This window comes from Pseudonocardia kongjuensis, assembly GCF_039526905.1.
Taxonomy (GTDB): Bacteria; Actinomycetota; Actinomycetes; order Mycobacteriales; family Pseudonocardiaceae; genus Pseudonocardia; species Pseudonocardia kongjuensis.
In genome coordinates this window covers 1-56,817 of record NZ_BAAAJK010000050.1, presented here as the reverse complement: position 1 = coordinate 56,817, position 56,817 = coordinate 1, and the positions used below count along the sequence as shown (strand labels likewise).

Here is a 56,817-nt window from a genome sequence, read left to right as displayed (position 1 = left end):
CAGGGCGCGGCGCAGCGCGCCGAGATCGTCGCGCAGCCGGGCGGCGCGCTCGAACTCCAGGTTCTCCGAGGCCTCGGCCATCTCGCGTTCGAGCCGGCGCACCATCCGGTCGGTCCGGCCGGAGAGGAAGTCGGAGAAGCCCTCGACGATCTCGCGGTGCTCGTCCGCGCTGACCTTCCCGACGCACGGGGCGGAGCACTTGTCGATGTAGCCGAGCAGGCAGGGCCTGCCGATCTGGCCGTGCCGCTTGAACACCCCGGCCGAGCAGGTCCGGGCCGGGAAGACCCGCAGCAGCAGGTCGAGCGTCTCCCGGATCGCCCAGGCGTGCGCGTACGGGCCGAAGTAGCGCACGCCGCGGCGGCGCGGGCCGCGGTAGACGTGCAGCCGCGGGTACTCCTCGTTCATCGTGACGGCGAGCACCGGGTAGGTCTTGTCGTCGCGGTAGCGGACGTTGAACCGCGGGTCGTACTCCTTGATCCAGTTGTACTCGAGCTGGAGCGCCTCGACCTCGGTGCCGACGACCGTCCACTCCACCTTCGCGGCGGTCGTCACCATCTGCCGGGTGCGCGGGTGCAGCCCGGCCAGATCGGCGAAGTAGGAGTTCAGCCGCTGCCGCAGGCTCTTGGCCTTGCCGACGTAGATCACCCGGCCACGCGGGTCCGAGAAGCGGTAGACCCCCGGCGACTCCGGGATCGTCCCGGACGCCGGACGGTAGCTGCTCGGGTCGGCCATGGTGCCGTCCAGGATAGTTGCGACCCCCGACACCGCGGGCCGCACCCGGCCCCCGCGGACCCCCCGGACGGGGTGTAGTGACGTGTCGGTGACCGGAAACCGTCGGTCCCCTGCGGTAGACCTCGTGTCGAACACGAGTTCGACGTCCTGCCCCGAGGAGGAGCACCGTGAGCACCACGCACGACACCCCCGGCGGTCCCGCGCTGCAGGAGGCCCGGCTGGACCGGATCCGCAAGCTGCTGGCGAAGGCGGAGCGGGCCGGCACGGCGGCCGAGGCGCAGATCTACACCGACAAGGCCGTCGAGCTGATGGCCCGGCACGGGGTCGACGAAGCGGTCCTGGCCGCCACCGGGCCACCGGGCCACGATCCGATCGGCGGCGTCCGGATCGCGGTCGACGACCCGTACAGCGCGGCGAAGGCCCGGCTGCTGGGGTGGACGGCGGCGGCGCTGCGCTGCCGGTGGGTGCTGCACGACTCCCGCGGCGGCAAGGTCGCCGCGGTCACCGTGTTCGGCTTCGCGTCCGACCGGGAGCGGGTGGAGCTGCTCTACACCTCGCTGCTGCTGCAGGCGTTCACCCAGGTGAACCGGATCCGGCCGCCCGATCCGGGCGAGTCGGTCGCCGCCTACCGGCGCTCCTGGATCTACGGCTTCGCCGCCCGGGTGCACGAGCGGCTGTGCGAGGCGGAGCGGGCCGCCGTCGGCGAGAGCGACGCCGCGGGCGACGGTGCCACCTCCGCCGCGCTGGTGCTGGCCGACCGGGGCGACCGGGTGGCGCGCGCCTACTCCGAGGAGTACTCCGGCCTGCGCCGCGCCCGGCCCCCGCAGGTGTCCGGATCGGGCTACCGCAGCGGCGCCGAGGCCGCGGACCGGGCCGATCTGGGCGGCACCCGGCTCGGCCGGCGGGGCCGGGCCCGGGCGATCGGCGGCTGAGCCGGCCGGGCGCCGGACCTGCCCGGCCCCGGACCCGGACCTGCCCGGCCCCGGACCGGTCCGGCCCGGGTCAGCCCCTGCGGACCGCGTCGCGGTGCAGGTCGCGCAGCGTGCGGACGTTGCGCACGGCGAGCCCGCGATCGACGGCCTGGACGGCGAGGATCGGGTGGTACTCGTCGTCGGGCAGCTCCAGCCGGGCCGAGGAGGCGCCGTCCGGGAACGAGATGCCGTACACCTCCGGCCACGGGAACCAGCGGGTCAGCACCACGTTGCGGATCTCGATGCCGTGCCCGTCGGCGCGCACCCGGGGCCGCGCCATCAGCAGCAGCCCGCCCGCGACGAATGCACCGATCACCATCATCGACGCCTGGTCCACCGGGCGGAAGATCACGCCGGTGTCCTCGGACGGCATCAGGTACGCGACCACGGCGAAGAAGACCATCACCGCGACCGCGCAGACCCACGCGGTGATCAGGATCGCCCGCGGGCGGAGGGTGACGGCGTCCGGGCCGGGTCCGGCCGGTGCCGGGGCCGCGGCCCGCGGCTGCTCGGGGGTCTCGCCGGTCCCGCTGTCCGGGGGCGGCTGCTCGGTCACGGAAGGTCCTTCCCGCCCGGCCCGGTCGGGGCCGGCGCTCATGTCTGCACCCCGGCGCCGGCCCGCAGCTCGCGCAGCACCAGCGCCGATTCCAGGGCCGCGGTGCAGGCCTCGGCCCCCTTGTCCTCCGGCGCGCCGGGCGCACCGGACCGGTCCACCGCCTGCTCGACCGTGTCGGTGGTGAGCACGCCGTTCCCGACCGGGGTGGACTCGTCCAGCGCGACCCGGGTGAGCCCCGCGGTGACCGCGTCGCACACGTACTCGAAGTGCGGGGTGCCGCCACGGACGACGACGCCCAGCGCCACCACCACGTCGTGCGAGCGGGCCAGCTGCTGGGCGACCACCGGGAGCTCGATGGTGCCCGGCACCCGGACCACGGTCGGCTCGGCGCCGGCGTCCCTGGCCGTGGCGACCGCCCGCTCCAGCAGGGTGTCCACGATCTCGGCGTGCCACCGGGCGGCGACCACACCCACCCGCAGTCCGGTCGCGTCCAGCTGTGCGGCCCCGGCGGGCCTGCCCTCACCGCTCATGGGTCGATTCTCGCCTCCCGGTCCGATCCACGCCGGACCGGGTCCTCCGCCGGGACGGCCGCCGTTCAGCCGGACACCAGCGGCGCGATCAGCCGGGTCATCTGCCGGGACGGCACGACCCCCAGCTCCCGCTGCACGAGGCTGCGGAAGCGCTGGTAGTGACGGACCGCGCAGGCCGGGTTGCCCTCGTCGATCAGCACCTGGACGACCAGCCGGTGCGCGCTCTCCCGCATCGGCTCGACGGCCACCGCGGTCATCGCGGCCTCCAGCGCGGCCAGGTGCCGGCCGGCCGCGAGCTGCTCGGCCGCCAGCTGTTCGAGCGCGTGCAGCCGGACCTGGTCCCAGCGCAGCCGCTCGGGCGCCAGCCAGGCGTCCGGCCAGTCGTCGAGCAGCCGGCGGGCCAGCCGGGCCGGCAGCTCCGCGCCGTCGGCGCGCACCCGGCGGGTCCGCACCCGGTCGGCCAGCTCGACCACGTCGACCCGGACCGAGGGATCGAGCCGCAGCCGGGCCGATCCGGCGGGCAGGACGGCCGGGCCGATCCGGCGCCGGACGTGCCACAGCGCGGAGCGCAGGTTGGCCGCCGCCCGGCGGCGGGCGCTGTCCGGCCAGAGCGTCTCGGCCGCGCCGGCCCGGTGGATGCCGTGCGCGGACAGCGCGACCAGCGCGGTCACCCGCTGCGCCGCCACCGGCAGGGTGACGGTCGCGCCGTCGCAGTGGATCCGGAACACCCCCAGCAGCTCGAGCCCGATCACGCCGCCGGCCCCGACGTCGTCCACAGCGCCCCCCGTCACGAACCGACGTACGCACGGAGTGTTCCGTTGTGATCCGCAACGCTGCATCGACAACGTGCGGTAATCCATCCGTGACCGTTCCGACATCGGGGCGTCACCGGCGGGTCGCTGCGGCGTCACCGGCGCGTGGGCCGCCGGACGCGGTGCCGCCGGCCCGGCACCCGGGCACCCGGCCGCGGAACCCGGGCCACCCACTGGCTGCGCGGTGCCCGGGACCCCGCCGGGACGCACCGGGGACGCGCCGGAGACGCACCGGTGACGCGGCAGGGACGCCCGGGTGACGCCCCGGCGACCCGGTGCGCACGCCCCGGCGACGACCGGCCGGGACAGTCCCCGGCGGCACGCGAGGCAGTCGCGGGGCAGTCGGCCCGGCCACACCGACGGAGGTTGCGCATGGCACAGGACGTCTCCATCCACATCGGCCTCAACCGGGTCGATCCCGGCGTCTACGGTGATCCGCTGACCCTGCGCGGCTGCGAGAACGACGCCCGCGCCATGCAGCGGATCGCCGCGCGGGCCGGCTTCGACGGGTCGCGCAGCACGGTGCTGCTCTCCGAGCGGGCCACCGCGGCGACCGTCACCGGCGCGATCCGGGACGCGGCCCGCACCCTGGATCCGGGCGGGATCCTGTTCCTCACCTACTCCGGGCACGGTTCCCAGATCCCGGACCCCGGCGAGCCGGACGGCCTGAACGAGACCTGGGTGCTCTACGACCGGCAGCTCGTCGACGACGAGCTCGGCGCGCTGTGGGAGCGCTTCGCGGACGGCTGCCGGATCCTGGTGCTCTCCGACAGCTGCCACTCCGGGTCGGTCATCAAGGACCTCGCCGGGGAGCTGGTCGACGCCACGCTGCAGGGCACCCTGCAGGCGCTACCGCTGCTCGCCCGCTCGATGCCCGGGCTGGAGAACGCCCGGCCGCGGGCCCGGGCGATGCCGTACCGCAACCAGGTCGCCGACTACCTCGCGCACCGGGCGTTCTACGACGCCGTCCCGCGGTTGCGGGACATCGCCACCGGCGCGTCGGTGCTGCTGATCAGCGGCTGCGCCGACAACCAGGTCTCGCTCGACGGCGACGTGAACGGGCTGTTCACCGAGAAGCTGCTCGAGGTCTGGCAGGAGGGCGTGTTCGACGGCGACCACGAGCGGCTGCACACCGAGATCAGCCGGTTGCTGCCGTTCACCCAGTCCCCGCAGCTGTCGCAGGCCGGCGAGTACTCGACCGCGTTCGTACGCCAGCGCCCGCTCACCGTCGCGGCGCCGTCCGCGACCGGTTCCCCGACGCCGGCGCAGACGCCGGCCCAGAACGGGTCGGCCGGCTCCTGGTCCGACCGGCTCCACGAGTGGCTCGACACATGGGAGGACCCCACGATGACCGTGAACCGCAGCACCGACCCGCAGGGCGGGTCGCAGGAGAAGTGGATCGAGCTGCTCCCGATGGCGATCAACATCGGGATGCAGCTGGTCGACGCGTTCACCAAGGAGGGCTACCGGATCCAGGATCCGGCGGGTCGCTCGGTCGCCACGTCCGATCCGGGGCAGCGGCAGAAGTGGCTCGAGTTCATCCCGCTGGCGATCAGCCTCGGCGCCGAGATCTACGACGCGCTGAGCAAGTCCGGGAACCTGCCCGCGGAGCGCCGCCGGGCGCTGCCGGCCGAGGTGTCCCCGGACACCGCGAAGGACTGGCTGGACCTCATCCCGACGCTCATCCAGCTCGGGTCGGGCATCTACGACGAGCTGACCCGTGACGGGTTCGTCACCGGCGGCTCGGCGCCGTCGCTGAAGGACCCGGCCGCGAAGGGCTGGCTGGATCTCATCCCGATCGCGCTGGAGGCGGGCCTGCAGGTGCTCGACGAGCTGACCCGCTCCGGCCGGCGGGAGCTGCCCGGCCGGGTCCGGTCCGCGGACGCGCAGCGGGTCCGCACGTTCGGCGAGACGGTGCTGGCCGAGGTCGGCGGCAGGTGACGGACGCCCGGGGCGCGGGCCGGTCCCGCGCCCCGGGCCGCCACATCAGCGGATCAGCGGATCAGCGCCCGGGATCGGCCAGCCCGCCCAGGTCGGGCAGGTCGTGCCCCATCCGGTCGCGCTTGGTCCGCAGGTAGCGCAGGTTCTGCGGGGTCGGGCGGACCGGCATCGCCTCGCGGCCGACGACGCGCAGGCCGTAGCCCTCCAGCCCGGCCCGCTTGTCCGGGTTGTTGGTGAGCAGCCGCATCGACACGACGCCCAGGTCGGCCAGGATCTGGGCGCCGATGCCGTAGTCGCGGGCGTCGGCGGGCAGCCCCATCGCCAGGTTCGCGTCGACCGTGTCGGCGCCGGCCTCCTGCAGCTGGTAGGCCTGCAGCTTGTGCAGCAGGCCGATCCCGCGGCCCTCGTGCCCGCGCATGTAGAGCACGACACCGCGGCCCTCCCGGGCCACCGCCTCCAGCGCGGCGTCGAGCTGCGGGCCGCAGTCGCAGCGCAGCGAGCCGAGCACGTCCCCGGTCAGGCACTCGGAGTGCACCCGGACGAGCACGTCCTCGCCGTCGTCGGCGGGGGTGCCGACGTCGCCCATCACCATCGCGATGTGCTCGACGCCGTCGAGCAGCGAGTCGTAGCCGTAGGCCAGGAAGTCGCCGTGCCCGGTCGGGATCCGGGCGGTCGCGACCCGCTCGATGTGCTTCTCGAAGCGGCGCCGGTAGGCGATCAGGTCGGCGATCGTGATCAGCGTGAGGTCGTGGTCGGCGGCGAAGACGCCGAGCTCCTCGCCGCGGGCCATGTCGCCCTCGTTCTTCTCCGAGACGATCTCGCAGAGCGCACCGGCCGGGGGCAGCCCGGCCATCCGGGCCAGGTCGACCGCGGCCTCGGTGTGACCGGGCCTGCGCAGCACGCCGCCCTCGCGGGCCTGCAGCGGCAGCACGTGCCCGGGCCGCACCAGCTCGGCGGCCTCGGTCGCCGGGTCGGCCAGCAGCCGGATGGTGTGCGCCCGGTCCTGCGCCGAGATGCCGGTGGTCACGCCCTCCTTGGCGTCCACGGTGACCGTGTACGCGGTGCGGAAGGAGTCCCGGTTGGTGTGGTGCATCGGCGGCAGGTCGAGCCGGTCACAGGTCTCCTCGGTGATCGCCACGCAGACGTAGCCCGAGGTGTAGCGGACGGTGAAGGCCAGCAGCTCGGGGGTGGCCCGGGCCGCGGCGAAGATCAGGTCGCCCTCGTTCTCGCGGTCCTCGTCGTCCATCACGACGACGGCCTTGCCCTCCGCGATGTCCGCGATCGCCTTCTCGATCAGCGCGAACCGCTCGGCCCGCTCGGCCGGCGTCATCGCGGTGTGCGGGTTCTCCGGCAGCTTGCCCGAGACGTTCCCGCCCGGGGTGTTCGACGGCTCGCTCACCGGGCGGCCCCTTCCGTTCCGGACCCGGGGCCCTGCAGGTACCCCGCGGTCATCCGTTCCACGTACTTCGCGATCACGTCGACCTCCAGGTTGACCGGGTCGCCCGGAGTGCGCGCGCCGAGGGTGGTGTCGGCCAGCGTCGTCGGGATCAGCGCCACACCGAAACCGTCCGGGTACACCGCGGCGACGGTCAGCGACACGCCGTCGACGGCGATCGAGCCCTTCTCCACGACGTAGCGGGACAGCTCGGCGGGCAGCGAGAAGCGCAGCGCGTCGCTGCGCTCCCCCGGGTCACGGGAGACCAGCGTCCCGACGCCGTCGACGTGCCCCTGCACGATGTGCCCGTCCAGCCGGCCGCCGGCCGGGACGGCCCGCTCCAGGTTGACCCCGGATCCGGGGGCGACCGCGCCGAGCGAGGTGCGCTTGAGCGTCTCGGGGACCAGTTCCAGGGTGAGCGTCGGCCCCGGGCCGGTCCCCTCCGGTACGACGGCCGTGAGGCAGCAGCCGTTCACCGCGACCGACTCGCCGTGCCCGACCTCGGCGGCCAGTGCGGCACGCACGGTCAGCACGACGACGTCGTCGTCCGTCCGGACGTCGACGACCTCGCCGACCTCCTCCACGATGCCGGTGAACATCCTCGTTGCCTCCTGCTACCCGACCTGCCCGGAGGCCGGTCGTGCGTCGATGACCACGTCGCCGCCGGCGCGGCGGACCTCGTCCACCTGCAACCGCACGATGTCCGCGATCGTTCCCACACCCGCGGCGCCGAGCGCCTGGGGTCCCTCGCCGAGCAGTGCCGGGGCCAGGTGCACCAGCACCCGGTCCACGACGCCCGCGGCGACGAAGGCACCCGCCAGTATCGGCCCACCCTCCAGCAGGACGTCGACGACGTCCCGTATCGCGGGATCGGCCAGCACCTCGGCCGGGTCGCGGGTCCGCAGGTGCAGGGTCGGGGCCGCGCCGTCGGTGCGGAGCCGCGCCCCGGGTGGGATGTCCCGGTGCCCGACGACCACCCGCAGCGGCTGGTCGGCGAACAGGGTGCCGTCCGGGTGGCGGGCGGTCAGTGCCGGGTCGTCGGCGAGGACGGTACCGGTACCGGCGACGATGGCGTCCATCCTGCGCCGCAGGTCGTGCACCTCGCCGCGGGCCTGCGGGCCGGTGATCCAGCGGCTGGTCCCGTCGGCGGCGGCGACCCGGCCGTCCAGGGTGGTGGCGACCTTCCAGGTCACGTGCGGTCGCCCGGTCCGCTGCCGGTGCAGCCAGCCGCGCAGCGGACCGCGGGCGACCTCGTCGGCGAGTGTGCCGAGCGTCACGTCCACGCCGGCGGCGCGGAGCCGGTCCAGGCCGCCGGCGGCGATCGGGTTCGGGTCGGTGAGCGCGGCGTGCACCCGGACGATCCCGGCGTCGAGCAGCGCGTCGACGCACGGCGGGGTGCGGCCGTGGTGGTTGCACGGTTCGAGGGTGACGACGGCGGTGCCGCCGGCGGCGCGGTCGCCCGCCTCGGCGAGCGCGGTGCGCTCGGCGTGCGGGCCGCCGGGCGGGGCGGTGGCGCCGGTGCCGGCCACGGCGCCGGTCCGGTCCAGCACGACGCAGCCGACCGCCGGGTTCGGGCTGGTGCGGCCGTGCACCAGGTCGGACGCGGCCAGCGCGCGGCGCATGGCGTCCGTGACGGCGACGGACGTCTGGTGCGGCGCGGTGCTCACCGGATCGGTCCGGTTCAGCCGGCCCAGCGGTGCGGGTTGGCCGTGCGCACGCGCTCACGCAGGGCCGCGACGGCGCGCCCCGGGTCGTCCGCGCCGTAGACCGCCGAGCCCGCGACGAAGCAGTCGACGCCCGCCTCGGCGGCCTGCTCGATCGTGTCGGCGTTGATCCCGCCGTCGATCTCGACGAGCAGCCGCAGGTGCCCGGTGTCGACGAGCCGGCGGGCGGCCCGGACCTTCTCCAGCACCTCGGGGATGAAGCTCTGCCCGCCGAAGCCGGGCTCGACGCTCATCACCAGCAGCGTGTCGTAGTGCCGCAGCACGTCGACCCAGGGCTCCAGCGGGGTGCCCGGCTTGATCGACAGCCCGGCCAGCGACCCGGCCGCGCGCAGGTTCTTCGCCAGCATCACCGGATCGCGGGCGGCCTCGACGTGCACCGTCACGTTCCGGGCGCCCGCCTCGGCGTAGCCGGGGGCCCAGCGGTCCGGGTCCTCGATCATGAGGTGGCAGTCCAGCGGGATGCCGGTGGCCGACTCCAGGCTCTGCACCACCGGGAGGCCGAGCGTCAGGTTCGGCACGAAGTGCGCGTCCATCACGTCGACGTGCAGCCAGTCGGCCCCCGGTTCGTCCCCGCGGGGACCGACGGCGGCGGCCTCGTCGGCGAGCCGCGCGAAGTCCGCAGACAGGATGCTGGGTGCGATCATCGGGTGCACGCCCGCAGGCTATCCCTGCCCGGCACGGCCTCCGGCACCCCCGTGCGAGGGAGGGATCACATCCGGCACGGGGGAACCGGGCCCGCGGCGCCGATCCGGCCCGACCCGGCCCGGCCCGGTGCCGCCCCGGGTGCCGCTCAGCCGGCGGGGCGGCGCAGCAGCGCGAGGAACATCGCGTCGGTCCCGTGCCGGTGCGGCCACAGCTGCACCGACGGCCCGTCGCCCAGTCCGGGCATGCCGTCCGGCAGGACGGTCCGGGCGTCCAGCTGCTCGACCGGACCGGCCGGGCCGGGGCGCCCCTCCCGGCCGACGATCCGCCCGACCACGCCCACGGTCTCCGACACGTGCGGCGAGCAGGTCACGTAGCCGACGACGCCGCCGGGCCGGACCAGCCGCAGCGCCGCGACGAGCAGCTCGCGCTGCAGCCGGGTGAGCGCCGCGGTGTCCTCGGGGCGGCGCCGCCAGCGCGCCTCCGGGCGGCGGCGCAGGGCGCCGAGCCCGGTGCACGGGGCGTCGACCAGCACCCGGTCGAAGGTGCCGTCGGGCAGGCCGGACTCCCGGCCGTCGGCCACGTGCACGGTGACCGGCAGCTCGGCGGTCGCCTTCCGGACCAGGTCGGCGCGACGCTCGGCTGACTCGACCGCGTCGAGGGTGCCGCCGAGCGCGGCGACCAGGCCGCCGAGCAGCGCGGCCTTGCCGCCGGGGCCGGCGCACAGGTCGAGCCAGCGGCCGGTGTCCTCGCCGACCAGCTCGGCCCTGGCGAGCGCGGCCGCGACGAGCTGGCTGCCCTCGTCCTGCACCACGGCCAGTCCCTCGGCGACGGCGTCGAGCTCACCGATCTCGCCGCTGCCCGGCTCCAGGTGCACCCCGTAGGGCGACCACGGCGCCTCCTCCCCGCCGGTCGCCAGCGCCAGCTCCTCCGCGGAGATCTCGCCCGGCCGGGCCAGCAGGTGCACCCGCGGGCGGGCGTCGTCGGCGGCCAGCGCGGCGGTCAGCTCGTCGCCGGTGTCGCCGAGCGCGTCGGCGAACGCCTGCGCGATCCAGCGCGGATGGGCGTGCCGCAGCGCGGCGGCGCCGACCGGGTCCTGCGCCGGGTCCGGGGCGAGCCGGTCCAGCCAGGTCGGCTCGTCGTGCTCGCCGATCCGGCGCAGCACCGCGTTGACGAACCCGGCCGACTGCGCGCCGTGCTCACCGCGCACCAGGTCGACGCAGGTGGAGACGGCGGCGTGCGACGGCACCCGGGTGCGCAGCAGCTGGTAGGCGCCGAGGCGCAGCGCGTCGAGCAGCGCGTGCTCGATCTTGGCGAGCGGCCGGTCGGTGCACTCGTCGATGATCGCGTCGAGCAGGCCCTGGGCGCGCAGGGTGCCGTAGCCCAGCTCGGTGGCGAGCGCGGCGTCGCGGTCGCGCAGCCCGTGCCGGCGCAGGATGCCGGGCAGCGCCAGGTTGGCGTAGGCGTCGCGCTCGCGCACCGCGGTGAGCAGGTCGTAGGCGGCCTGGCGGGCCGGGTCGCCCGCCGGGGGGCGGCCGGAGCCGGTGCGACCGCGCGGCGGGCCGGCGTTGCGCGGGCCTGCGGTGCGCTCGCGGCGGCCGCCCGCGGTGCGGTCCCGGCGCGGGTCGCGGCGCGGGGCGGAACCGGAGTCCCGGTCCCGGCGCGGCGCGGAGTCGCGGCGCGGAGCGGAGCCGGAGTCGCGGCGCGGACCGGCCCCGGAGCCGGAGTCGCGGCGCGGACCGGAATCCGGCTCCCGGCGGGATCCGCCACCCGGGCCACCCTCGCGACGCGCACCGGCTCCCGGGCCGCCGTCCCGGTCCCGGCGCGGACCGGCACCCGGACCGCCATCCCGGTCCCGGCGCGGACCGGCACCCGGACCACCGTCCCGGTCCCGGCGCGGACCGCCGCCATGGCCGCCGCCGGTCCCCCGGCCGCCGCCGGGGGCGGCGCGGTCCGGGCGCTGCCCGCCGCCGGACCAGCCCGAGCCGGACCGGTCGTCCCGGCGGGGCCGGTCAGCACGGTTGCCCCGGTCGGCAGGGCCGCCCCGGTCGGCACGGCCGCCCCGGTCACGGCGCTCACCGCGGTCGCGCGGGCCGTCACGGTCGGGCCGGTCGGGCCGGTCGTCGCCCGGTCGGGTTCCGGGGTCCTGCTCGCTCACGTCGTCTCCTCGGCGGTCGTCCCGCCTCGGCCGGATGGTTCCGGCCGTCCTCGCTCGTCGTCGGTGCCCGCCGCCGGGATCGTCCGGCGTCGCGGCGGGTCAGCTCAGGTGTTCGCCCGGCTCGATCCGGGCGCCCCGGGCCCAGTCCGGCGCCGCCATCAGGCGCTTGCCCTTCGGCTTCACCTCGCCCAGCTCGACCGGGACGGTGGCGGTGCCGGCCAGCACCCGGCGGCGCTCCACCCGCAGCTCTCCGGGGGCGAGCTCCAGCTCGCCGGTGCGCAGCGGGCGGACCGGGCCGACGCCGAGCCGCTCGCCGCGGAACTCGTACCAGGCGCCCGGCTCCGGGGTCACCGACCGGATCAGCCGGTCGACCGCGGTGGCGGGTGCCCCGACCGGCACCCGGGCGTCGGCGGTGCTGACCTTCGGGGCGAACGTGATCCCGTCCGCCGGTTGCGGCACGGCGGTCACGGTGCCGTCCTCGATGCCGTCGAGGGTGGCGGCGAGCAGCTTGGCGCCGGACTCGGCGAGCCTGCCCAGCAGCGTGCCCGCGGTGTCGGTGGGGCCGACGGTCTCGGTGACGACACCGAACGTCGGCCCGGTGTCCATGCCCTCCTCGAGCCGGAAGGTCGTGGCGCCGGTCACGTCGTCGCCGTGCCGGATCGCCGCCTGCACCGGGGCCGCGCCGCGCCAGGCGGGCAGCAGCGAGAAGTGCAGGTTCACCCAGCCGTGGGCGGGCACGTCGAGCACGGACCGCGGGAGCAGCGCCCCGTAGGCGACGACCGGTGCGCAGTCCGGTGCCAGCTCGCGGAGCGCGGCGAGGAACTCCGGCTCGGACGGCCGGGCCGGGGTGAGCACCGGCAGGCCGGCGGCGTCGGCGAGCTCGCCCACCGGTGACCGGGTCAGCCTGCGGCCGCGGCCGGACGGCGCGTCCGGCCGGGTCAGCACGGCGACCACCTCGTGCCGCGGCGAGTCCAGCAGCGCCCGCAGCGCCGGGACGGCCGGCGCCGGCGTGCCGGCGAAGAGCAGCCTCATCGAGCCTTGCCGAACAGCGGGTGCGGGCTGACCTGCACCGTCGGTGCCGGTTCGCCGAACCACTCGGCCTCCCGGATCGCCCGCATGGCCTCCTTGCGGGTCTCGGCGTCGAGCCGGTCGATGAACAGCACGCCGTCGAGATGGTCGGTCTCGTGCTGGATGCACCGGGCCAGCAGCTCCGACCCCTCGACGACCAGCGGCTCGCCGTGCATGTCCCAGCCGCGGGCGACCACGGTCAGCTTGCGCCGGCAGTCCCAGCCGAAGCCGGGGATGGACAGGCAGCCCTCCATGCCGATCTGGTCCTCGTCGCCGACCGCCTCCCAGGTGGGGTTCACCAGGTGCCCGGTGAAGCCGTCGCAGTCGTAGACGAACACCCGCTTGCCGACGCCGATCTGCGGCGCGGCCAGGCCGGCGCCGCCCTCGTCGTGCATCGTGTCGGTGAGATCGGTGACCAGCTTGCGCAGCTCCGCGTCGAAGTCCGTGACCTCGGTGGCACGGGTGCGGAGCACGGGGTCTCCGAACAGCCGGACGGGCTGGATGGGCACGGTTCTCCTCGCGGACGGTGGGTGGTGGGTGGGGAACCGATTGTGCCATTGGGGCCGGGCGGGGTTACTCGATCTCCCCCGGATCCATCCGCACCCGCACCGCGTCGGCCGCCTTGCGGGCCGTGCGCAGCGCCTGGGCGTCGTGCAGGGCGGCCGCCAGCCGCCGCCCGGCGTCGCGGGGCACCCGCAGCAGCGCGCGCTCCCGGATCTCGTCGCGGCCGGCGCCGCGCCCCGGACGCTCCGGCGGGTCGATCTCCACCGGCCCCAGCAACTCGACCCCGCGCGGCGGGTCCCGGTCCGGATCGAGCACCGCGTCGCAGATCTCGGCGACGGCGGCGGGCGGGCCCTCGACCGCGGCCATCCGGACGGCGGGCGGGAACCCGACGTCGGCGCGCTCGGCCAGCTCGGCCTCGGCGTGCCCGGCCGGGTCCCAGCGGACCAGTGCCTGCACGGTGGGGATACCGGAGTCGGCGACGACCACCACCCGGCCGCCGTCGGTGTGCGCGACCACCCCGGCGGCCGCGGCGAACCAGCGGCGCAGCGTCTCCTCGGCGACCCGCAGGTCCGGCCGGGCCAGCATCGCCCAGCCGTCCAGCAGCAGCGCCGCGCCGTAGCCGCCCTCGGCGACCGGCTCTGCCCCCGGGGTCGCGACCACCAGCGACGGCCCGGCCGGGACGTCGTCGACGATCGGGGCGCCGCCGCCGGAGGTGCGCACGGTGGTCCCGGGGAACGCCCGGCCCAGCTCCTCCGCGGTGCGGCCGGCGCCGACCACCCCGGCCCGCAGCCGGCGCGACGCGCAGTTGCCGCAGCGGAAGCCGGGCTCGACCCGGCCGCACCACCGGCAGGCCGGCAGCCCGGCGGCCGCGTCGGTCCCGCCGGAACGGGGCCGGGGCAGCCCGAGCGGCCCGGCGCAGTGCCGGCAGCGGGCGGCCTCCCGGCAGGAGGCGCACGCCAGGAACGGCAGGTAGCCCGAGCGCGGCACCTGCACCAGCACCGGGCGCCCGGCGGCCAGCGCCGCGCGGGCCGCCTCGAACGCGACCCCCGGGACCCGGGCGGCCCGGGCGGCCGGATCGCGCACCAGCTGGGTGTCGGTCTCGCCGATCGCGGTGACCCGCGGTGCGCGGGCCCGCACCGTCGCCCGGTCGGCGAGCACCGCCAGCGCCCAGCCGGACTGCACCAGCAGCTGGGCCTCCGCGGTGCGGGCGAAGCCGGCCACCAGCACGGCGGCGCCCTCCCGGTGCGCGCGCAGCACCAGCACGTCGCGGACCTGCGGGTACGGCGCACGCGGCTCGGAGTGCGAGTCGTCGCCGTCGTCCCACACGGCGAGCAGGCCCAGCTCACCGAGCGGGGCGAACGCGGCGGAGCGGGTCCCGACGACCACCCGGACGCTCCCCCGCCGCACCGCCAGCCACCGCCGGTAGCGCTCGGCCGGGCCGAGCTCGGCGGTGAGCGCGACGACCGCGTCCTCGCCGAGCAGCGCGGCGCAGGCCGCGTGCAGCCGGTCGACGTCGCGCTGGTCGGGCACGACGAGCAGCGCGGACCGGCCTGCGGTGCGGGTCGCGGCCGCGGCCTCGGCGAGCCGCACCGCCCAGTCCTCGCCGGGCAGCGGCTGCCAGACGGCGTGCGCGGCGCGGCCCCCGGCGAGCGCGTCGAGCAGCGCGCCGCCGCGCGGGTAGGCCGACCAGCCCGCCGGGTCGGGCGGCTCCGGCTCGGCGGTGGTCCGGGCCCGCGGGGTCTCCGACTCGACGCGGGCGTGCCGGGCGGGCACGGCGAGCCGGAGCACGTCGGCGAGCACCCCGGCACACCGGTCGGCGACGGCGCGGGCGAGCCCGGCGACCTCGGGGGTCAGGACCGGCTCGGCGGAGACCACCTTGTCCACCCAGGCGAGCCTGCCGTCGTGCCCGGAGGACCCGGCGCGCTCCAGCAGGTAGCCGTCGACCATCCGGCCGGCGAACCGGACCCGGACCCGGACGCCGGGGACGGCGACGTCGTCGAGGTGGGTCGGCACCCGGTAGTCGAAGGGCCGGTCCAGGTGCGGCAGCGGGACGTCGACGACGATCCGGGCCACCGGCAGCGCCGCCGCCTCCTGCCACTCGCCGCGGTTGCGCGCGGGACGCCGGGGGCGCGCCGCCCCGGCGGGACGTGCGGTCGCGGGAGAGCTCACGGCCAGGGTCTACCAGACGCCTCCGACGCACCGGTCGGACGGACACCCGGCCGGGGTGGCGGGACGGGCCCTGACCGGACGGCGGGACCCCGGCGACCGGCCGGTGACGTGCGCGTGGCCGGGTCCGCGCGGTGCGGACCCGGCCACGGGCGTCGTGCGGGCGGTCAGGCCCCGACGGCCGACTTGAGCGCGTCGGCGCGGGAGGTGTCCTCCCACGGGAGCTCGACGTCGGTGCGGCCGAAGTGGCCGTACGCGGCGGTCGGGGTGTAGATCGGGCGCAGCAGCTTCAGGTCGCGGATGATCGCGGCCGGGCGCAGGTCGAAGACCTCCTCGATGGCGGCCTGGATCTTCGCCGGGTCGACGTTCTCGGTGCCGAAGGTCTCCACGAACAGGCCGACCGGGGCGGCCTTGCCGATCGCGTACGCGACCTGCACCTCGATCCGCCCGGCGAGCCCGGCGGCGACGGCGTTCTTGGCGACCCAGCGCATCGCGTAGGCGGCGGAGCGGTCGACCTTCGACGGGTCCTTGCCGGAGAAGGCACCGCCGCCGTGGCGGGCCATGCCGCCGTAGGTGTCGACGATGATCTTGCGGCCGGTCAGGCCCGCGTCGCCCATCGGCCCGCCCAGCACGAAGCGGCCGGTCGGGTTGATCAGCAGCCGCGGCTCGGACGGGTCCCAGCCGAGCGCCTCGACCTCGGGGGTCACGACGTGCTTGAGGATGTCGGGGGCGAGCATGCCGTCGAGGTCGACGTCCGCGGCGTGCTGGGAGGACAACACGACGGTGTCCAGCCGGGCCGGCTTGTCGCCCTCGTAGTCGATGGTGACCTGGGTCTTGCCGTCGGCACGCAGGTAGGGCAGCGTGCCGTTCTTCCGGACCTCGGTCAGCCTGCGGGCGAGCCGGTGGGCCAGCGCGATCGGGAGCGGCATGAGCTCCGGGGTGTCCTCGCAGGCGTAGCCGAACATCAGGCCCTGGTCGCCCGCGCCCTGCTTGGCGATCTCGTCCTCGGCGGACTCGACGCGCTTCTCGTAGGCGGTGTCGACACCCTGCGCGATGTCCGGCGACTGCGCGCCGATCGCGATGTTCACGCCGCAGGAGGTGCCGTCGAAGCCCTTCGCGGACGAGTCGTACCCGATCTCCAGGATGCGGTCCCGGACCAGCTGCGGGATCTCGACGTAGGCGTTGGTCGTGACCTCACCGGCGACGTGCACCTGCCCGGTGGTCACCATGGTCTCGACGGCCACCCGGCTGCTCGGGTCTTGCGCGAGCATCGCGTCGAGGATCGTGTCGCTGATCGCGTCACAGATCTTGTCGGGGTGGCCCTCGGTGACCGATTCGCTCGTGAACAGACGGCGGCTCGTGTTCGACACGCGCAGTTTCTCCATCCCGTTGTGGTGCTGTTGTGGTGCTGTCGTGGTGCTGCCTTCACTCCGGCGCGACGCGCCTCGGGCGGCCGCGCTCGTCCGGACGCTTCCGCGATCGGGGCGTCCGCCGGGGACCGACCCTAGTCCAGATCGGGCGACGGTACGGAGATCACAGGACGCAACTGTGCACGCAACGTGAAGTATCGCTGAAAGTCAGCTACACAGGGTCGCCGGATGGGGTGATTGACGCTCCGCTCGCGAATCGCGCGCCGCCCCACTCGTTGGTCGGAACAGTACCGCCGCGCACCGCGCGGACGGGCCCACCGATCAGACGAAACGCGACTCCACGGCGGTGCTGCACCGTCGTCGCCACGGAGGATGTCCCACGATGAAGCCGAACTCCCGACGGATCGCCGCCGCCGTCGCCGCGCTGGCAGTGGCAGGCGTCACCGCCACCGGTGTGATCGCAGGCACTGCGGCCGCCGCCGGCACCGGAACCTGCACCTCGAGCGTGAACGTGCGCTCGGAGCCCGCCACCGACGCGCCGATCGTCGGGGTGTGCGAGCGCGGCGACACCACGTCGGTGGGTGACACCCGCAACGGCTTCGTCGAGCTTCCGGAGTACGGCGGCTGGGCGGTCGCCGAGTACGTGTCGACGACCAGCAGCTCGTCGCCGCGGACCGGCTCGCCGACCGCCCCGGCCGACTCCGAGGACGCCACGCCGCGCACCTCCGAGCGGTCCACCGCGCCGCGCGCCGAGGACCGCTCGTCGTCGACCGGCAGCCCGTCCACCAGCAGCCCCTCCAGCAGCAGCCCCTCCAGCAGCACGCCGTCGAGCAGCACGCCGAGGTCGACGTCGGACGGCCCGGAGGGCGCCGCCGAGCGGCGCACCCAGCCGTCCACGACCGGCAGCGCGACCCCGTCGGCGACCGGCAGCACCGACGAGAGCACCGAGAGCACCCCCACCGAGGACCCGTTCTTCGCCGACGACTGACCCCGCCGTCGCCACCCGGCCGCACACCCGATGACCTCGCCGCACACCTGCTGCGACGGGTGTGCGGCGGGGCCTGTGGGTGTGCGGCTCAGCTCAGGCGCGGGGTGACGGCGTCCCAGATCCGGGAGGCCAGCAGGGCCTTGGAGCCCATCGGCAGCTCCTCCTCGCCGCCGTCGCGGGCGAGCAGCCAGCCGGCGTTGTCGAGGGTCTCGAACGCCTTGCCGTCGCCGACGGCGTTGACGACGAGCAGGTCGCAGCCCTTGCGGGCGAGCTTGGCGCGGCCGTGGTGCAGCACGTCGCCCTCGGCGTCGCCGGTCTCCGCGGCGAACCCGACGACGACCTGGCCGGGCCGCGGGCTGTCGTGCACCAGCCCGGCGAGGATGTCCGCGTTCTGCGCCATCCGCAGCGGGGCGGGCTCGTCGCTGCCCCGCTTGATCTTGTCGGTGGCAGTGGACAGGGGCCGGAAGTCGGCGACCGCGGCGGCCATCACGACGGCGTCGGCGTCCGCGGCGGCGGACCGGACGGCGGTCTCCATCGCGGCCGCGGTGCCGGCGTGCACCACGTCGACCGCGGCCGGGACGGCGAGATCGGCGGTGTGCCCGGCGACCAGGGTGACCCGGGCGCCGCGCTGGGCGGCGACCCTGGCGAGCGCCCAGCCCTGCCGGCCGGACGAGCGGTTGCCCAGGTAGCGGACCGGATCGAGGGCCTCCCGGGTGCCGCCGGCGCTCACCACGACGTGCCGGCCCTCCAGGTCGCGGGGCAGCGCGTCCGGGCGCTCCAGGAGCAGCGTGGCCAGGTCGGCGATCTCGGCCGGATCGGGCAGCCTGCCCTTGCCGGTGTCCGCGCCGGTGAGCCGGCCCGCGGCGGGCTCCAACACGACGGTGCCGCGGGACCGCAGCAGCGCGACGTTGTCCCGGGTGGCCGGGTGCTCCCACATCTCGGTGTGCATCGCGGGGGCGAGCACCACCGGACATCGCGCGGTGAGCAGCGCGGCGGTGAGCAGGTCGTCGGCGCGGCCGTGCGCGACGCGGGCCATCAGGTCGGCGGTGGCCGGTGCGACGACGACGAGATCGGCCCGCTGCCCGAGGGCGACGTGCGGGACCTCGTGGACGTCGCTGAACACGTCGGTCGCGACCGGCCGCCCGGACAGCGCCTCGAAGGTGGCGGCGCCGACGAACCGCAGTGCGGCGGCGGTGGGGATCACCCGCACCGCGTGACCGGACTCGGTCAGCCGGCGCAGCAGCTCGGCGCTCTTGTAGGCGGCGATCCCGCCCGAGACGCCGAGCAGGACCTCAGGTGCCGTCCCGGGCATCGGTGCGTGCTACTCGCCCTCGGTGTGCTCGAGCATGCCGGACTGGATCTCGCGCATGGCGATCGACAGCGGCTTCTCGCGCGGGCCCGGCTCGACCAGCGGGCCGACGTACTCCAGCAGGCCCTCGCCGAGCTGCGAGTAGTAGTCGTTGATCTGCCGGGCGCGCTTGGCCGCGTAGATGACCAGCGCGTACTTCGAGCTGACCTGGCCGAGCAGGTCGTCGATCGGCGGGTAGGTGATGCCCTCGGGGGCGGTGGTGCCGGTAGGCGTGCTCACGTACTCACTCCTGAAGCGAAAGGGGGACCGGGGGCCTCAGACGGCGTCCCGGCCGACCGCCAATGCTACCAACCGGCCGATCACGGTCTGCAGGTCGTCGTTGACGACGACCTCGTCGAACTCGTCGCGGGCCGCCATCTCCTCGATCGCGGTCCGCAACCGGCGCTCGCGCTGCTCCGGGGTGTCGGTGCCGCGGTCGGTCAGCCTGCGGGCCAGCTCCTCCATCGAGGGCGGCGCGACGAACACCGTGAGCGCCTCCGGGACCAGTGCCTTCACCGCCCGGGCGCCCTGCAGGTCGACCTCGACGAGGACCGGCCGGCCGGCGCCGAGCGCCTGCTCGACGGGCTCCCGCGGCGTGCCGGAGCGCTGCAGCCCGCCGTGCACCTCGGCCCACTCGAGCAGGTCGCCGCGCTCGATCAGCGCGTCGAACCGCTCGCGGGTGACGAAGTGGTAGTCACGGCCGTCCACCTCGCCCGGCCGCGGGGGCCGGGTGGTGGCGGACACACTGAACAGCAGCTCCGGCAGCGCCTCGCGCAGTCCCGCGACCACGTGGCTCTTCCCCACGCCGGACGGACCGGCCAGCACGAGCAGCCGCCCGCGGGCCGGTCGCCCGGGCTGCTCGGAGCGCACGGCGGAGGAGGTTCCGGTCACGGGATGCGCCGATCAGCTCGGGTAGCGGTCGAGCAGGGCCTTGCGCTGGCGGTCGCCGAGGCCGCGCAGCCGGCGGCTGGTCGCGATCTCCAGCTCCTCCATGATCTGCTGCGCACGGACCTTGCCGACGTTCGGCAGGGCCTCGAGCAGCGCCGAGACCTTCATCTTGCCGAGCACCTCGTCGGTCTCGGCCTGCTTCAGCACCTCCTCGAGGGTGGTGCCGCCGCGCTTGAGACGGTCCTTCAGCTCCGCTCGGGCCCGGCGCGCGGCCGCAGCCTTCTCCAGCGCGGCGGCGCGCTGTTCCTCGGTCAGCTGGGGAAGGGCCACGGTGTTGCCTCCGTACTCTCCGTGTCGAACACGTCGTTCTCGTCGCCGCCGCAGCGGCGGCCGGGTGGTGGGTCGCACCGACCCGTCCGGGGGACGTCCCCGGAGCCGCGATCGAACGTACCCACGACGTCCAGTAGGGCGTCAATGGGGGTCCCACCACCGGTTTCGCCGTCCTCATGGTGATCAACGGCACGCCGTCCGGCGGCCCGACGTCCGCCGCCGGGCTCGCCCGGACGGCGGGTCGGCGCACCGGTCACCCCCGGCGTGCGGTCCGGCGCGGGCACGGACGCGCCCAGTCGCCGCCCGGTTGCGCCGACGGTCACCGGGCGTGCCGGACGGGCCGGTCGGCGTACGCCGACCGGCCGTCCACCGACCGGGGCAGCACATCCGGCCCGGTCCCGCACTGCGACGGGTCAGGGTGTCGCGCAGCAGGTCCGGCCGGCGGTGTGCCGGTGCGGAACGGGCCCGCCCGGGGGGCTCAGTGCGATCCGGCGCGGGCCGAGGCGAGCTCCTCCCCCAGCGCCAGCGCGGCGCTGCGCAGGGCGGCCGGGGCGGGCCCCGCGGCGAGCACCGACCGGGCCGCGGCGGGCAGCACCGGACCGGCCGTCCCGGCGAACCGGGAGGAGACGACGTCGGCCGGGCCGGCGCCCTGCGCGCCGAGCCCGGGCACCAGCACCGGCCCGTTCAGCGCGGCCAGGTCGAGGCCGTGCTCACGGGTCCCGCCGACGACGACGCCGACGTCCCCGGCGCCGGCCGGCGCACCGGCGTTGCGGGCCGCGGCGGCGTCGACGACCGCCTGGGCGACGCTGCGCCCGTCCAGCGCGGCCAGCTGCACCGTCGCGCCCTCCGGGTTGGACGTCCTGGCCAGCACGAACAGCCCGCGTCCGGCCTCGGCGGCGGCCACCAGGGCCGGTTCCAGCGAGTCGAAGCCCAGGTACGGCGACACGGTGAGCGCGTCGGCGCCGAGCGGGGCGCCGATCCGCAGGTAGGCGTCGGCGTAGCCGTCCATCGTGGACCCGATGTCGCCGCGCTTGGCGTCAAGCAGGGTCAGCGTGGGGGTCTGCGCGAACCCGGCCAGCAGCCGCTCCAGGACGGCGACGCCGGCCGCGCCGTGCCGCTCGAAGAACGCCGACTGCGGCTTCACGACGGCGACCGCACCGGCGAACCCGTCCAGGCAGGCGTCGGCGAACCGGGCCAATCCGTCGGCGTCGTCGGTGAGGCCCCACTGCGCGAGCAGCGCCGGGTGCGGGTCGATCCCGGCGCACAGCGGGCCGTGCGCGGCGACCGCGCCGGCCAGCCGCGCACCGAACCCGGTCACGAGCCGGACCGCAGCGCCGCGTGCGCCTGCTGCAGTGACCGGACGCCCAGCCCGCCGGAGGCGAGCGCCTCGATGCCCTGCACGGCGGCCGCCGCCCCCTGCACCGTGGTGATGCACGGGACGCCGCGGGACACCGCGGCGGCCCGGATCTCGTAGCCGTCCACCCGGGGGCCCGGGTTCCCGACCGGCGTGTTGACGATCAGGTCGACCTCGCCGGCCAGGATCGTGTCCACGATGGTCGGGTTCTCCGGCGACGAACCGGACGAGTGCTTGCGCACCACGGTGACGGTGATCCCGTTGCGGCGCAGCATCTCCGCCGTCCCCTCGGTGGCCAGCACCTGGAACCCGATGTCGGCCAGGCGGCGCACCGGGAACACCATCGCCCGCTTGTCCCGGTCGGCGATGGACACGAACACGGTGCCCGACACGGGCAGCGAGCCGTAGGCCGCGGCCTGCGACTTCGCGAACGCCGGGCCGAACGCGGAGTCGAAGCCCATGACCTCACCGGTGGACTTCATCTCCGGGCCGAGCAGCGGATCGACGCCCTGGCCCGCGGTGTTGCGGAACCGGTTGAACGGCAGCACCGCCTCCTTCACCGCGACCGGCGAGTCGGCGGGCAGCGCGCCGCCGTCGCCCTCGGCCGGGAGCAGGCCCTCCGCCCGCAGCTCGGCGATGGTGGCGCCGAGCATGATCCGGGCGGCCGCCTTGGCCAGCGGGACCGAGGTGGCCTTGGACACGAACGGCACCGTCCGGGACGCCCGCGGGTTGGCCTCCAGCACGTAGAGCACGTCGCCGTGCAGCGCGTACTGCACGTTGAGCAGGCCGCGGACGCCGACGCCGTGCGCGATCCCGGCGGTCGCCTCGCGCACCTTGGCCAGCACCGAGCTGCCCAGGGTGATCGGCGGCAGCGTGCACGACGAGTCCCCGGAGTGCACCCCGGCCTCCTCGATGTGCTCCATCACGCCGCCGAGGTAGACCTCGTCGCCGTCGCAGAGGGCGTCGACGTCGATCTCGATGGCGTCGTCGAGGAAGCGGTCGACGAGCACCGGGCGGTCCGGCGAGATGGTGGTGGCGCGGGCGATGTAGCCGGCCAGCGTCGCCTCGTCGTAGACGATCTCCATGCCGCGCCCGCCGAGCACGTAGGACGGCCGCACCAGCACCGGGTAGCCGATCCGGGCGGCGATCTCCCGGGCCCCCTCGAAGCTGGTCGCCATGCCGAACTCGGGGGCCGGCAGGCCCGCCTTGCGCAGCACCTCGCCGAACGCGCCGCGGTCCTCGGCGAGGTCGATCGCCGCCGCGGAGGTCCCGACGACCGGCACCCCGGCCTCGGTGAGCCGCTGCGCCAGGCCCAGCGGCGTCTGCCCGCCGAGCTGCACGATGACGCCCGCGACGGTGCCGGAGGCCTGCTCGGCGTGCACGACCTCCAGCACGTCCTCGAAGGTGAGCGGCTCGAAGTACAGGCGGTCGGCGGTGTCGTAGTCGGTGGACACCGTCTCCGGGTTGCAGTTGACCATGACGGTCTCGTAGCCGGCGGCCCGCAGCGCCATCACGGCGTGCACGCAGGAGTAGTCGAACTCGATGCCCTGCCCGATCCGGTTCGGCCCGGAGCCGAGGATCAGGACCTTCTCCTTCGCCGTCTGCGGGGCGATCTCGGACTCGGCGGACGGGTCGGTCTCGTAGGCCGAGTAGTGGTACGGCGTCCTCGCGGCGAACTCGGCGGCGCAGGTGTCGACGGTCTTGTAGACCGGCCGGATCCCGAGCCGGTGCCGCAGCGAGCGGACGCCGTCCTCGCCGGCGAACTCCGGCCGCACGGCGGCGAGCTGGCGGTCGGACAGGCCGTGCCGCTTGGCCCGGCGCAGCAGCGCGGCGTCGAGCACCGGGGCGGCCTCGATCTCCGCGCGCAGCTCGCCGAGCAGCGCGATCTGGTCGACGAACCACGGATCGACGCCGGAGTTCTTGGCGACGTCGGTCACGCTCTGACCGGTCCGCAGCGCCCGCTCCAGCTCGTAGATGCGGCCGTCCACCGGGACGGTGTACTCGGGCTCGCCCTCCGGGTCGGGCGCGGTCCAGAAGCCGGCCCGGGCGCGCTCCATCGAGCGCATCGCCTTGCCCAGCGCCTCCGCGAACGACCGGCCCAGCGCCATCGCCTCACCGACCGACTTCATGGTCGTGGTCAGCTCCGGATCGGCGCCCGGGAACTTCTCGAACGCGAACCGCGGGATCTTGACCGCGACGTAGTCGAGCGTCGGCTCGAACGCGGCGATCGTCTCGCCGGTGATGTCGTTGCGGATCTCGTCGAGGGTGTAGCCGACCGCGAGCCGGGCGGCGATCTTGGCGATCGGGAAGCCGGTGGCCTTGGAGGCGAGCGCGCTGGACCGGGAGACCCGCGGGTTCATCTCGATCACGACGAGCCGGCCGGTCTCGGGGTGCACCGCGAACTGGATGTTGCAGCCGCCGGTGTCGACGCCGACCGCGCGCAGCACGGCGATCCCGACGTCGCGCATGTGCTGGTACTCGCGGTCGGTCAGGGTCATCGCCGGCGCGACGGTGATCGAGTCGCCGGTGTGCACGCCCATCGGGTCGAGGTTCTCGATCGAGCAGACGACGACCACGTTGTCGCGGTGGTCGCGCATCAGCTCGAGCTCGTACTCCTTCCAGCCGAGCACGGACTCCTCGATCAGCACCTCGGTGACCGGGGACGCGGCGAGCCCGGCGCCGGCCAGCCGCTCCAGCTCCTCGGCCGAGTGCGCCAGGCCGGAGCCGAGCCCGCCCATCGTGAACGACGGCCGGATGACCACCGGCAGACCGAGCTCGGCGGCGGCCTCGCGGACCTCCTCCATCGAGTGGCAGACCCGCGAGCGCGGGACGTCGCCGCCGATCGAGGTGACGATGTCCTTGAACTTGAGCCGGTCCTCGCCGCGCTGGATCGCCTCGACGTCGGCGCCGATCAGCTCGACGCCGTAGCGCTCCAGCACGCCGTTCTCGTGCAGCGCGATCGCGGTGTTCAGCGCGGTCTGGCCGCCGAGGGTGGCGAGGATCGCGTCCGGCCGCTCCGTGGCGATCACCTTCTCGACGAACTCCGGGGTGATCGGCTCGACGTAGGTGGCGTCGGCGAACTCCGGGTCGGTCATGATCGTCGCCGGGTTGGAGTTGACCAGCGAGACGCGGATGCCCTCGGCCTGCAGCACCCGGCACGCCTGGGTCCCGGAGTAGTCGAACTCGCAGGCCTGGCCGATGACGATCGGCCCGGAGCCGATCACCATCACGTGGTCGATGTCGTCGCGGCGGGGCATCAGTTCTCCTCCTGCCGGGCCTGCTCGGCGTCGGCGCTTCCGGCCGGGGGTGGTGGCCAGGGTCGGTCGTCGACCGGGCCGGACCGGCCGGTCACCGGATCGGCGTCGCGCTCGGGGGTGTGCGGCGCGGCCGGGCCGCCGGGTGCACCGCCCTCGCGGCGCAGCGCGTTCTCGATGTCGGAGAACGGCGCGGTCAGCGGGTCCGGCGTGCCGGGGCCCGGCACGGTGGGCAGCCTGCTGGTCGGCGGCTCGTCGGCCGGGCCGGACACGGGGGCGCCACCGGTCCGGCCGGCCGCCGGGGCGCCGCCGGGCGGGGTGACCGGCAGCCGGGTGGTCGATGCGGGGTCGTCAGCCGGGCCGGCCGGGTCGACACCGGCCGGGCCGGCCCGATCGACACCGGCCGGGCCGGCCTGATCGACACCGGCCGGGCCGGCCTGATCGACACCGCCCGGGCCGGCCCGATCGACACCGGCCGGGCCGGCCTGATCGACACCGCCCGGGCCGGCGGCGCGGTCCGGGTTCAGGTCGACCGAGGGGCCCGCCGTCGCCGACGGCGGTGCCACCGGGGACGGCTGCGCGGTCTGCGCCGGTGCCTGCCGGACGGGCCGGGGGACGGCGCCGCCGGCCGCACCGGGCTCGCCGGTGGCGGCCCCGGACACGGCGCCGGTGACCGGGTCGCCGCCGGTGCCGTGGGCGGGACCGGACACGGCGCCGGTGGCCGGATCGGGATCCGGCGCGGGGCCGCCGGCCGCCGGGTCCGGCAGGTCGTCCCGGTCCGGCAGGGCGTCCCGGTCCGCATGGTCGTGCTGATCCGGGAGGTCGTCCGGGGCCGGGTACGGCACCGGCTCGGCGCCGTCCGGGCGGCGCGCGGCGACACCGGCGTAGCCGACCGGGTTGTCGGTCATGAGCTGGGCGAACCGGTCGAACAGGTCGGCCGCGTCGTGCGGGCCGGCCGCCGCCTCCGGGTGGTACTGCACCGAGAACGCCGGGAAGTCGATCCCGGCCATGCCCTCCACGCAGCCGTCGTTCGGGCAGGTGTGGGTGATCGCGGCGCGGCCGTAGGGGGTGTCGAACTCCTCGCCCGCCTCGCCGGCGACGGCGAAGCCGTGGTTCTGCGAGGTGATCGCGACCCGGCCGGTGGCGTGCTCGATCACCGGGATGTTGATGCCGCGGTGCCCGTAGCGCAGCTTGTAGGTGTCCCGGCCGAGCGCGCGGCCCAGGATCTGGTTGCCGAAGCAGATGCCGAACAGCGGGATCCGCCGCTGGAGCACCTGCCGGGTGAGTGCGACCGGCCCGTCGGCGGTCGCCGGGTCCCCGGGGCCGTTCGCGACGAAGAACCCGTCCGGGCGCAGCGACTCGATCTCCTCGATCGTGCTGGACGCGGGCAGCACGTGCACCTCGATGCCGCGGGCCGCCATCATCCGCGGGGTGTTGTACTTGATCCCGACGTCCAGCGCGGCGACGACGAACCGGCGCTCCCCCACCGCGGGCACCACGTAGGGCTCGGCGGTGGTGACGGCGCCGTAGAGGTCGGCGCCCTCCATCTGCGGGCTCTGCCGGACCCGGTCGACGAGCTCGTCGTCGTCGGCCAGCGCGTCGCCGGAGAAGACCCCGGCGCGCATCGCGCCCCGCTCGCGCAGGTGCCGCACCGCGGCCCGGGTGTCGATCCCGGCGATCCCGACGACGCCCTGGGCGCGCAGCGCGTCCTCCAGCGATCCGGTCGCCCGCCAGTTCGACGGCCGCCGGGACGGGTCGCGGACCACGTAGCCCGCGACCTGGATGCGGGCCGACTCGTCGTCCTCGTCGTTCCAGCCGGTGTTGCCGATCTGCGGTGCGGTCTGCAGCACGATCTGCCGGTGGTACGACGGGTCGGTCAGGGTCTCCTGGTAGCCGGTCATCCCGGTGGTGAACACGGCCTCGCCGAGGCTCTGGCCGGTCGCACCGTAGGACTCGCCGCGGAAGATCCGGCCGTCCTCGAGGACCAGCAGGGCGCTACCGTCCCCGCCGCCACCGTCCCGCGTGCTCCGTGCGCTGCCCGTGCTCGTCATGCCTGAACCTTCCCGTCCCGCGCGGTGATCCGGCCACGCAGGACCGTCGCGACCACCGCACCGGGCAGCCGCATTCCCTCGTACGGCGTGTTCGCCGCCTTGCTCGCCAGGTTCGCGCCGCGGACCGTCCAGACCGCGTCCGGGTCGACGAGCGCGAACGTCGCCGGCTCGCCCTCGGCGATCGGCCTGCCCTGGTCGGCCAGCCTGCCGATCTCGGCCGGGCGCTCGGAGAGCACCCGCGCCACGCCGTGCCAGTCCAGCAGGCCCGGCTCGACCATCGTCTCGATCAGCACCGACAGCGCCGTCTGCAGGCCCAGCATGCCCGGTTTGGCGGCCTGCCACTCGGTGTCCTTGTACTGCGCGGCGTGCGGCGCGTGGTCGGTGGCGACGACGTCGATCACGCCCTCGGCCAGCGCCTCGCGCATCGCGCGGGTGTCCTCCGCGGTGCGCAGCGGCGGGTTCACCTTGTTCACCGGGTCGTAGCCGGTCAGCCGGCCGTCGGTGAGCAGCAGGTGGTGCGGGGTCACCTCGGCCGACACCTGCACGCCCTGCGCCTTCGCCGCGCGCAGCACGTCGATCGTGCGGGCGGTCGAGATGTGGCAGACGTGCAGCCGGGCGCGGGCCTCGCGGGCCAGCGCGCAGTCCCGGGCGACGATGGTCTCCTCGGCCGTCGCGGGCCAGCCGGTCAGGCCGAGCCGGGCCGCGACCGCGCCCTCGTGCGCCTGCGCGCCGACGGTGAGCCGGTGGTCCTCGGCGTGCTGGGCGACGACCGCGTCCAGCGCCGAGGCGTACTCCAGCGCGCGGCGCATGATCAGCGGGTCGTTCACGCAGCGGCCGTCGTCGGAGAACATCCGGACGGCGGCCCGGGAGTTCGCCATCGTGCCCAGCTCGGCGAGGCGCTCGCCGCCGAGCCCGACGGTGACCGCGCCGACCGGGTGCACGTCGACCAGGCCGATCTCGGCGCCGCGCCGCCACACGTGCTCGACGACGACGTCGGAGTCGGCGACCGGGTCGGTGTTCGGCATCGCGAACACGGCGGTGAACCCGCCCAGTGCGGCGGCGTGGCTGCCGGTCTCGATCGTCTCCGACTCCTCGCCGCCGGGCTCGCGCAGGTGCACGTGCAGGTCGACGAAGCCGGGCAGCAGGACCGCGCCGCCGGCGTCGAGCACCTCGACGTCCTCCGGGGCGTCCAGGCCGGTGCCGATGGCGGTCACGACGCCGTCGGTGACCAGCAGGTCGGTCGGGTCGCCGCCGTAGGGCCGGGCGTCGGTGATCAGGAGGTCGGTCATGCTGTTCACTCCGGTGCTCCGGCGAGAAGGTGGTAGAGGACGGCCATCCGCACGTGCACACCGGTGCGCACCTGCTGCAGGACGGCGGAGTTCGGCGCGTCGGCGACCGCGGGTGCGATCTCCATGCCGCGCACCATCGGGCCCGGGTGCAGCACCACGGCGTGCCCGGCGAGCAGCGCGGCCCGGTCCGCGGAGAGGCCGTAGCCGATCGCGTACTCGCGGGCGGACGGGAAGAACCCGCCGTGCATCCGCTCGGCCTGCACCCGCAGCATCATCACCGCGTCGGCCGCCGGCAGCTCGGCGTCCAGGCCGTGCGCGACCCGGCACGGCCACTGCTCGACCCCGGCGGGCAGCAGCGTCGGCGGCGCCACCAGCACCACCTCGGCGCCCAGGGTGGCCAGCAGCAGCACGTTGGACCGGGCCACCCGCGAGTGCAGGACGTCGCCGACGATCACGATCCGCCGTCCGGCGATCCCGCCGAGCCGGTCCCGCAGCGTCGCCGCGTCGAGCAGCGCCTGGGTGGGGTGCTCGTGCGTGCCGTCCCCGGCGTTCACGATCGCGGTCGGGGTGCCGGTCGCCTCCCGGGACGCGTCCACCCACTGCGCCAGCCGGTGCGCCGCACCGGAGGCCGGGTGCCGGACGACCACGCAGTCGGCGCCCATCGAGGACAGCGTCAGCGCGGTGTCGCGCAGCGACTCGCCCTTCGACACCGACGAGCCGGACGCGGCGACGTTCACCGTGTCCGCGCTCATCCACTTGCCGGCGATCTCGAACGACACCCGGGTGCGGGTGGAGTTCTCGTAGAACATCGTGATGACCGTCCGGCCGCGCAGCGTCGGCAGCTTGCGGACCTCGCGGCCGAGTAGCGCCTGGCGCAGCCGGTCGGCGGTGTCCAGCAGCGCCGTCGCCTCGCTGGCGTCGAGATCGGCGACCGAGAGCAGGTGCCTCACGAGGGCTCCTCCTGGGTGATCCAGACGCCGTCCCGGGCGTCGATCTCGGTGAGCGAGAGCAGGATCTGCTCCGAGCGCGAGGTCGGCACGTTCTTGCCGACGTAGTCGGCGCGGATCGGCAGCTCCCGGTGCCCGCGGTCGACCAGGACGGCGAGCTGCACGATCCGCGGGCGGCCCTCGTCGCGCAGCGCGTCCAGTGCGGCGCGGGTGGTGCGGCCGGACATCAGCACGTCGTCGACGAGCACGACGAGCTTGTCGTCCACCCCGCCCTCGGGGACGGCGGTGGACTCCAGCGCGCGGGCCGGGCCGCGGCGCAGGTCGTCGCGGTAGAGGGTGGCGTCCACCGACCCGACCGCGGGGGCGACGCCGGTGAACTCGGCGATCGCCGCGGCCAGCCGGTGCGCCAGGTGGACACCCCGGGTCGGGACGCCGAGCAGGACGAGATCGTCCGGGCTGTCCGGGCCGAAGGCGGTCTTCTCGATGATCTGGTGCGCGATGCGCGCGATGGTGCGGGTGACGTCGGCGGCGCTGAGCAGTTCCCGGCCGGGATCCTGCGCACCGACGTCCCCGCGGCGGTTCTGCGCCACGAGGTGTGCTCCTTCCCCGCCTCACCGGACGGGTCTTAAAGGACGGTGTTGCCGCACCAACCTAGCAACCGGCGCCGGGGCACCGCGGCCCGGCCGCAGCGCGTCACAGGGCGAGCCGGGCCACACCCCCACCACCCGATCGAGGTCACGGTCCGGTGACGATCCGCAGTGGCCGTGGTCGTCCGCGGCGGTCGTCATGCGATACCCGATTCTGCCCATGCGGGGGCCCCGGGAGGTGTGGTCCACCCCGTGCCCCGGCACCCACCGCTACCGCTGACGAGGGACACGGACTGCCCCGTTCGTGTGGGAAACCGCTCGTCAACCCCCCGAGCAGGGGGTCGAACTTGACCGCGCCGGACCCGACCCGGAAGATTACTCTCCGTATCAAACAGGGAACGTGCAGCAGTGTCGCAGGGCGCGCGACGGACACCGGATCCGGACGCGCCACGCGGCACCGGGCTCACCGCCGGAGACCGGGGACCACCCACAGGGGCTACGGCGGGGCGGGGTCCGGCGCACCGCCGGTGACCGACCCGTCCGCCGCCGGCACGCCACCGTCAGGAACGAGGGGATCGATGGGCGACTACGCCAAGGCGCTCGGGGGGAAGCTCCGGGCGATCAGGCAGCAGCAGGGGCTGTCGCTGCACGGCGTCGAGCAGAAGTCCGGCGGACGCTGGAAGGCGGTCGTCGTGGGCTCCTACGAGCGCGGCGACCGTGCGGTCACCGTGCAGAAGCTGGCCGAGCTGGCCGACTTCTACGGGGTGCCGGTGGCCGAGCTGCTCCCCGAGGGACGCATCCCGTCCGGCAGCGAGCCGGCCACCAAGATCGTGATCAACCTGGAGCGGCTGCAGCAGCTGCCCGCGGACAAGGTGGGCCCGCTGGCCCGCTACGCGGCGGCCATCCAGAGCCAGCGCGGCGACTACAACGGCAAGGTCCTCTCGATCCGCGCCGAGGACCTCCGCTCGCTGGCGATCATCTACGACATGTCGCCCGGTGAGCTGACCGACCAGCTCATCGAGTGGGGTGTGCTACCTCCCGAGGCACGCCCGGGCGGCCAGGTGGGATGATCGGGTCCGCACCGGTCGCGCCCCAGGGGAAGGGCGGCGCGTCCGGTGTACGGCCCGGCGGTGGCGGCCGGGGGTCTCAGCACAGTCCCCCCGGCCGCCACCGACCGGTACCTCGCACGACGACGGCCCGCACCCCCTCGCGGAGAGGGGATGCGGGCCGTCGTCGTGCGCGGGGTCCTACAGCGTGGCGCGCAGGTGCTCGGCGATGTCGGAGATCTGGCCGAGCACGCCGTTGACGTAGCGCGGCGAGTCGTCGGTGGACAGCGTGCGGGCCAGCTCGACGGCCTCGGTGATCGCCACCGGGTCGTCGACGTCGTCCACCCACAGCAGCTCGTAGACGCCGATCCGGAGCAGCCCGCGGTCGACGGCGGGCATCCGGTCGACGCTCCAGCCCTCGGCGTGCTCGGCGATCAGCTGGTCGATCCGCTCCAGGTGGGTGGCGACGCCCTCCACCAGCTTCCCGGCGTACTCCTGCACCGGGGGCGCGTCGTCGGTCTCCCGGCGGGCGGCGAGCACCTCCAGCGGCGCCTCGGCGCGCGCCTCGGCCTCGAACAGGATGTCCAGGGCCCGTTTACGGGCCTTGGTGCGTGCGCGCACCTCAGCTCACGCGGCCGAGGTAGCGGCCGTCCCGGGTGTCGACCTTGACCCGGGTGCCGCTCTCCAGGAACAGCGGCACCTGGATCTCGGCGCCGGTCTCCAGGGTCGCCGGCTTGGTGCCGCCGGTCGAGCGGTCGCCCTGCAGGCCCGGGTCGGTGTGCGAGATGACGAGCTCCACCGAGGTGGGCAGCTCGACGAACAGCGGCTCGCCCTCGTGCAGCGACACCTGGGCGGAGGCGTTCTCCAGCAGGTACCGCGCGGCGTCGCCGACGGCCTTCTCCGAGATCGGGATCTGGTCGAAGGTGTCGCTGTCCATGAACACGAAGTCGGCGCCGTCGCGGTACAGGTAGGTCATGTCGCGGCGGTCCACGGTCGCGGTGTCGACCTTGGTGCCGGCGTTGAAGGTCTTGTCGACGACCTTGCCGGACATCACGTTCTTCAGCGTGGTGCGCACGAACGCACCGCCCTTGCCGGGCTTGACGTGCTGGAACGCCGTCACGGTCCACAGCTGGCCCTCGAGGTTCAGCACCAGGCCGTTCTTCAGGTCGTTCGTGGTCGCCACGTGCGCGCTCTCCTGATCGGGTGTCGGGGTCTGGCTGTCGGCACCGGGCGGCGAGTCACGCCGGACGAGCGGTGCGCCGGGCGCACCCACCCACGCGGGCGGTGCGCACCTGACGGACGAGGATACCGGCCGGGGCCACCTGCGAGGATGCCGGGTGGAGCTCGCGGGTGCGCGGGCGGTGCGCGGACGGACGGGGGTGCGGATGACGGTCCGGGTGGTGGTGGCCGACGACCAGGCGGTGGTCCGGGCCGGGCTGCGGACGGTGCTGGCGGCGGCGCCGGACATCGACGTCGTCGGGGAGGCGACCGACGGCGCCGCGGCGGCCGAGCTGGCCGAGTCGCTGCGCCCGGACGTCGTGCTGATGGACGTCCGGATGCCGGGGACCGACGGGATCGAGGGCACCCGGCGGATCCGGGCGCTGCGCGACCCGGCGATCCGGGTGCTGGTGGTCACCACGTTCGACCTGGACCGGCACGTCTACGACGCGCTGCGGGCCGGCGCGTCCGGGTTCGTGCTGAAGGACGTCGAGCCGGAGGACCTGCAGGTCGCGGTGCGCACCGTGCACGCAGGGCACGAGCTGTTCGCCCCGTCGGTGACGCGCCGGCTGGTCGGCTCGTTCGTACCGGCCCCGGCGGAGCCGGACACCGGACCCGCCGGGACGCTCACCGAGCGGGAGCGCGAGGTGCTCGCCCTGGTCGCGGCCGGCCTGTCCAACGCCGAGATCGCCGACCGGCTGGTGCTCGGCGGGACGACGGTGAAGACGCACGTGTCCAACCTGCTCGGCAAGCTGGTCCTGCGGGACCGGGTGCAGCTGGTGGTGTTCGCCTACGAGCACGGCCTGATCGGGAACGGCGCCGGGGACACCGGCGGCGGCGCGGGACGTGCGGGTGACCCGGGCCAGCGCTGATCCGGAGCCGGTGCCCGGGACCCGGGCCGGCGACCTCGCGCTGGCGGCGCTGGTGCTGCTGCTCGGCGCGCAGGAGCTCGTCTCGCTGTTCTCCGGCGATCCACTGGTCCGCGGGGTGCTGGCCGATCCGGCGGTCGCGGTCGTCGTCGGATCGGTGCTCGCCGCGGCGCAGGCCGCGACGATGCTGCTGCGCCGGCAGCGCCCGCGGGGCGCCTACCTGCTGATGGCCGCCCTGATGGCCGCGCAGCTCACCCTGGTCGGCGCGTTCGGCGTGTTCGGGTGGGGGTTCCTCGCGTTCGCCGTCGCGCGCTCGCCCGGCCGGGCCGCAGGCTGGCTGGTCCTTCCGCTGCCGGTCGCCCTCGCGATCCCCGCACTCGTCCGTTCCCGGGGGCTGCCGACCTCGCAGGAGATCGGCGAGCAGGTCGGGGCGGTCGTCGGGATGGGGCTCAACGCGGCGGCGCTGGTGCTGATCGGGGCGGTCACCGGGCGGTGGACGCGGGCCGCGGCCCGGCGGGCCGCCGAGCAGCGCCGGGAGACCGGGCGGCACCGGCGGGCGGCGGCGCTGGACGCCGAGCGGGCCCGGATCGCCGAGGAGATCGGCAGCGGGGTGCTGGCCGGGCTGCACCGGCTGGTCGACCGGGCGGCCCGGTTCGGCGACGCCACGCCCGGGCGGGCCGGGGTGACCGAGACCGAGCTGCGGGAGCTGCGCGGGCAGGCGCGGGCGGTGCTCGCCGCGATGCGCCGGGTGCTGGGGGTGCTGCGCTCCCCCGGCGAACCCGGCGAACCCGGCGAACCCGGCGACCCCGGCGACCCCGGCGACCCCGGGGGCCCCGGGGGCTCCGGGGGCTCCGGGGGCTCCGGCGGCCCCGCCGCCGGGCTGCCGACCAGCAGCGCGGGCGCAGCGCCCGGTGGCCGGAGCGACCCGGGTGGTCCGGGTGTGCTCGGAGGCCCCGGCGCGACCGGTGGGCTCCGTGGCCGGGTCCCCCCGCTGCCGGACCGGGCCGGGCTGCTCACCCTGGGCGCGTTCCTCGCCGTCGCGGCGTTGCTCGCGACGGTGCCGGCCGGGCTGACCGGCGACGACCAGGTCGACCTGTTCCTGGGCCTGCTGCGGCTGCCCCTCACCGATCCGGCCGCCGCGCTCGTCGTCGCCGTGCAGTTCGCCGCGATCGCCTGGTGGCGGACCGCCCCGGTGCCCGCCCTGCTGGTGTCGGGTGCCGGATCGTTCGCGGCGGGCGGCCTGGGCGGGGCCAACCTGTTCGCCGAGATGGGCTGGAGCCTGCTCGTGTGGGGCGCCGCGACCCGGGCACCGGTGCTCCGCTCCGGGACCGCCACCGTCGTCTCGTCCGCGCTGGTCGCGATCGGCGGGGCGCTGTTCGGCACCTGGGAGCGGCTGGGCCCCGGCACGGCGACGGCACTGTCGTTCCTCGCCGTCGTCCCGTTGTGGCTGGCCGGGGTGCTGGTCGGCAGGCACCGGCGGGCGACCGAGCAGCTGCGCCGGGAACGCGCCGACGCCGAGGACCGCGACGCCGTCGGCCGGGAACGGCTGCGGATGGCCCGCGAGCTGCACGACGTCGTCGCCCACCACGTGTCCGCGATCGCCGTGCAGGCCGGGGCGGCCCGGATGGCGGCCGATCCGGCGGTGCGGGCCGAGGCGCTCGCGCACATCGCCGAGTCCGGCGGGCGGATCGCCGAGGTGCTGCCGGAGCTGGCCGGTTCCACCCCGGACCCGCACGGGCTGGTCCTCGACCCGGACGGCGTCGACCGGCTGCTGGCCCCGTCCCGGGAGGCCGGGCTGCCGGTGCGCGCCGAGGTCACCGGCAGCCCGGCCGAGCCGCCGGGTGACGCCGAGCTGTTCGCCCAGCGGATCGTCACCGAGGCGCTCACCAACGTGCTCCGGCACGCCGGCCGCTCGGCCACCACGGTGCGGATCGGGCACGGTCCCGCGGAGGTGACCGTCGAGGTCGCCGACGGCGGCCCGGTGCCCGGGCACCGGCCCGACGACGCCGGTTCCGGGCTGGGGCTGGTCGGCATGCGGGAGCGGGTGGCGCTGCTCGGCGGCGAGCTGTCCGCCGGGCCGGACGGCCCGGGCTGGACGGTCCGGGCCACGCTCCCCCGCGGCCGGCTCGTCCCCGGGGACGAGACCGGCGGGCCGGTGATCTCGTCCGCGGCGCCGACGCGGGCGGACGGCGCCGGGCCCTAGCGTCGGAGGCCACCGACAGCGGTGTGCGAGGGGGCCACGATGACCGAAGACGGGACGACCACGGCGGAGCCGTCCGCCACGGACCAGCCGGCGGGACAGCCGGCGGAGCAGCCGGGTGCCGCCGGCCCGCGGATCGGCGCCGGCCCGCCCGGCCGCCCGGCGCTGGGCTGGACCGAGCTGCTCACCGGCGCCGTGCTGTACCTGGTGCTGAGCATCGCCGGCGGCGCGGCCCTGTTCGTGGGCGGCGGCGGGGTGCCGGGGGCGGTGCCGCTGCTGGCGGTCACCGGCGCCGCGACGCTGGTCGCGGCGCTGGCCGTGCTCGCGATGCGGGTCCGGTGGCTGCCCGCGATCGGGTTGCGCCGCACCACCGTCGGCTGGCTGCTGGTGGCCGCCGCGGCCGGGCTGGTCGCGCGCGTGCTGGCCGGCCTGCTCGGCTACGGCTACCAGCAGGTCACCGGGGACATGTCGAACCCGCAGGAGTTCCTCGGTGACGCGCTCGGCGGTGGCGGTCCGCTGGTGTTCGCCGGGGTGCTGCTGACCGGGGCGCTGCTCGTCCCGTTCGCCGAGGAGCTGCTGTTCCGCGGGATCGGGTACGGCGCGCTGCGCCGCTACGGGGTGTGGGTCGCGGTGCCCGCCAGCTCGGCGGTGTTCGCGCTCGCGCACGGGATCAACGTGGTGCTGGTGGTCGCGCTGCTGCTCGGCGTGGTCTGCGCGCTGCTCTACGAGCGGTCCCGCTCGGTGTGGCCCGCGGTCGTCGCGCACGTCGTGTTCAACGCCTCCGGGTTCGTCATCGCCGGGCTGTTCCTGGGCGGGGCCGGATCGTGACCCTCGAGATCGACGCGCTGCACAAGCGCTACGGCCGGACCGTCGCGCTCGACGGGGTCTCCTTCGACGTGCGCCCGGGCGAGATCCTCGGCTTCGTCGGCTCCAACGGGGCCGGCAAGACGACGACCATGCGGATCGTGCTCGGCGTGCTCGCCGCCGACGCCGGGCAGGTCCGGCTCGCCGGCCGGCCGGTCGACCTGCAGGTGCGCCGCACGATCGGGTACATGCCCGAGGAGCGCGGGCTGTACCCGAAGATGACGGTCGGCGAGCAGCTCGCCTACCTGGCCGAGCTGCACGGCGTCGACCGGCCCGGCGCCCGGCGCGCCGCGGCGCACTGGGCGGACCGCCTCGGTGTCGCCGACCGGCTGGGCAGCACGGTGGACGCGCTCAGCCTGGGCAACCAGCAGCGCGTCCAGCTGGCGGCCGCGCTGGTGCACGATCCGGCGGTGCTGGTGCTCGACGAGCCGTTCTCCGGGCTCGACCCGGTCGCCGTCGACGTGATGAGCGAGGTGCTGCGGGAGAAGGCCCGCACCGGCGTGCCGGTGCTGTTCTCCAGCCACCAGCTCGACCTGGTGCAGCGGCTCTGCGACCGGGTCGGGATCATCGCGGCCGGCCGGATGCGCACCGTCGGGTCGGTCGGCGAGGTGCGCCGCAGCGGCGGGATCCGGCTGGAGGTGCACGCCCCCGCCGCGCCGCCCGGCTGGGCCGACCGGGTGCCCGGGGTGCGGGTCGAGCACGCCACCGGCGGGCGGACCACGCTGGTCCTCGACGAGGGCGCCGACGACCAGCAGGTGCTCGCCGTGGCGCTCGCCACCGGCCCGGTGCACGGCTTCACCGTGCACGTCCCGTCGCTGAGCGACCTGTACCGCGAGGTGGTGGCCTGATGGACGCCCCGCCCCCGTCCGCCCGCCGCGCGGTGCGGCTGGTCGCGCGCCGCGAGTTCCGCGCCCAGGTGGTCAAGCGCAGCTTCGTCGTCAGCAACCTGATCGTGCTGCTGGTGATCGCCGGCGGGATCATCGCGTTCTCGGTGTTCTCCGGATCCGGCGAACCGGACCGGTCCACGGTCGGTGTCGTCGGCGACGCACCGCTCGGTTCCGCCGTCGCCACCGCCGCCGACCGGGCCGGCGTCCCGGTCGAGATCAGTCCGCTCGGCTCCGCCGACGAGGGCCGGGCCGCCGTGCAGGCCGGTGACCTGGACGTCGCGCTGGTCCCCGGCGACGGCGGCGCCGTCGCCGTCGTCGACTCCGAACTCCCGTCCGGGCTCGGCGCCGTGCTGGACGCCGCGCTCGCCGGGCAGGCCCGGGACGCCGCCCTGGCCGGGCTGGGCGTCGGCCCGGAGACCCTGGCGCAGCGGACCGGGCCGGCCGTGCTCACCGTCGACGCCCTGGACCCACCCGATCCGGAGGCGGGCCAGCGGACCGCGCTGAGCGTCGCCGCGCTGTTCCTGATGTTCGGCCAGATCCTCGGCTTCGGCACCTACGTGGCGATGGGCGTCGTCGAGGAGAAGTCCAGCCGGGTCGTGGAGCTGCTGCTGTCCACCATCCGGCCGCTGCACCTGCTCTGGGGCAAGATCATCGGGATCGGCGCGGTGGGGCTGCTGCAGCTCGCGGCCTACGGCGTCGTCGGGCTGGCGGCCGGGCTCGGGACCGGGCTGCTGACGCTGACCGCGACCGCCGTCGGGGTGTTCGCGAGCGTGCTGGGCTGGTTCGTGCTCGGGTTCGCGTTCTACGCGGTGCTGTACGCGGCGGCCGGCTCGATGGTGTCCCGGCAGGAGGACATCAACTCCACGACCACACCGCTGATGCTGAGCCTGTTCCTGATGTACGGCGCCGCCTTCTACCACCTGGGCTCGCCGGACTCGCCGTTGACGACGGTGCTGGCGTGGATCCCGCCGTTCCCGGCGATCCTGATGCCGCTGCGGATCGCCGACGGATCGGCGACCACCGTCCAGATCGTGACGACGGTGCTGCTGATGCTGGCCTCGACCGCGGCGCTCGGGTGGCTCGCGGCGCGGGTGTTCCACCGCTCGGTGCTGCGGACCGGATCGAGGGTGCCGTGGCGGGAGGCACTCGGGCGGGCCGCGGACTGACCCGCCCGGGTGCCCGGCTCAGTCGCAGATCAGCTCGTCGGCGGTGGGGGCCTCCTCGACCACCCCGTACTGCGCCATGAAGCCCATCTGCTCGTCGATCGCCGCCCGGTCCAGCTCGGAGGTGAACACCGGCAGCCGCATCCGCTCGGCGAGCTCGGCCGGGATCTGGGTGAAGGTCGGGATGGTGGCGCGGACGGCGTCCGGGTTGTCCCGGGCGTGGTCGAGCGAGCGCTCCATCGCCCGGGTGAACCGCTCGACGGTGTCCGGCTCGCCCTGCACGAACTGGCGGCTCGCCGCGTAGGCGCCGTTCGGGTACTCCGGTGCCAGCGCCGACTGCGGTGCGAACACCACCTCGCCGCCCTGGTCGAGCACGGTCGTCACGAACGGCTCCGCGGTGTACGCCGCCGCGACCCGGCCGCCGGCGATCGCCGCGGGCACCTCGGGGAACGGCACCTCGATGAACTCGACGGACGCCGGATCGACGCCCTCCCGGTCGAGTGCGGCGCGGATCAGCACCTCGGCGACGCCGCCGAGCGCGTTGATCCCGACCGGGCTCCCGACGAGGTCCTGCGGGGAGGAGATGGTGTTGCCGGGCCCGGCGACCATGACCTGCCAGTCGTCCTCGGCCGTGGTGCCGGTGGCGTCGCTCGCGGTGAGCACGCACACCGGGACGTTGCGACCGGCCGCGACGCCGGCCGAGATGTAGCCGACGAAGCCGACGTCGTAGTCGCCGGAGACCAGCCCGGTCACGATCTCGTTGCCGCCCTGCAGCACCGTCGGCTCGATCTGCAGGCCCTCCTCGGCGAAGAAGCCCTGCTCCATCCCGAGGTACATCCCGGCCGCGTTGGCGATGGGCAGGGTGCCGACCCGGACGGTCGTCGGGCCCTCCGGGTCGGCACCGCCACTGTCACCCCCACCACAGCCGGTCGCGACGAGCGCGACCACCGCGGCGAGTGCGGCGACCGCGCGGACGCGGGCGCCTCTCCGGCGTGGCTCTCCCATGATCACTCTCTTCCGGTCAGGCGGACGTCGGTTCGGGGCTGGTGGGGCGTTTGATCGAGCGCCAGACGTGGCCGCGCAGCCGGGTGAACTCGGCCAGCTCCTTGGTGCCGACCTGGTCGCGCGGGCGGGGCAGGCCGACGTCGACGATCTCGGCGACCTCGGTCGGCGACGGGGTCAGCACCACGACCCGGTCGCTGAGGTAGACGGCCTCGTCGATGTCGTGGGTCACCAGCAGCACGGTGATGCCGTAGCGGGCCCGCAGGTCGAGGACGAGATCCTCCAGGTCGGCCCGGGTCTGCGCGTCCACCGAGGCGAACGGCTCGTCCATCAGCAGGATCTCCGGCTGGTAGGCGAGCGCCCTGGCGATCGCCACCCGCTGCTGCATGCCGCCGGAGAGCTGCCACGGGTACTTCGGGCCCGCACCGGCCAGGCCGACCGAGCCGAGGGTGTCGGCGACCAGGTCGGCGAGCGCGTCGGCGGCGAGCCTGCGGTGCCTGAGCGGGAACGCGACGTTCTGCTCGACCGTCATCCACGGGTAGAGCGAGCGGGAGTAGTCCTGGAAGACCAGCGCCATCTTCTCCGGCGGGCCGTCCACCGGCTCGCCGTCCAGGGTGATCGTGCCGCCGGTCTGCGGCAGCAGCCCGGCGACGCACTTGAGCAGGGTGGTCTTGCCCGCGCCGGACGGGCCGACGATCGTCACGAGCTCCTGCTCGGTCACCGCGAAGGACACGTCGCCGACCGCCTCGAACGCCGATCGGGTGCCCTCGCCGTAGACCATCCGCAGGTGTTCGACGTGCAGCAAGGAAGTGCCTCCCGGGAGGTCAGGCCGAGCCGGCGCGGGCGCCGCGGTGCCACCGCAGCGCGCGCCGCTCGACGAGCAGGAACAGGCCGTTGAGGGCGTAGCCGAGCAGGGCGAGCAGGAAGATCCCGGACCACATCTCGGTGATCGCGTAGGTGCGCTGGGACTGCAGCACGAAGTAGCCGATGCCCTCGGTGCTGGCGACCATCTCCGAGACCACCATCATGATCACGGCGATGGACAGGCTGACCCGGGCACCGGCGAAGATCTGCGGCGACGCGGAGGGCAGCACGACCCGGCGCAGGTACTCGCCGCGCGGGATCCGGTAGCTGCGCGCCGTCTCGCGCAGCGTGGGATCGACCCCGGCGACGCCGTCGACGGTGTTCAGCAGGATCGGCCAGAAGCAGACGAACGCGATCAGCGCGACCTTCATCGTGGAGCCGACGCCGAGCACCAGGATCCCGGCCGGGATCAGCACCGGCGGCGGCACCGCCCGCAGGAACTGCACGACCGGATCGCACATCCGCCGCGCGGTGTCGGACAGGCCCAGCGCCACCCCGGTCCCGACCGCCGCGACGACCGCGATCAGGTAGCCGGCGAACAGCCGGGACAGGCTGGGGACGACGTCGCTGCCGACCCGGTCGAACAGCCAGGTGTCGCCGAACGCCCGCAGGATGTCGGTCAGCGGCGGGAAGTAGAACGACTCGCTGCCCAGCGACGCCACCGCCCAGGCCACCAGCAGCAGCACCGGGACGGTCACCTCGAGCCCCAGCCCGAGCGTCCGCGTCGAACGGGTCGGCGCGCTCATCGGTTCTGCTCGCGGTGCGACGGGTGCCAGGCCAGCAGCCGGGCCTCGATCCGGGCCAGCCCGGCGTTGAGCCCCCAGCCGATCAGCCCGGTCACGATGATCAGGGCGTACATGGTGTCCACGGCGGCGCTCTGCCGGGCGATGTTGATCTCCTGCCCGAGCCCGGGTGCGCCCAGCACCAGCTCGGCGGTGACGACCAGGATCAGTGCCACCGCCGAGGAGATCCGCACCCCGGTGACGACGTAGGGCAGCGCGCTGGGCAGGGTCACCCGCAACAGCCGCTCCCGGCGGGACACCCCGAACGAGCGCGCGGTCTCGGTGGCGACCGGATCGACGTCGCGCACCCCGTAGAGGGTCTGCAGCAGGATCGGCCAGGTGGCCGCCCAGGCGGCGAGGAAGACCTTGCTCTCCAGGCCCGCGCCGAAGACCAGCACGGCGAGCGGGATCAGCGCGACCGACGGGATCGGGCGGAGGAACTCCACGATCGAGCGGCTGGCCATGAACAGCAGGAACACCGAGCCGATCAGGATGCCCAGCGGGAGTGCGAGCACCAGCGCGAGCCCGAGGCCCAGCGCCCAGCCCTGCAGGGTCTGGGCGACCGGGATCCAGAGCCCGGCGCCGTCGCCGAGCAGCCGGCCCAGTGCCGCGAACATCGCCGACGCGGGCGGCAGGAACCGGTCGTCGACCAGACCGGCGCGCGGGGCGAGCTCGAAGATCCCGATCGCGACGGCGACCCCGGCGAGCGGGAGCAGCCGGCGGCCGGGCGCGGATCCGGTGGGTCGGGCGGGGGGCGGGTCGGTGTCGCTGCTCTCCGGCGCTGCGGTGGGCCGGGCCGCGGCTCGTGCCACGCTGCTCCTTCTGCGGGTCGCGGCCGCGGTCGGCGGCCTCGTCCGGTCACGGCGCCGTCCGGGCCACCCCCGCTCCGCACCGTTCGGGTCCGCCCGGCCGGACCGCGGCGGCTGACATGATCGGACCCTACGAGCGGCGCGCGCAGACCCGCGCCGGACGGTTGACGGCACGACGGCGGCGGCCCGTCACGGCCGGGCCGGGACGGATGACGTAGATCGGCGGCGAGGCCCGCGCCGGACCCGGTGTCAGACCTCGACGAGCTCGCGCGGCAGTGTGGTCAGCGGCTCGGCCGGGCGGCCCGCGACGACGTGCAGCACGTCCTCGATCCGGACGCCGCCGCGGCCGTCCAGGTAGACCCCCGGCTCCACGGTGACCAGCGTGCCCGCCGGGACCGTCCCGAGCCCGGTCCAGGTCAGCCACGGCGGTTCGTGCACGGCCAGGCCGATGCCGTGCCCGAGGCCGTGCGGGAACTCCTCGGCGTGCCCGGCGTCGGCGACGACCTCGCGGGCGGCACCGTCGACGTCGGTGACGACGGCGCCCTCGGCCAGCGCGGCCCGCCCGGCGGTCGCGGCCGCGTCGACCAGCGCGTGCAGCTCGCGCTGCCAGCCGGCGGCCGGGCCGAGGCAGAAGGTGCGGGTGGTGTCGGACTGGTAGCCGTCCAGCGCCGCCCCGAAGTCGATCTTCACGAGGTCGCCGCGGCGCAGCTCGGCGGCGGTCGGCCGGTGGTGCGGGACCGCCGAGTTCGGCCCGGCGGCGAGGATCGTCGCGAACGCCGGCCCGTCCGCCCCGAGCCGGCGCATCCGGTCCTCCAGGTCCGCCGCCACCTCCCGCTCGGTCCGGCCCGGGGCCAGCCCGCCCGCGTCGAGCAGCCCGCGCAGCGCGGCGTCGGCCAGCTCGCAGGCCCGCCGGACGGCGTCCACCTCGGCGGCGTCCTTGACCGCGCGCAGCCCGCCGACCAGGCCCGGCGCCCGGAGCAGCCGGCGGCCGGGCGTCGCGTCCCGCACGGCGGCCAGACCGTCGACGGTCAGCACGGCGGAGTCGTAGCCCAGGGTCGCGCCGGCGGGCACCCGGGCGGCCGCCGCCGGGGCGCTCGGCCGGTCGATCACCAGCTCCAGGTCCGGGCTCTGCGCACCGGCCTGGGCCCGGTAGCGGCCGTCGGTGCACAGCAGGTCCCCCGCCGGATCGGCGGCGATCACGGCGGCGGCGTTCGAGCCGGTGAACCCGGTCAGGTACCGGACGTCGAGCAGGTCGGTGACCAGCAGCGCGTCCAGCCCGGCGGCGCGCAGGACGGTGCGGAGGCGGTCGCGCCGGTCGGGGTGGCTCATGCGCCCGACCCTATGTCCTAGGGTCGGGCGCATGGGCCTGTACTTCCGCCAGCTGCTCTCCGGCCAGGACTACGCCGTCGGCGACCCGGTGGCCACCCAGATGGTCAACTTCTCGTACCTGATCGGGGACCGGGAGTCCGGGGAGGCCGTCGTCGTCGATCCGGCGTACTCCCCCGACGAGCTGCTCGCCACGCTCGACTCCGACGGCATGCGGCTCACCGGGGTGCTGGCCACCCACCACCATCCCGACCACGTCGGCGGGTCGATGATGGGCTTCGACCTGGTCGGGCTGGCCGAGCTGCTCGGCAGGCACCCGGTTCCGGTGCACGTGCAGCAGGCCGAGGCCGACTACGTGACCCGGGTGACCGGCCTGTCCGCGACCGATCTCACCCCGCACGACCACGACGACGTGCTGGAGATCGGCGCGCTGCGGATCCGGCTGCTGCACACCCCGGGACACACCCCGGGCAGCCAGTGCTTCCTGGTCCAGGACCCGGACGGGGACCGGCTCGTCGCCGGGGACACCCTGTTCCTGCAGGGCTGCGGGCGCACCGACTTCCCGGGCGGCGACGCCGCGCAGATGTACCACTCGCTGCAGCAGCTGGCCTCGCTGAAGGGCAACCCGACCGTCTACCCCGGGCACCGCTACACCGACGCGCCCAGCGCCCCGCTCGACGACGTGCAGCGCACCAACATGGTGTACCGGGCGACGTCGGCGGAGCAGTTCGTGGCGGCCTTCGGCGGCTGAGCGCCTACCGGACCCGCCGCGTCCCGTCCCCCCTACCGGCTGTGCTGCCGGCTGTGTCGTCGGCCGGGCTGCCGGCCGTGTTGCCGACCGGGCCGCCGGCTGTGTTGTCGGCCGGGCTGCCGGCCGGGCTGCCGGACCCGGCCGGACCGGGATCGGCGCGGGGCGCACCGCGCTCGATCACGATCTGGCCCGGCAGCGCGCCGTCGGAGTCGTCGGTGGCGACCCAGGCGGCCAGCATCACCAGCAGCCGGGACATCGCGAACAGGAAGAACAGCGTCGCCAGCACGGTGCCGAACACGGCGCCACCGGCCGTCGCCGAGACCGCCCCGACGGCCAGCGCGGTGCCCAGCTTCAGCAGCTCCAGCGCGACCGCGCCGGCGGCGGCGGGCCGCAGCACCCGGCGCAGCGGGACCGGCCGGCGCGGCAGCCGGGCCAGCACGAAGCACAGCACCGCGGTGTCGACGACGAGCACCAGCGCCGCGCCGACCACCCGCAGCGCGATCCGGCCGCCGAGTGCGTCGCGCAGCCCGAACAGCTCCAGGGTGAGCCCGGCGAGCCCGGTGACGGCCAGCGTCACCCCGATCGACGAGAGCACCGCCGTGCCGAGCACCAGCAGCGCCCACAGGTCCCAGAACACCCGGCTCGGCGACACCATCCGCACCGCGGGCAGCCGGAACTGCGCGGACAGCGCCTCCCGCAGGTACGACGTCCAGGTGGTGCCCGCCCACAGCGCACCGAGCGCGCCGATCCCGACCAGCGAGCCGCGCTGCTCGGCCGCCGCCGCCAGCACCGGCTCGATCGCCGTCATCAGCCCGGGCGGGAACGCCGTCTCGACGGCGACCACCAGGTCCTCCGGTGACGTCGCCCGCCAGAACACCAGGACACCGACCGCGACGAACAGCACCATCGCCAGCGGGACGGCCGCGATCACCGTGTAGAACGCGACCGCGGCGGACAGGTGGTTGCCCCGCTGCAACCGGTAACGGTCGACGGCGCGGCGCGCGTGCCCGATCAGCGGCGACCGCTCGGGGAGGCGGCGCAGGCGCGCGATCGGATCCCGGATCTCCGCTCGCATCGGGCCATCCTCCACGACGCACCCCGGGCACCCGGCGAACAGGGCCGTAAGTCCGTTACCGGGGGCGGCCGCCGGGCGCTAGAAGATCACCATGCCCGAGAACGCCCCGCTCCCCCGCGCCGTCACCCTGCTGCTCGGGGCGGCCGCGGCCGTCGTGGCGGCCGCCGGGCTGTACGCCGCCGCCTGGCTGGTCGGGCCGGTGTTCCTGGCGCTGGTCGTGGTGATCGTGGTGCATCCGCTGCACGGCAGGCTGCGCCGCGCCGGGGTGCCCGGGTGGATCGCCACCACCGTGCTGCTGCTCGCGATCTACGGGCTGCTGCTGGTGCTGTCCGCGGTGCTGGTCGTCTCGATCGCCCGGCTGGTGACGGTGCTGCCCGGCTACGCCGCCGAGGCGAACCAGCTGGTCGCCGGGCTCACCGCGCGGGCCGCCGCGTTCGGCGTGGGCACCGAGCAGCTGCAGGCGATGGCGTCCTCGCTGGACGCCCGGCGGATCACCACGCTCGCCGCCGGGCTGCTGCTGCAGGTCGCCGGGCTGGCCGGGAACCTGATCTTCCTGTTCTCGCTGCTGCTGTTCCTGGGGATCGAGTCCACGGCCGCCTCGGCGCGGCTCGACGCCGTCGCCGCCGCCCGCCCGGCGGTCGCCACCGCGCTGCGCCGCTTCGCCGGCGGGACCCGGCGGTTCCTGGTCGTCACCACGGTGGTCGGCCTGGTGACCGGTGCGATCGACGCGGTGGTGCTGGCCGCGCTCGGGGTGCCGCTGGCGGTGCTGTGGGGGCTGCTGGTGTTCATCACCAACTACATCCCCTACATCGGGTTCTGGATCGGCTTCTTCCCGCCGGTGCTGCTGGCGCTGCTGGCCGGCGGGCCCGGATCGGCGCTCGCCGTGGCGGCGGTGTTCATCCTGGTCAACTTCGTGCTGACCTCGCTGGTGCAGCCCCGGTTCGTCGGCACCGCGGTGGGCCTGTCGGTGTCGGTCACGCTGGTCGCGCTGGTCTTCTGGGCCTGGCTGCTCGGGCCGCTCGGCGCGGTACTGGCGGTGCCGCTGACGCTGCTGGTGAAGCTGCTCCTGGTGGACGCGGACCCGCGGGCCCAGTGGCTGGACGCGCTGCTCGGCAGCACCCCGGCGGTAGCCGGGCCGGCGCCGGGCCCGCCCGCCGACGGGGCCGGGACGGGCGGGACTTTCGGCCCGATCGAGCCCGCTGCCGGGGAGGCACCATTCGACCAGCCGACGTCCGGCTCGACGACCGCGGACCCGCCCGTCGACGGCGGCCCGCAGGCCCCGGACGCACGACGAACCCTGGAATCCTGATCGGACGGAGAGCAAGACATGGCGGACACGGCCAACATCGAGGACGGGCCCGGCGCATCGGCGCCGGTGGCTCCGACCGCGGACGGCGCGGTCTCCAAGCGGGTGCGCGCGCTCGTCGTGCTGCGGGGCGTCCTGGTACTGGCGTTCGGGCTCGCGGTGCTGTTCACGCCGGGCCTGGCGCTGCTGGCGCTGATCTTCGTGTTCGCGGCGTACGCGCTGGTCGACGGCATCGCCGCGATCGTCCTCGGCATCCGGCACCGGGCCGAGCGCCCCGGCTGGGGCTGGACGATCGCGCAGGGCGTCGTCTCGGTCATCGCCGGTGTCGTCGCGTTCACGCTGCCCGCGTCGGCGGCGCTCGCGATCCTGTTCGTGATCGCCTTCTGGGCGATCATGGCCGGTGTCATCACCGCGATCTCGGCGAACGAGGTCCGCAAGCACGGCGGGCCGTGGGGCTGGATCGCGGTCCGGGCCGCACTGGACGTCGTGTTCGGTGTGCTGCTGCTGGTCTGGCCCGCCTCCGGGATCCTGGCGCTGCTGTGGCTGGTCGGCGCGTTCGCGGTGGCCACCGGGATCGTGCTGATCGTCCAGGCGTTCCGGTCGGAGACGCACCCGGCGATCGGCTGACCCGCGGCCGGGGGTGCGCCGGGATCCCGCGGGGTCCCGGCACACCGCTGTGCACGCCGCCGGGCTGCGTCAGCGCAGTCTCAGCCGCCGATCGCGGTGTACGCGGCCTCCAGCAACGCCGGGTCCGGGCCCTCCAGGCGGGCCGGCTTCGCCAGCCCGTCGAGCACGACGAACCGCAGTGTCCCGGCGCGGGACTTCTTGTCCCCGCGCATCGTCTCGATCAGCTCGGCCAGCACACCCGGCTGGTACGAGGTCGGCAGGCCGACCAGCTCCAGCACCTCGCGGTGCAGGTCGGCGGTGGCGTCGTCGAGGCGGCCCGCGGCGCGGGCGAGCTCCGCGGCGAAGACCAGGCCGACCGAGACGGCGTTGCCGTGCCGCCACCGGTAGCCCTCGCGCCGCTCCACGGCGTGCCCGAGGGTGTGGCCGTAGTTGAGGATCTCCCGCAGGTGCGACTCGCGCAGGTCCGCACCGACCACGTCGGCCTTCACCCGGATCGAGCGGCGGACCAGCTCGGCGAGCACCGGACCGGCCGGGTCGAGTGCGGCGGCCGGATCGGCCCGCACCCGGTCGAGGATGACCGGATCGGCGATGAACCCGGCCTTCCAGACCTCGGCGGACCCGGCGACGAGCTCCTCGCGCGGCAGCGTGCGGAGCGTGTCGAGATCGACGAGCACCGCGGACGGCTCGTGGAACGCCCCGACCAGGTTCTTCCCGGCGGCGGTGTTGATGCCGGTCTTGCCACCGACGGCGGCGTCGACCATCGCGAGCAGCGTCGTCGGCACGTGCACGACGCGGACCCCGCGCATCCAGGTGGCGGCGACGAACCCGGCCAGGTCGGTGACCGCTCCCCCGCCGAACCCGACGACGACGTCGGAGCGGGTCAGCGCCGCCTCGGCGCAGGCCTGCCAGCAGGCGGCGAGCGAGTCGAGGGTCTTGCCGGCCTCGGCGTCGGCGACCTCGATCCGGAACGCGGCGAGCCCGGCCGACGCCAGCTCCGCCCGGGCGGTCTCCGCGCGGTCGGCCAGGGTCGGGGGGTGCACGAGCAGCACCCGCCCCGCGCCGGTCCCGGCGACGACCTCGGCCAGCCGGCCGGCGACGCCCGCCCCGACCAGCACCGGGTACGGCCGCTCGGCGTTCACCGCGATCCGGACCGATCCGTCCGGCTCGCGGTCGCCGGAGGCGTCCGGCAGCTCGGGGAGGCGGGGATCGGTCATCGGGTCTCCATCGGGTGGTCCGTGCCGGGGGCGCCGAAACCGGGCGCCGGCAGTGCCGAGTCGGCGCGCGGGGTGGGCCGGTCGTGCGGGTCCTCGGCGTCCGGTGCGGCGTCGGCCGCCTCGCCGCCGGGCAGCCCGAGCCCGCCGAGCACCGCCGCGACGACCTGGTTCGGGCTGCGCCGCACCGTGCTGACCTGGACCGTCGCCACCTCGGCGTAGAGCGGGGCCCGGTCGGCGAGCAGCGCCCGGAAGGTGGCCCGCGGGTTCACCCCGGCCAGTAGCGGGCGCGCGGTGGACATGCCGGTGCGCCGCATCCCGTCGGCGAGGTCGACCTCGAGCGCGACCACCCGGTGCCCGCGCAGCAGCTCCCTGGTCCGGGCGTCGAGCACCGATCCGCCGCCGAGCGCGAGCACGCCGTGCCCGGCCCGCAGCTGCTCGGCGACGACCTCGTGCTCCAGCTTCCGGAACGCCGCCTCGCCCTCCTGTACGAACATCTCCGCGATCGGCCTGCCGATCCGCTCGACGATCACCGCGTCGGTGTCGGCGAAGCCGAGCCCGAGCCGCTCCGCGAGCAGCGAGCCGATCGTCGACTTGCCCGACCCGGGCGGGCCGACGAGCACCAGGAACGGCCGCCCGTCCCGGTCCGGTCCCGGCACGGGACCCTCCGGCGCCGGGCCCGGCCCGCCCTGCGCGCCGGTCACCGGGCCTCCCCCGCGAGGTAGCCGGCGACGTTGCGGCGGGTCTCGGCCAGCGAGTCCCCGCCGAACTTCTCCAGCGCGGCCTGGGCGAGCACCAGCGCCACCATCGTCTCGACGACGACGCCGGCCCGCGGGACGGCGCAGGCGTCGGACCGCTGGTGGATGGCGGTCGCCTCCTCGCCGGTGACGGTGTCGATCGTGCGGAGCGCGCGCGGCACGGTGGAGATCGGCTTCATCGCGACCCGGACCCGGACCGGCTCGCCGTTGGTCATGCCGCCCTCGATGCCACCGGCCCGGTTGGTCAGCCGGGTGACCGGCACGGTGCCCGCCGGGCCCTCCTGCGGCCCGCCGGCGGGGACCATCTCGTCGTGCGCGACCGAGCCGCGGCGGTGCGCGGTGCGGAAGCCGTCGCCGATCTCGACGCCCTTCATCGCCTGGATGCCCATCAGCGCGGACGCGAGCCGGGCGTCCAGCCTGCGGTCGGCCTGCACGTAGGTCCCGACGCCGACCGGCATCCCGTAGGCGATCACCTCGATCACCCCGCCCAGGGTGTCCCCGGCGTCGTGCGCGGCGTCGATCTCGGCGGCCATCGCGGCGCCGGATGCCTCGGTGAAGGCACGCACCGGGTTCGCGTCGATCCGCTCCAGGTCGTCCGGGCCGGGCAGCGGCTCGTCGTCGGGGGCGTCGACCGCCCCGATCGCGACGACGTGCGACACGATCCGCACCCCGAGCGCCTGCTCCAGGAACGCCTTCGCGACGGTGCCCAGCACCACCCGGGCCGCGGTCTCCCGGGCGCTGGCCCGCTCCAGCACCGGCCGGGCCTCGTCGAACCCGTACTTGGTCATCCCGGCGAGGTCGGCGTGCCCGGGGCGGGGCCGGGTGAGCGGCGCGTTGCGGGCCCGGTTCGCGATCAGCTCCGGGTCCACCGGATCGGCCGCCATCACCGTCTCCCACTTGGGCCACTCGGTGTTCGCGATCCGGACGGCGACCGGCCCGCCCTGGGTGATCCCGTGCCGGATGCCGCCGATCACCTCGAGCTCGTCGGCCTCGAACGCCATCCGCGGGCTGCGGCCGTAGCCCAGCTTCCGGCGGGCCAGCTCGGCCTGCAGCTCCTTCGTCGTGATCCCGACTCCGGCGACCATGCCTTCCAGCACACCCACCAGGGCCGGGCCGTGGGACTCCCCGGCGGTGATCCATCGCAGCACGGCGTCCATCCTCTCACCCACCGGTCACGGCCCCGGAGCAGGTCACGGTCCCGGACACGACCGGGACCACCGCGGCCGGCAGCACGGCCAGCGCCGCCCCGAGCAGCGCCGGGCCGTGCGGCAGGCCACCGGCCCACCGGGCCCGCCCGGCCACCAGGGCGAGCACCGCGACCACCCCGGACAGCAGCACCGCCAGCGCCGCCGCGACCGGCAACCCGGCCCAGCCGGGCGCGGTCACCGCCGCACCGACCGGCCCGGCGAGCTTCACGTCGCCGGCGCCCATCGCGGCCGGCGAGACCAGGTGCACCGCCGCGTACGCCCCGGCCAGCAGCACCGCCCCCGCGGCGCCGCGCAGCACCGCGCCGGCCCCGGCCGGGACCGCCGCGACCAGCACCAGCGGCAGCGCCGGCAGGGTCAGCACGTTCGGCAGCCTGCGGTGCGCCAGATCGGTGCTCGTGCCCGCCGCCGCCAGCCAGCACAGCACCGCCAGCAGCGGCACCCATCGGGCGGCCACCAGGCCGCCCGCCAGGAGCAGCCCGAGCCCGCCGCCCAGCACGGCGGCCCCGGCCACGCAACCCGGGGCGGTCACCCGCGCCCGGCGCCGCAGCACCAGCCGGGTCAGGGCCCCCGCAGCCGCCCCGGCAGCAGCACCGGCGACGGCACCGGCGGCGGCACCGAGCGGGCCGAGCAGATCGAGGTCCATGCCCCGAACCTGCCGCACCCGGCGCCGTCCGGATCCCCGGATCGTCGACCTGTGGATGATCCGGGCACATGGGGACAACCGGGCCCCCGGCACCGCTGCGCCGCCCGCGGGCCCGGCAGGATGGCGGGATGGGCGCCGGTACCGAGGTCGAGCACGGGATCGCCGAGCTGGTGCAGGACCCGGACCGGCCCCGGTCGTGGACCCTGCTGCTCGACGGCACCGCCCAGTCGCACGTCGACCTCGACGATCCCGAGCACCTGGAGTTCGAGTACGTCCGGCGGATCGCGCACGTCGCCGACCTGGCCGCCCCGCCCGCGGTGCCGCTGCGCGTGCTGCACCTCGGCGGCGGCGCGTGGACGCTGGCCCGCTACCTGGCCGCGACCCGCCCGGGCTCGGCGCAGACCGTCGTCGAGCTGGACGCGGCGCTGGCCGAGCTGGTCGCGCACCGGCTGCCCGGCCCGGACGAGGGCGACGGGCTGCGCATCGTCACCGCGGAGGCGCGGGCCAGCCTCGCCCGCTTCCCGGCCGGCGCGTTCGATCTCGTCGTGCTCGACGTGTTCGCCGGCGCCCGCACCCCCGCCCAGGTGACGACCGCCCAGTTCCTGCAGGCCGTCCGCCGGGTGCTCGCGCCCACCGGCATCCACGTGGCGAACCTCGGCGACGGCGCACCCTGGCCGTTCCTGCCCGGGCAGATCGCCACCGCGGGTGCCGCGTTCGCCGAGCTCGCCCTGATCGCGGCGCCGGACGTGCTGCACGGTCGCCGGTTCGGCAACCTGGTGCTGGCCGGGTCGGACCGCGGGCTCCCGGTGCCCGGGCTGACCCGCCGGGCCGCGGCCGACCCGTTCCCGGCCCGGGTGCTCGACGACGCCGACACCCGGGCGCTGGCCCGCGGCGCCGCCGTCGTCACCGACGCGACGGCCGTGCCGTCACCGAAACCGCCGGCCGGTCTCTGGGGGCAGTGACCGGACCGGTCAGAACGCGCCGACCTCGCGGGCCCTGGCCACGTTGGCGAGGTGCTCGTCGTAGCTCGCGGCGAAGCACGACTCGCCCTCGGTGGTGCACCGCACGAAGAACAGCCACGGGCCGTCCGGCGGGTTCTCCGCGGCCTGCAGCGCGGTCACCGACACCGACGCCACCGGGGTCGGCGGCAGCCCGGTGTTCAGGTAGGTGTTGTACGGCCCCGGGGTGCCGCGGGCCTCGGCGGTGGTGCGCAGCGCCTGCACGTCGAGCGGGTAGTTGACGGTGGAGTCCATCTCCAGGCGCTGGTTCACCGCGAGCCGGTTCTCGATCACCCGGGCCACCCTCGGCATGTCCGGGTCGAGGGCCTCCTTCTCGATGATCGACGCCACGATCAGCGTCCGGTAGGCGCCCTCGCCGGACAACCCGGCGTCGGCGAGCCGCTCGGCGGAGGTGGTGAGGACCTCGCGCAGCACGTCCTGCGGTGCGCCCTGCGGGTCGATGTCGTAGGGCCCGGGTGCGACGAGGCCCTCCATCCGGCGCTCCGGTGCGGCGTTCCGGTATCCCGCGTGCGCCCACTCGGGCACGCCCAGGTCGGCCGGGTCGGCGTCGGCCATCGCGGCCCGCAGCTCGTCGACGCCGGTGCAGACGGGCTCGCCGTCGGCGCCGCCGAGGCAGGTCGCCTGCGAGATCTGGGACAGCACGCCCGGGCTGACGGTGCCGTTGGGGGCGCTGGTGTCGTCGATCTGCACGCCGCCCTTGACGTCCATGAACCCGACCCGGCGCTCCGGGTCGAGCATCCCGTCGACCGCGGAGCTGCCCGACATCTGCGAGCGCAGCTCGTAGAAGCCGGGCTGGACCCGCTGGATGCCGGCCTCCCGCGCGGCGGCGTCGAGGAACGCGGCCCGGGACCGCACGACGTCCTGGGCGACCAGCCGGTCGCCGATGGCGGAGGTGGAGTCGCCGGCCTGCACCCGGACGACGACCGATCCGCTGCCGGAGCCGACGTAGTCGTCGGGCCCGGTCAGGTAGACCGCCGCGGCCACCAGGACCGCGCCGGCCAGCAGCGCCGAGGCCAGCAGGGCGAGCCGTCGCCTGCGGTAGTGCACGGGCGTCGGGCGGTGGCGGACGGGCGGCGCGGTCACCGGGGCACTCACGTCCGGTCCCGTGTCCGGGACCGTCGGTTCACGTCGTTCTCGCCGGCGCCGGTCACGGCATGGAGGGTAACGGTCCCGTGACCCGGGCGAGCAGCCGGCCGCTGATGTCGATCATGTCCAGGTGCAAGGGTTTCAGCGCCCGGCGTCCAGCCAGCCCTGCAGGATCTGCACGGCCGCGGCCTGGTCCACGACGGCGCGCTGCCGGCGACCCTTCACCCCGCGCCCGGCCAGCTGCCGGGTGGCGACGACGGTCGTCATCCGCTCGTCGGTGAACTCCACCGGGACGTCCAGCCCGGCCTGCAGCGCGGTCGCGAACTCGCGGGCGGCCCGGGCGGCCGGGCCGTCCTCGCCGCGCAGGTTCCGCGGCAGGCCGAGCACGACGCCGACGACGTCGTGCTCGGCCACCAGCTCCGCGATCCGGCGCACGGCCGGCTCGTCGCCGTCGTCCCGGTCGCCGCGCGGGACGGTCTCCACCGGGGTCGCCAGGATCCCGTCCGGATCGCACATCGCGACGCCGACCCGGACGGCGCCCACGTCGATGCCGAGGCGCCGCCCGCGCGTCCTGGTCATCCGCGGATCGCGGCGCGCAGCCTCTGGATCGCCGCGTCGATCCCGGACGGGTCGGTGCCGCCGCCCTGCGCCAGGTCGGGCTTGCCGCCGCCGCGGCCGCCGACGGCGGGCGCGAACTCGGGGATCAGCTTCCCGGCGGCCAGCCCGGCGTCCCGGGCCGCCTTCGTGGTGGCGACGACGAAGGACACCTTCCCGTCCGCGACCGCGAACAGCGCGACCACACCGGGCCGGTCGCCGAGCTTGCCGCGGACGTCGGCGGCGAGGGTCCGCAGGTCGTTGCCGCCGACGCCGTCCGGCGCGGCGACCGCGACGAGCGCGGTGCCGTCGAGGTCCTCGGCCTGCCCGGCGAGGCTGCCGGCGGAGGCCAGGACGGCCTCGGCGCGGTGCTTCTCCAGGTCCCGCTCGGCGGTGCGCAGCCGCTCGACGAGGCCGGCGATCCGGTCCGGCAGCTCCTCGGGCCGGGCCTTGAGCTGCTCGGCGAGCTGGTTGACCAGCAGGTGCTCGGTGGTGGCGTGCTGGAACGCGTCCAGCCCGACGAGCGCCTCGACCCGGCGCACGCCGGAGCCGATGGACGCCTCGGACAGCACCCGGACCAGGCCGAGCTCGCCGGTGCGGCGCACGTGCGTGCCACCGCACAGCTCACGCGAGTAGTCGCCCATGTCGACCACCCGCACGCGGTCGCCGTACTTCTCGCCGAACAGCATCATGGCGCCCAGCTTGCGGGCCTCGTCCATGGTCGTCTCGTAGGTCTGGATCTCCCGGTCCTCCTGGAGCACCGAGTTGACCTCCTCCTCGATCTCCACCAGGGCCGCCGGGTCGACGGCGCCGGTGGGCGAGGTGAAGTCGAACCGCAGCCGGCCCGGGGCGTTCAGCGAGCCGGCCTGCGCGGCGGAGCTGCCCAGCGCCCCGCGCACCCCGGCGTGCACCAGGTGGGTGGCGGTGTGCGCGCGGGAGATCGCGGCCCGGCGCACCCGGTCGACCTCGGCGACGACCTCGGAGTCCAGGGTGACGGTGCCGGCGGTGACGACGCCGCGGTGCACCCGCAGGCCGGCCACCGGGGACTGGACGTCGTCCACCCGGATCGCGAACGAGGCGCCGGTGAGCACGCCGGTGTCGGCCTGCTGACCGCCGGCCTCGGCGTAGAACGGCGTCCGGTCCAGCAGCACCTCGACGGCGTCGCCCTCCTCGGCGGCCGGCACCGTGGCGCCGTCGCGGAGCAGCCCGACGATCCGGGCCTCGGAGCGCTGCGTCTGGTAGCCGAGGAAGTCGGTGGCGCCGTGCGTGTCGAGCACCGCCCGGTACACCGAGGCGTCGACGAACCCGACCTTGCGCCCGGCCGCGTCGGCCTTGGCGCGGGACCGCTGCTCGTCCATCAGGGCGGTGAACCGCTCGCGGTCCACCGACAGCCCGGCCTCCTGCGCCATCTCCAGGGTCAGGTCGATCGGGAAGCCGTAGGTGTCGTGCAGCTGGAACGCCTGGTCGCCGGGCAGCACGGTGCGCCGCTCCCGGCGGGCCTCGGAGACCGCGCCGGAGAAGATCCGCTCGCCGGCGGCGAGGGTGGCCCGGAAGGTGTCCTCCTCGGCCCGGATCACCGCGGAGATCCGCTCGAAGTCGGTCGCCAGCTCGGGGTAGGTGGGCGACATCGCGTCCCGGACGACGGCGGCGAACTCGCCGAGGCAGGGCCCGGAGACGCCGAGCAGCCGGGCGGACCGCACGATCCGGCGCAGCAGCCGGCGCAGCACGTAGCCGCGGCCCTCGTTGCCGGGGGTGACGCCGTCGCCGACGATCATCATCGAGGACCGGGCGTGGTCGGCGATCACCCGGAAGCGGACGTCGTCCTCGGCGTTCTCGCCGTAGCGCCTGCCGGAGAGCTCCTCGGCCTTGGCGATCACCGGGCGGACCAGGTCGGTCTCGTAGACGTTGTTGACGCCCTGCAGCAGGAACGCGACCCGCTCGACGCCCATCCCGGTGTCGATGTTCTTGTGCGGCAGGGTGCCGATCGGCGGGTGCCCCTTCTTCGGGGACAGCTCGCCGCGCTCGTCCTGCATGAACACGAGGTTCCAGATCTCGAGGTAGCGGTCCTCGTCGGCCTCCGGGCCGCCCTCGGCGCCGAACTCCGGGCCGCGGTCGACGTAGATCTCCGAGCAGGGGCCGCCGGGGCCGGGCACGCCCATGTCCCAGTAGTTGTCGTCGCCGCCGCGGCGCTGGATCCGCTCCTCGGGCAGGCCGGCGATCTCCTTCCAGAGCTCGATCGCCTCGTCGTCGTCGTGGTAGACGGTGACCCAGATGATCTCCGGGTCGAAGCCGTAGCCGCCGTCGTCCTGGCTGCGGGTGATCAGCGACCAGGCGAACTCGATGGCGCCGCGCTTGAAGTAGTCGCCGAAGGAGAAGTTCCCGGCCATCTGGAAGAAGGTGGTGTGCCGGGTGGTCTTGCCGACCTCGTCGATGTCCGGGGTGCGGACGCACTTCTGGATCGACGTGGCGCGCGGGTAGGGCGCGGGCACGTCGCCGAGGAAGTACGGCTTGAACTGGACCATGCCCGCGTTCACGAACAGCAGCTGCGGATCCTCGAGGATCAGCGAGGCGCTCGGCACGGGCGTGTGCCCGGCCTGCTCGAAGTGGGCGGTGAAGCGGCGGACGATCTCGTGGGTCTGCACCGGAAGGTCTCTCGTGACGGGTACGGCGACGGGTGCGCCGGCGACGCGGGGTCGCTGCGCGGGGACACCGTACGGCGGGACGACGCGGGCGCGCCGGGAGGCTTGCCGATCGCGGGCCGGGTCAGGAGCCCGCGCCGGGCGCTCGGCCCGGGTAGCGCTCGTCGGACGCGGCGGAGGACCGCGCGCGGGACGGCACGCAGGACGGCACTGCGCGCGCGAACCCTGCGGTGCTGGTCACGGCGGTGCTCATCACGGCGGTGCTCATCACGGGGCCCTCCCCTCGATCCGTCCGGCCCGGGAACCGCCGACCAGGCTACTCCCCGTGCCCGGACCGGGATCCGCCGGTCACCGGCGGTCGAGCTCGTCGGCGAAGGTCGCCGTCCCGGTGCCCGGCTCCAGCCGGGACCGCAGCTCGCCGTACAGCACCACCAGCGCGGCGGTGGTGAAGACGACCAGCGGGATCGTCAGCAGGTTCATCAGCAGCGCGCCGACGACGGCGGGCGCGTCACCGCCGACGAGCAGACCGGGCAGCGCGGACACGGCCGCCGCCACCAGGCTGTAGACGAAGGAGAGCACCGCGAGCAGCAGCAGCCGGCCGAGCACCCCGAGGAACCGCGGGTTCACCAGCCGGAAGGTGCGGCCGAGACCGCCCCGCTCGATCGTCACCACCCCGAGCAGCGCACCACCGAAGACCACCGTCAGGTAGATGCCCGGCAGGATCAGCAGGACGTAGCCGACGACGGTGAGCACGCTGCTCAGCAGGATCCAGCCGATCAGCGGCAGGAACCGGCGCCCGGCGAAGCCGAACGCCTCCCCCGGTGTCCAGGCCCGGCCCGCCGCGTCCCGGACGATCACGAACACCGAGGCGGCGAGCCCCAGGGTGCCCAGCACGACCGAGATCAGCCGGACGGTCAGCGACTCGGTCTGCAGCACGTAGCCGAAGCCGTAGTCGGGGGCCAGCGCCTCGGCGTCGCCGAACGCGCCCAGCCCGCCGAGCAGGCCGACGATCACCGCGACCGGCACGAACACGGCCAGCTGGATCAGCACCAGCGGGACCAGGCTGCGCCGTACCGCGGCGCCGGCCGCGGCCAGCCACTCCCCGATCGAGCCCGAGACCAGCGGATCCTGCTGCGACCGAACGTCCATGTCGCGCAACCTAATCCGCAGACGGCCCGGACCTCGCCCCGAACACCGCCGATACGCCCGAACGGGGACGACCGGT

Annotated in this window: 52 protein-coding genes and 1 pseudogene (1 of these 53 only partly in view); 12 read left to right on the top strand and 41 right to left on the bottom strand. The window is 75.4% G+C overall.

Going from position 1 to position 56,817, the window contains the following annotated elements:
• A protein-coding gene (gene uvrC / locus ABD160_RS28885) for an excinuclease ABC subunit UvrC (RefSeq protein WP_344028390.1) crosses the window boundary here: on the bottom strand, positions 1–732 show its start. 1,272 nt of this gene lie to the left of the window's left edge; the window shows 732 of its 2,004 coding nt (coding positions 1–732); its start codon is at positions 730–732; the stop codon falls past the left edge of the window.
• Positions 733–899: 167 nt separating this feature from the next.
• On the opposite strand from uvrC, the gene ABD160_RS28880 reads away from it, so the two are divergent.
• The gene (locus ABD160_RS28880) at positions 900–1,664 is read left to right on the top strand and encodes a DUF2786 domain-containing protein (RefSeq protein WP_344028387.1); all 765 of its coding nucleotides are present in this window, start codon (positions 900–902) and stop codon (positions 1,662–1,664) included.
• Between the two features lie 70 nt (positions 1,665–1,734).
• Here ABD160_RS28880 and ABD160_RS28875 read toward each other — a convergent pair whose 3' ends face one another.
• The 3 genes from ABD160_RS28875 to ABD160_RS28865 all read right to left on the bottom strand — a co-directional run bounded on the left by ABD160_RS28875 (position 1,735) and on the right by ABD160_RS28865 (position 3,565).
• Positions 1,735–2,142, bottom strand: a complete 408-nt coding sequence (locus ABD160_RS28875; RefSeq protein ID WP_425563679.1) for a PH domain-containing protein — start codon at positions 2,140–2,142, stop codon at positions 1,735–1,737.
• A 155-nt stretch (positions 2,143–2,297) separates the two neighbouring features.
• Complete coding sequence (ribH, locus tag ABD160_RS28870; RefSeq protein WP_344028380.1) at positions 2,298–2,789, bottom strand: 6,7-dimethyl-8-ribityllumazine synthase; 492 nt, start codon at positions 2,787–2,789, stop codon at positions 2,298–2,300.
• Between the two features lie 65 nt (positions 2,790–2,854).
• Positions 2,855–3,565: an AfsR/SARP family transcriptional regulator gene (locus ABD160_RS28865; protein ID WP_344028377.1), complete on the bottom strand. Its 711-nt coding sequence runs from the start codon at positions 3,563–3,565 to the stop codon at positions 2,855–2,857.
• Positions 3,566–3,973: 408 nt separating this feature from the next.
• Here ABD160_RS28865 and ABD160_RS28860 point away from each other — a divergent pair, with 408 nt between their 5' ends.
• The gene (locus ABD160_RS28860; RefSeq protein WP_344028375.1) at positions 3,974–5,542 is read left to right on the top strand and encodes a caspase family protein; all 1,569 of its coding nucleotides are present in this window, start codon (positions 3,974–3,976) and stop codon (positions 5,540–5,542) included.
• Positions 5,543–5,603: 61 nt separating this feature from the next.
• On the opposite strand, the gene ABD160_RS28855 is transcribed toward ABD160_RS28860, so the two are convergent.
• The 20 genes and pseudogenes from ABD160_RS28855 to pyrR form a co-directional block, all read right to left on the bottom strand.
• Entirely contained in the window at positions 5,604–6,872 is a 1,269-nt protein-coding gene (locus ABD160_RS28855) for a bifunctional 3,4-dihydroxy-2-butanone-4-phosphate synthase/GTP cyclohydrolase II (protein ID WP_344028438.1), read from the bottom strand.
• A gap of 65 nt (positions 6,873–6,937) precedes the next feature.
• Complete coding sequence (locus tag ABD160_RS28850; protein ID WP_344028372.1) at positions 6,938–7,576, bottom strand: riboflavin synthase; 639 nt, start codon at positions 7,574–7,576, stop codon at positions 6,938–6,940.
• Positions 7,577–7,591: 15 nt separating this feature from the next.
• Positions 7,592–8,599, bottom strand: coding sequence for a bifunctional diaminohydroxyphosphoribosylaminopyrimidine deaminase/5-amino-6-(5-phosphoribosylamino)uracil reductase RibD (ribD, locus tag ABD160_RS28845; RefSeq protein WP_344028435.1), 1,008 nt, complete (start codon positions 8,597–8,599; stop codon positions 7,592–7,594).
• Between the two features lie 59 nt (positions 8,600–8,658).
• Positions 8,659–9,345: a ribulose-phosphate 3-epimerase gene (gene rpe, locus ABD160_RS28840; RefSeq protein ID WP_344028432.1), complete on the bottom strand. Its 687-nt coding sequence runs from the start codon at positions 9,343–9,345 to the stop codon at positions 8,659–8,661.
• Positions 9,346–9,491: 146 nt separating this feature from the next.
• Positions 9,492–10,835 (bottom strand): RsmB/NOP family class I SAM-dependent RNA methyltransferase, encoded by a 1,344-nt coding sequence (locus ABD160_RS28835; RefSeq protein ID WP_425563678.1) that lies wholly within the window; start codon positions 10,833–10,835, stop codon positions 9,492–9,494.
• Between the two features lie 765 nt (positions 10,836–11,600).
• Positions 11,601–12,533: a methionyl-tRNA formyltransferase gene (gene fmt, locus ABD160_RS28830; protein WP_344028369.1), complete on the bottom strand. Its 933-nt coding sequence runs from the start codon at positions 12,531–12,533 to the stop codon at positions 11,601–11,603.
• On the bottom strand, positions 12,530–13,078 hold the full coding sequence (gene def / locus ABD160_RS28825; RefSeq protein WP_344028367.1) for a peptide deformylase: 549 nt from the start codon (positions 13,076–13,078) through the stop codon (positions 12,530–12,532). Before def ends, fmt begins: the two co-directional genes overlap by 4 nt.
• Positions 13,079–13,142: 64 nt before the next feature.
• The gene (locus ABD160_RS28820; protein WP_344028364.1) at positions 13,143–15,242 is read right to left on the bottom strand and encodes a primosomal protein N'; all 2,100 of its coding nucleotides are present in this window, start codon (positions 15,240–15,242) and stop codon (positions 13,143–13,145) included.
• Between the two features lie 164 nt (positions 15,243–15,406).
• A complete protein-coding gene (gene metK / locus ABD160_RS28815; RefSeq protein ID WP_344028361.1) occupies positions 15,407–16,624 on the bottom strand; it encodes a methionine adenosyltransferase in 1,218 nt (405 codons plus the stop codon).
• A gap of 306 nt (positions 16,625–16,930) precedes the next feature.
• On the bottom strand, positions 16,931–17,569 hold the full coding sequence (locus tag ABD160_RS28810; protein ID WP_344028357.1) for a hypothetical protein: 639 nt from the start codon (positions 17,567–17,569) through the stop codon (positions 16,931–16,933).
• Between the two features lie 116 nt (positions 17,570–17,685).
• The gene (gene coaBC / locus ABD160_RS28805; protein WP_344028354.1) at positions 17,686–18,909 is read right to left on the bottom strand and encodes a bifunctional phosphopantothenoylcysteine decarboxylase/phosphopantothenate--cysteine ligase CoaBC; all 1,224 of its coding nucleotides are present in this window, start codon (positions 18,907–18,909) and stop codon (positions 17,686–17,688) included.
• A gap of 9 nt (positions 18,910–18,918) precedes the next feature.
• Positions 18,919–19,185 carry a DNA-directed RNA polymerase subunit omega gene (rpoZ, locus tag ABD160_RS28800; protein ID WP_344028351.1) on the bottom strand — a complete coding sequence of 89 codons (267 nt, stop codon included), beginning with the start codon at positions 19,183–19,185 and terminating at the stop codon, positions 18,919–18,921.
• Between the two features lie 36 nt (positions 19,186–19,221).
• A complete protein-coding gene (gmk, locus tag ABD160_RS28795) occupies positions 19,222–19,836 on the bottom strand; it encodes a guanylate kinase (RefSeq protein WP_344028348.1) in 615 nt (204 codons plus the stop codon).
• Between the two features lie 12 nt (positions 19,837–19,848).
• On the bottom strand, positions 19,849–20,163 hold the full coding sequence (mihF, locus tag ABD160_RS28790; RefSeq protein WP_158092208.1) for an integration host factor, actinobacterial type: 315 nt from the start codon (positions 20,161–20,163) through the stop codon (positions 19,849–19,851).
• Between the two features lie 478 nt (positions 20,164–20,641).
• The gene (gene pyrF / locus ABD160_RS28785; RefSeq protein WP_344028340.1) at positions 20,642–21,481 is read right to left on the bottom strand and encodes an orotidine-5'-phosphate decarboxylase; all 840 of its coding nucleotides are present in this window, start codon (positions 21,479–21,481) and stop codon (positions 20,642–20,644) included.
• Positions 21,478–24,774 carry a carbamoyl-phosphate synthase large subunit gene (carB, locus tag ABD160_RS28780; protein WP_344028337.1) on the bottom strand — a complete coding sequence of 1,099 codons (3,297 nt, stop codon included), beginning with the start codon at positions 24,772–24,774 and terminating at the stop codon, positions 21,478–21,480. The genes pyrF and carB overlap by 4 nt, the downstream gene beginning before the upstream one ends.
• A 902-nt stretch (positions 24,775–25,676) precedes the next feature.
• Positions 25,677–26,822: pseudogene (gene carA, locus ABD160_RS28775) on the bottom strand (glutamine-hydrolyzing carbamoyl-phosphate synthase small subunit); the annotation flags it as partial.
• Positions 26,819–28,111 (bottom strand): dihydroorotase, encoded by a 1,293-nt coding sequence (locus ABD160_RS28770; protein WP_344028334.1) that lies wholly within the window; start codon positions 28,109–28,111, stop codon positions 26,819–26,821. The gene ABD160_RS28770 and the pseudogene carA, both read right to left, overlap by 4 nt.
• Before the next feature lie 5 nt (positions 28,112–28,116).
• Positions 28,117–29,061 (bottom strand): aspartate carbamoyltransferase catalytic subunit, encoded by a 945-nt coding sequence (locus ABD160_RS28765; RefSeq protein ID WP_344028330.1) that lies wholly within the window; start codon positions 29,059–29,061, stop codon positions 28,117–28,119.
• Positions 29,058–29,648 carry a bifunctional pyr operon transcriptional regulator/uracil phosphoribosyltransferase PyrR gene (gene pyrR, locus ABD160_RS28760; RefSeq protein ID WP_344028328.1) on the bottom strand — a complete coding sequence of 197 codons (591 nt, stop codon included), beginning with the start codon at positions 29,646–29,648 and terminating at the stop codon, positions 29,058–29,060. Before pyrR ends, ABD160_RS28765 begins: the two co-directional genes overlap by 4 nt.
• Positions 29,649–30,223: 575 nt before the next feature.
• On the opposite strand from pyrR, the gene bldD reads away from it, so the two are divergent.
• On the top strand, positions 30,224–30,715 hold the full coding sequence (bldD, locus tag ABD160_RS28755; protein WP_344028325.1) for a transcriptional regulator BldD: 492 nt from the start codon (positions 30,224–30,226) through the stop codon (positions 30,713–30,715).
• Between the two features lie 177 nt (positions 30,716–30,892).
• Here the strand turns inward: bldD and nusB are convergent, their stop codons facing one another.
• The gene (gene nusB, locus ABD160_RS28750) at positions 30,893–31,312 is read right to left on the bottom strand and encodes a transcription antitermination factor NusB (RefSeq protein WP_344028323.1); all 420 of its coding nucleotides are present in this window, start codon (positions 31,310–31,312) and stop codon (positions 30,893–30,895) included.
• Position 31,313: 1 nt separating this feature from the next.
• Positions 31,314–31,874, bottom strand: coding sequence for an elongation factor P (gene efp, locus ABD160_RS28745; protein WP_344028320.1), 561 nt, complete (start codon positions 31,872–31,874; stop codon positions 31,314–31,316).
• 202 nt (positions 31,875–32,076) lie between these two features.
• On the opposite strand from efp, the gene ABD160_RS28740 reads away from it, so the two are divergent.
• From ABD160_RS28740 to ABD160_RS28720, 5 genes are read left to right on the top strand one after another with little or no spacing between them, the layout of a single operon-like run.
• On the top strand, positions 32,077–32,781 hold the full coding sequence (locus ABD160_RS28740; protein WP_344028428.1) for a response regulator: 705 nt from the start codon (positions 32,077–32,079) through the stop codon (positions 32,779–32,781).
• Positions 32,762–34,981, top strand: a complete 2,220-nt coding sequence (locus tag ABD160_RS28735) for a sensor histidine kinase (protein ID WP_344028318.1) — start codon at positions 32,762–32,764, stop codon at positions 34,979–34,981. The genes ABD160_RS28740 and ABD160_RS28735 overlap by 20 nt, the downstream gene beginning before the upstream one ends.
• A gap of 39 nt (positions 34,982–35,020) precedes the next feature.
• Entirely contained in the window at positions 35,021–35,806 is a 786-nt protein-coding gene (locus tag ABD160_RS28730) for a CPBP family intramembrane glutamic endopeptidase (protein ID WP_344028315.1), read from the top strand.
• Positions 35,800–36,690: an ABC transporter ATP-binding protein gene (locus ABD160_RS28725; RefSeq protein ID WP_344028425.1), complete on the top strand. Its 891-nt coding sequence runs from the start codon at positions 35,800–35,802 to the stop codon at positions 36,688–36,690. The genes ABD160_RS28730 and ABD160_RS28725 overlap by 7 nt, the downstream gene beginning before the upstream one ends.
• Positions 36,690–37,895, top strand: a complete 1,206-nt coding sequence (locus ABD160_RS28720; protein WP_344028312.1) for an ABC transporter permease — start codon at positions 36,690–36,692, stop codon at positions 37,893–37,895. The genes ABD160_RS28725 and ABD160_RS28720 overlap by 1 nt, the downstream gene beginning before the upstream one ends.
• 18 nt (positions 37,896–37,913) lie before the next feature.
• On the opposite strand, the gene ABD160_RS28715 is transcribed toward ABD160_RS28720, so the two are convergent.
• The 5 genes from ABD160_RS28715 to ABD160_RS28695 all read right to left on the bottom strand — a co-directional run bounded on the left by ABD160_RS28715 (position 37,914) and on the right by ABD160_RS28695 (position 42,678).
• A complete protein-coding gene (locus ABD160_RS28715; RefSeq protein ID WP_344028310.1) occupies positions 37,914–38,897 on the bottom strand; it encodes an ABC transporter substrate-binding protein in 984 nt (327 codons plus the stop codon).
• 16 nt (positions 38,898–38,913) lie between these two features.
• The gene (locus ABD160_RS28710) at positions 38,914–39,699 is read right to left on the bottom strand and encodes an ABC transporter ATP-binding protein (RefSeq protein ID WP_344028308.1); all 786 of its coding nucleotides are present in this window, start codon (positions 39,697–39,699) and stop codon (positions 38,914–38,916) included.
• Positions 39,700–39,718: 19 nt separating this feature from the next.
• Positions 39,719–40,504 carry an ABC transporter permease gene (locus ABD160_RS28705; RefSeq protein WP_344028305.1) on the bottom strand — a complete coding sequence of 262 codons (786 nt, stop codon included), beginning with the start codon at positions 40,502–40,504 and terminating at the stop codon, positions 39,719–39,721.
• On the bottom strand, positions 40,501–41,352 hold the full coding sequence (locus ABD160_RS28700; RefSeq protein WP_344028302.1) for an ABC transporter permease: 852 nt from the start codon (positions 41,350–41,352) through the stop codon (positions 40,501–40,503). The genes ABD160_RS28705 and ABD160_RS28700 overlap by 4 nt, the downstream gene beginning before the upstream one ends.
• Before the next feature lie 246 nt (positions 41,353–41,598).
• Complete coding sequence (locus tag ABD160_RS28695) at positions 41,599–42,678, bottom strand: M24 family metallopeptidase (RefSeq protein ID WP_344028299.1); 1,080 nt, start codon at positions 42,676–42,678, stop codon at positions 41,599–41,601.
• Between the two features lie 31 nt (positions 42,679–42,709).
• On the opposite strand from ABD160_RS28695, the gene ABD160_RS28690 reads away from it, so the two are divergent.
• Positions 42,710–43,426 (top strand): MBL fold metallo-hydrolase, encoded by a 717-nt coding sequence (locus tag ABD160_RS28690; RefSeq protein WP_344028296.1) that lies wholly within the window; start codon positions 42,710–42,712, stop codon positions 43,424–43,426.
• 4 nt (positions 43,427–43,430) lie between these two features.
• Here ABD160_RS28690 and ABD160_RS28685 read toward each other — a convergent pair whose 3' ends face one another.
• Entirely contained in the window at positions 43,431–44,501 is a 1,071-nt protein-coding gene (locus tag ABD160_RS28685; RefSeq protein ID WP_344028294.1) for a YihY/virulence factor BrkB family protein, read from the bottom strand.
• Between the two features lie 91 nt (positions 44,502–44,592).
• Here ABD160_RS28685 and ABD160_RS28680 point away from each other — a divergent pair, with 91 nt between their 5' ends.
• Positions 44,593–45,810 carry an AI-2E family transporter gene (locus ABD160_RS28680; protein ID WP_344028291.1) on the top strand — a complete coding sequence of 406 codons (1,218 nt, stop codon included), beginning with the start codon at positions 44,593–44,595 and terminating at the stop codon, positions 45,808–45,810.
• A gap of 18 nt (positions 45,811–45,828) precedes the next feature.
• Complete coding sequence (locus ABD160_RS28675; RefSeq protein ID WP_344028289.1) at positions 45,829–46,434, top strand: HdeD family acid-resistance protein; 606 nt, start codon at positions 45,829–45,831, stop codon at positions 46,432–46,434.
• An 80-nt stretch (positions 46,435–46,514) separates the two neighbouring features.
• Here the strand turns inward: ABD160_RS28675 and aroB are convergent, their stop codons facing one another.
• The 4 genes from aroB to ABD160_RS28655 are packed head-to-tail and all read right to left on the bottom strand — an operon-like array spanning position 46,515 to position 50,254.
• Positions 46,515–47,648: a 3-dehydroquinate synthase gene (gene aroB / locus ABD160_RS28670; RefSeq protein ID WP_344028286.1), complete on the bottom strand. Its 1,134-nt coding sequence runs from the start codon at positions 47,646–47,648 to the stop codon at positions 46,515–46,517.
• Positions 47,645–48,349 carry a shikimate kinase gene (locus ABD160_RS28665; RefSeq protein ID WP_344028284.1) on the bottom strand — a complete coding sequence of 235 codons (705 nt, stop codon included), beginning with the start codon at positions 48,347–48,349 and terminating at the stop codon, positions 47,645–47,647. Before ABD160_RS28665 ends, aroB begins: the two co-directional genes overlap by 4 nt.
• Positions 48,346–49,551 (bottom strand): chorismate synthase, encoded by a 1,206-nt coding sequence (gene aroC / locus ABD160_RS28660; protein WP_344028280.1) that lies wholly within the window; start codon positions 49,549–49,551, stop codon positions 48,346–48,348. Before aroC ends, ABD160_RS28665 begins: the two co-directional genes overlap by 4 nt.
• Before the next feature lie 13 nt (positions 49,552–49,564).
• Positions 49,565–50,254, bottom strand: a complete 690-nt coding sequence (locus ABD160_RS28655) for a prepilin peptidase (protein ID WP_344028277.1) — start codon at positions 50,252–50,254, stop codon at positions 49,565–49,567.
• Between the two features lie 128 nt (positions 50,255–50,382).
• Here ABD160_RS28655 and ABD160_RS28650 point away from each other — a divergent pair, with 128 nt between their 5' ends.
• A complete protein-coding gene (locus tag ABD160_RS28650; RefSeq protein WP_344028274.1) occupies positions 50,383–51,216 on the top strand; it encodes a spermidine synthase in 834 nt (277 codons plus the stop codon).
• 9 nt (positions 51,217–51,225) lie between these two features.
• Here ABD160_RS28650 and ABD160_RS28645 read toward each other — a convergent pair whose 3' ends face one another.
• From ABD160_RS28645 to ABD160_RS28625, 5 genes are all read right to left on the bottom strand, one after another.
• A complete protein-coding gene (locus ABD160_RS28645) occupies positions 51,226–52,368 on the bottom strand; it encodes an endolytic transglycosylase MltG (RefSeq protein ID WP_344028271.1) in 1,143 nt (380 codons plus the stop codon).
• Between the two features lie 132 nt (positions 52,369–52,500).
• A complete protein-coding gene (ruvX, locus tag ABD160_RS28640) occupies positions 52,501–52,938 on the bottom strand; it encodes a Holliday junction resolvase RuvX (protein WP_344028268.1) in 438 nt (145 codons plus the stop codon).
• Positions 52,935–55,595, bottom strand: coding sequence for an alanine--tRNA ligase (gene alaS / locus ABD160_RS28635; protein ID WP_344028264.1), 2,661 nt, complete (start codon positions 55,593–55,595; stop codon positions 52,935–52,937). Before alaS ends, ruvX begins: the two co-directional genes overlap by 4 nt.
• A 121-nt stretch (positions 55,596–55,716) precedes the next feature.
• A complete protein-coding gene (locus tag ABD160_RS28630) occupies positions 55,717–55,860 on the bottom strand; it encodes a hypothetical protein (RefSeq protein WP_344028261.1) in 144 nt (47 codons plus the stop codon).
• Between the two features lie 80 nt (positions 55,861–55,940).
• Positions 55,941–56,741: a hypothetical protein gene (locus tag ABD160_RS28625; RefSeq protein ID WP_344028258.1), complete on the bottom strand. Its 801-nt coding sequence runs from the start codon at positions 56,739–56,741 to the stop codon at positions 55,941–55,943.
• Positions 56,742–56,817 lie beyond the last annotated feature (76 nt).

What these genes read in the sequence shown, in the direction of transcription:
- ribH (WP_344028380.1), bottom strand. Translation starts at nt 2,789, where the DNA reads ATGAGCGGTGAGGGCAGGCCCGCCGGGGCCGCACAGCTGGACGCGACC.
- ABD160_RS28860 (WP_344028375.1), top strand. Translation starts at nt 3,974, where the DNA reads ATGGCACAGGACGTCTCCATCCACATCGGCCTCAACCGGGTCGATCCC.
- ABD160_RS28855 (WP_344028438.1), bottom strand. Translation starts at nt 6,872, where the DNA reads ATGACGCCGGCCGAGCGGGCCGAGCGGTTCGCGCTGATCGAGAAGGCG.
- ABD160_RS28850 (WP_344028372.1), bottom strand. Translation starts at nt 7,576, where the DNA reads ATGTTCACCGGCATCGTGGAGGAGGTCGGCGAGGTCGTCGACGTCCGG.
- ribD (WP_344028435.1), bottom strand. Translation starts at nt 8,599, where the DNA reads ATGCGCCGCGCGCTGGCCGCGTCCGACCTGGTGCACGGCCGCACCAGC.
- rpe (WP_344028432.1), bottom strand. Translation starts at nt 9,345, where the DNA reads ATGATCGCACCCAGCATCCTGTCTGCGGACTTCGCGCGGCTCGCCGAC.
- fmt (WP_344028369.1), bottom strand. Translation starts at nt 12,533, where the DNA reads ATGAGGCTGCTCTTCGCCGGCACGCCGGCGCCGGCCGTCCCGGCGCTG.
- metK (WP_344028361.1), bottom strand. Translation starts at nt 16,624, where the DNA reads ATGGAGAAACTGCGCGTGTCGAACACGAGCCGCCGTCTGTTCACGAGC.
- coaBC (WP_344028354.1), bottom strand. Translation starts at nt 18,909, where the DNA reads ATGCCCGGGACGGCACCTGAGGTCCTGCTCGGCGTCTCGGGCGGGATC.
- carB (WP_344028337.1), bottom strand. Translation starts at nt 24,774, where the DNA reads ATGCCCCGCCGCGACGACATCGACCACGTGATGGTGATCGGCTCCGGG.
- ABD160_RS28770 (WP_344028334.1), bottom strand. Translation starts at nt 28,111, where the DNA reads ATGACCGACCTCCTGATCACCGACGCCCGGCCCTACGGCGGCGACCCG.
- bldD (WP_344028325.1), top strand. Translation starts at nt 30,224, where the DNA reads ATGGGCGACTACGCCAAGGCGCTCGGGGGGAAGCTCCGGGCGATCAGG.
- ABD160_RS28740 (WP_344028428.1), top strand. Translation starts at nt 32,077, where the DNA reads ATGACGGTCCGGGTGGTGGTGGCCGACGACCAGGCGGTGGTCCGGGCC.
- ABD160_RS28730 (WP_344028315.1), top strand. Translation starts at nt 35,021, where the DNA reads ATGACCGAAGACGGGACGACCACGGCGGAGCCGTCCGCCACGGACCAG.
- ABD160_RS28720 (WP_344028312.1), top strand. Translation starts at nt 36,690, where the DNA reads ATGGACGCCCCGCCCCCGTCCGCCCGCCGCGCGGTGCGGCTGGTCGCG.
- ABD160_RS28715 (WP_344028310.1), bottom strand. Translation starts at nt 38,897, where the DNA reads ATGGGAGAGCCACGCCGGAGAGGCGCCCGCGTCCGCGCGGTCGCCGCA.
- ABD160_RS28705 (WP_344028305.1), bottom strand. Translation starts at nt 40,504, where the DNA reads ATGAGCGCGCCGACCCGTTCGACGCGGACGCTCGGGCTGGGGCTCGAG.
- ABD160_RS28695 (WP_344028299.1), bottom strand. Translation starts at nt 42,678, where the DNA reads ATGAGCCACCCCGACCGGCGCGACCGCCTCCGCACCGTCCTGCGCGCC.
- ABD160_RS28690 (WP_344028296.1), top strand. Translation starts at nt 42,710, where the DNA reads ATGGGCCTGTACTTCCGCCAGCTGCTCTCCGGCCAGGACTACGCCGTC.
- ABD160_RS28685 (WP_344028294.1), bottom strand. Translation starts at nt 44,501, where the DNA reads ATGCGAGCGGAGATCCGGGATCCGATCGCGCGCCTGCGCCGCCTCCCC.
- ABD160_RS28680 (WP_344028291.1), top strand. Translation starts at nt 44,593, where the DNA reads ATGCCCGAGAACGCCCCGCTCCCCCGCGCCGTCACCCTGCTGCTCGGG.
- ABD160_RS28675 (WP_344028289.1), top strand. Translation starts at nt 45,829, where the DNA reads ATGGCGGACACGGCCAACATCGAGGACGGGCCCGGCGCATCGGCGCCG.
- aroB (WP_344028286.1), bottom strand. Translation starts at nt 47,648, where the DNA reads ATGACCGATCCCCGCCTCCCCGAGCTGCCGGACGCCTCCGGCGACCGC.
- ABD160_RS28655 (WP_344028277.1), bottom strand. Translation starts at nt 50,254, where the DNA reads ATGGACCTCGATCTGCTCGGCCCGCTCGGTGCCGCCGCCGGTGCCGTC.
- ABD160_RS28650 (WP_344028274.1), top strand. Translation starts at nt 50,383, where the DNA reads ATGGGCGCCGGTACCGAGGTCGAGCACGGGATCGCCGAGCTGGTGCAG.
- ruvX (WP_344028268.1), bottom strand. Translation starts at nt 52,938, where the DNA reads ATGACCAGGACGCGCGGGCGGCGCCTCGGCATCGACGTGGGCGCCGTC.
- ABD160_RS28630 (WP_344028261.1), bottom strand. Translation starts at nt 55,860, where the DNA reads ATGAGCACCGCCGTGATGAGCACCGCCGTGACCAGCACCGCAGGGTTC.
- ABD160_RS28625 (WP_344028258.1), bottom strand. Translation starts at nt 56,741, where the DNA reads ATGGACGTTCGGTCGCAGCAGGATCCGCTGGTCTCGGGCTCGATCGGG.